Genomic DNA, 52,989 nt, shown 5'->3' on the forward strand with positions numbered 1-52,989 from the left:
AGCGAAGACGCCATGAGCGCCCAGATGGAACGCATGATGAAGGCCATGGGCCAGAAGAACTTGCCGAAGTCCAAGCGCATCTTGGAAATCAACCCGAATCACCCGATTTGCGAAATGCTCAAGAAGAAGGCCGAAGCGAAGGAAGATCTCGGCGATTGGCCGAAGGCACTCTATGGTCAGGCTTTGCTTGCCGAAGGCTCTCCGCTCCCGAACCCCGCTGAGTATGTTAGTGCGATTACAAAGTTGCTGACGGCTAGCGTGAAGTGACGCCTTCGGCGTCATCCTGAGCGAAGGCGAAGGATCCAGTAACATCTTTCATACAAAAAGACCGCGATTCACTCGCGGCCTTTTTTTATCGTACTCCGTTTACACGGAATATTTCGCCATTCTTGAGAATCAGAACTTCATGGTTACGGATAAACACTTTCACAGGAGTCTCCCCCGCGTTTTGTTTACGGCGTTTATCCCCAAAATTTGCGAAGCCGATTCCCACACCTGTCGAATCGCGGCTGTCGCTTTCAAAAGGCAAGAGCGGATAATCCGCATCCGGGAGGCCACCTGCGACAAGCCCATCTATGGCAATGGTCTTAAATGGCGCTGAATCCGGCGGTACGATTAACATCAGTTCTGCAATATGCATGGAATTATCCGATGATGGCCACAAGTCATCGACCTCAATCTTGAGCTGGGTATATTTTCCCTGCTTCCAGAATACATACTGCGATGATTCATCTTCCTTGAACGCTCCTGTAGCAAGCTCCTGAAATTCCTCGCCGTCGATCGTTCCCGAAACAGTGAAGTTGCGCAAGAGACCTTCCGACATTTCATCACCTTGGTACATGAGTCCCAAAGTTTCATTTTCGGTCGATATTAAAAATTCAACCGGAAATGTATTTACATTTGCAGAAATCCAAACCGTAGAAGGGTTCCAGTCTCGAAGATTTTGCACAGAACTCTTGGAATCTGTTGAGGGAAGATTTGCAAAAGCGTAGTCACCGCTCAGAACATAATCCACAGCAGCAGATGGATTCCCCGGCATGACAAACGCCCATTCATAACGTCCCTGGTCCGAAAGTTCCACGGTATCATCGGCAACGACAAGTTCTTGCACAACGCTGTCGCCGGCGTAATCCTTGACGCTCAAGAATGAAAGCGATCCTTCGTCCTCGTAATCTTCCCTCTGAATGGTAAAGAAATACTTCAGCGGTTTTCGCAAATCAAATCCCGATGAGATGTCCGTAAGGTCGTAACCGAATTCCATTTCTTCCTTATGCACACCATCTTTCCATGTGCCAAGCATCGGCCCTTTGAAGCCGTCATTTTTGAAATGGTACAGATATTCCGTTTTCGAAGGAGACTTTGCAGAAGTATCCTGCGAAATGCCTACAGAAAGCCGAATCTTTGAGCGATTCCCGTATGACATGCGAACTTTCACGGTGCGTTTCGGGGCATAATCCTTGCGCAAATGAAAAACTTCGACGACAGGAGAACGGCTCTCCGCATAGACGCTGTACGGCACGAGGAACCGCCCTTCATTCCCGAAGGAAAGCCCCCAGCTGTTCTGCACAATCCATACACCGCAATTTTCACCGATGCAAATATTGTCGTCATAACCCGCAATCGTCACCGAATGGTTGGTCGCCCCCGGGAGCGATGTCGCGACAATCCAGGATTCATTCTTGATTTTCACGGTATCCAGCGTCCAGGAATCGATATCGAAACTTGCGGCGGCGACGCCACCTGCGGCAAAAGTCGTATCGCCCCAGTGGTTGTAGAGCCAGCCCTTGAGCGAATCGCGACCTTCGGGTGTTGCAAGCGAAATAAAGGTCACGCTGTCGATTCTATTGTGCATGGCAGCATGCCAACGCGAGTAACCCTGCATCCAGCCGTAATCTTCGGCGACATTGCTTGAAGATTTTCCGTAGGTATTAGAATAAAGGATTCCGCCATAAGTAGCGGCATCGGGAATACCCACCTTTTGCGCAAGCAGAGCTTCGGACGCATGCCCGGATGCTACAACCTGCCATGTGAAATACGCCGGCAAAAGATTCGAGGAGTCCGCAGGAACTTTGTAATAGGCATTGCGTTCGTAACCGAGCGACATGGTGATGCGAGAAACGGAAGCGCACGCGCCCGATTCCCCTTGATCGTAACCCCTAAAAAAATACGGCGTTGCGGAATTGTCTACCGCCGAAGGCAAATCCATTGCAAAGGCGGAACAGCAAAGCAGTTCCAAAGACAGCTTTAGAACAACATTCTTATGATTCATTGTAGTCTCAAAAAGCCCCCTGCGAAGAGGGGGCTTAGCAAATTTGTTAGAACTGATTAATAGAGATCGTCGTCGTCAACAAAATCGTAGTGAATATTAAACTTGTAACCCGAATGGGGTTCGGGACCGCAGGATCCATCGCAAATGCCGTCAGTGTCGTTGTATTTGATTCCACTCTGACCAATAAGGAACCTATTCTCGCCCTGTTTTGGAGCGTTGCCGCTCTCACCATTTCCTTTCAGGTCATCTGCCATTTGTGCATACGGCCAACTGATTCCTTGTTGAGCGAAATCACGTTCTGGCATTTTACTGCAATACATGAAAGAGTTGATGTCCAAATACAGCCCTTCACTGCCAATATTAAAGGTGTATGGACCTCCTTTGGGAATTTGATCTTCTCCGTTCGTTAGTCCATCTGCTATTGCTTGAGAATACCATATCACTGTTTCCTTGAAACTATTATATCCTGCATCGTAATCAAAAACAAACCAAGAAACTAGTGCGCGCTCTCCAGTAAGGAGAGTAACAGTCGTAGTCAAGTCTGTTCGACATTCATCCTTATATTTCCAGTACTCAGAACCAACATCAGTAAATGTAATGTCCACCTTCAATCGGCCTACACTACGCACATGCTGGTCCGTACCCGTAGAGAACACCATGTCATCGCCTTCCCTTCCAAAAGCATATACGCGATAGGCATAATAAGGAGATCCAGCGCCAACGGTATCGGCATAGCTGTTTTCTTCGGCATTTCTCATTGTGGGCACAAAGCCGTTGTAAGCAACGCTGTCTGCCATTTTAACCTTGTTTTCAATTCTATTCGGCAAAGTAGCAGCACTGTCGCCACGCAAAATGACATACCCTTTCACGCGGCTGTCCTTTGAACGGTCGAAGTTCACGATAATTTGTGAACGGCCTACATTTTTTCCAAGCGTCAAGTTCGTCGGAGGCATCAGCGCCGAAGCAATCGACAAAGTGTAGGTCTTGACAGTAACCTCATCTTCAGATTTCACTTCAATTTTAACTCTCGTGGTGTCCAGAATCAAGAGCTGTCCCGGAGTCTGGAAGTTGTAAACGTTCTTGCCGTTTTCTACAGTCGGTGGCACGTACTGCATTATTTTATCCGTCGTAAACTTCACCCATGCCACCCTTTTCGCATTGGGTACGACTTTAATAAAGGCGGACGGAGCTTCAACTAAGACATCAAAACTATCTTTTTTCGAAAGAGCCGCGAAGTCCTTGTTCAGCAATGCCTTTACTCCAGCCTCCGATGGATCCGAGGCAAACACCTGGAGCATGGAGAGAGTAGCATCCTCAAACATCGCGCGCTTGGTCGGTTCCGGATCTTCCAAGTCGTTCAATCCATCGCCATCCGTATCTGCGTTCGCCGGATTTGTATAAATCTTGACTGTAGATTCACCCTTAGTCCAACCATTGATTTCATCGTAGTCCGGCAAGCCGTCGCCATCAGAATCCACCTTCTTGTCATCCGTTCCGAACAAGTGTTCTTTCGGAAGTGGGACCCCGTCGTGATCCTGGTCCTTGCTGTAGAAGATATGCACAGCATCTCCTGCACCTACGAAAACCTTTTCCAGGTCATAGGAGCCATGGACAAATGCATACGATTCCATGGTGTTGAGTCCCTTTTTGATGTCCGCAGCACGCTGGACAGTAACATACCACATGGCACTATCAGCCAGGTTGAACTTATATCCATCAATAGAGGCCAAGCCATAAAATTTCTTCTTTGAAGGGCCTTCAACTGAATCTTGCTTGAAATCTACATGGGCATTGCGCAGTAAATCCGCAAGGGATGTCTGTGCATACATGTCATCGGATCCCTTGTGGTCAATATTGTAGCGGTAATTTACAGCAACCTGATACCTTGCCGTCGTGTTACCAGTACTCCCAGGACCATAATCGATGGTGATATCCGTAGTCTTGGCAGCCACCTTCGTGTATGCGGTCGTGAAATCGTTAGAGCCACCATCCATGGTTATTTTCGGCGACGATGCTCCTAGCACGATGGAGTTTGTATTATAAATAAAGTCCTCAATTTGTTCGACCTTCATTTCTTTATTGCAGAAATTCGCCTCAACTGATGCACCCGGCTTGAGCGTGACATCGCTCCAGCCACCTTCGCGTTCCAAGTCAGCAAGGATTTTCAACGTAGCAGTATCTTTAATGTCAAAAGTAGAAGCGGACAGTTTTAACGCTTCGATGGTAAACGCAATGTCCGACGTGTTCTTGAGTTCCACCTGCATGCAGAGAGAGGCTCCGCTCACCTCGCTACCTTCGGACTTTTCCTTAGCAATGGCCTTTTCGTAGCTTTGGGTAACACTTTTTTCTTCGGAAGAACCCCAGGTCATACCCGTAGAACTAGTATAGCTGCCGTTGTAACCAACAGTAACACTCCCAGCCCATTTAGCAAGCAAAGCCCCAGATTCTGTGCCTAATTCCCAGCCATAAGTCGTTGAAATGTCCCAAGCATGCATAATATCTGCGCTGCGTGTTTGCTCATAACTCGTTGAATTCGACGTGGAAACTTCCGAACCGTTCGTTATAGTTTCGCTCTCCGTTTTCCCGGTCGAAGTCGTGACATTGAGGCTTATGCTAGGCGACTTTTTCAATGTCACCCTAAGCCCCGGCACATCGGCAATACGCGGGTTGAACTTGGTCGGGTTCGTGGGCGAATACATGCCATCGGCAAGTTCTTCGCCATCGCTCCAGCCATCGCCATCCGTATCGGCAGAATTCGGGTTCGTATCGTACTTGTAGATTTCCTCAATGTCGGTAAGGCCATCGCCATCCGTATCCTTTTCGGAATCCGTTTCGACAATCTCAATGTTCTTGATTTCGGAAAGCTTGAACGTATGGCTACCCGCCGCGACGCCCTCGCCGACCGTCACGGTCATCGTTTCCTTGCTCTTGTCCTTGAGCGTAAACTCCATGCGATCAATATCCGAAAGTTTAATAGCCTGTTTGGCCTTCCCCGAAATGTTCATCTCTTTCTTTTCAGCTTTTCCGGAGAAAGTCAGGCTGTCAATAGTCGTTAAGTTCTGGCTTACCGCTGCATTTTTTTCGCCATCTTTATACACATTGATGACGCCAGCCATGCTGAACGGAGCCAAAGTCACAAGAAGGGTGGAAATTTTTTGAATCGTCTTCATACTCTCCCCCTTACTGCTTCACGTTGATGTTAAGAGTTGTAAGGTGAGCGCCTGTTCGGACCTGCACCACATAGAACCCAGAACGAAGACCAGGCTGAACCACATTCATGCCCTTCACGAGAGTTGCGTTACGGTAAACGCTGTTGCCCAAGGCATCAAAAATACGGACTGCCGAACGACCTTCAGGAACGAACACAGACAAACTTGATGTCTGACGATTCCAAGTCGCCGACGCGCCTAGCGTTTTCATCGACACTGGAATCGACACTATTTTGGATGAATCGTTTTTATCAGCGACAAATGTTATTTTCGACAGGGTTTCTACCCAAAAGCGCTCGGTGGTACCGTCCACTTTGGTGATTTTGATAAGATGTGTTTTTCCAGCCAAGGCAAAGACTGTTAAAACAAGCATGAATAATACAAGCTTCTTCATTTTTTCTCCTTTAAAAAAAGATTAGCTTCTAGCATTTTTGAAAATTCTGCTTGCACAGTTTTCCAATCATGTCGTTCATTAATAGCATGACTTGTATTTTTTACTCACCATTTCACGTAAAAAGACGTTTACACAAAGAAAATCAATTTCTTCACGCACATCAGAAAACTCGCCATACTCGAAGTTGGCTACGTTTTAATCCGAATAGATTTTTTTCATTCCACAATTTTTTCGAGCTGCAAAATAGCCTTTTTCATCTGTGTTTCGGGCACGGAGGAATAATTGATGACAAATTCGTGTTGCGAAGGAGCCGCCATCGTGTAATAATCCGAAAGCGCTCCAATGCGTACGCCTTTTTCAAGCGCCTGTTTGCAGAATTCTTCGTCAGAAAGCGCCGTGTTTATTTTCAGAATGAAATGGAGACCAGCGTCTTGTTCGGCGATTTCGACGCGGTCACGAAGTTTGCTATGACGAATCGTTTCAAGCAGCGCATCACGGCGATGGCGGTAGAAATTGCGCATGCGGTTGATGTGTTTTTCATAATGTCCACCGCTGATGAACTTTACAAGCACATACTGCACGAGATTCGAAATCGTACAAGTGTAAAACGAGAACTCTTCACGGAACTTTTTCGCAAGCGGTTTTGGGAGAACCATATAGCCTACGCGCACTGTTGATGCAAGCGTTTTCGAGAATGAGTTTATATAAATCGTCTTGTCTTGCACATCGATATTTTGGAGTGCCGGAATTGGGCGCCCCACCATGCGGAACTCGCTATCGTATTCATCTTCGACGATGTAGCGGTTGCTTGATTTTGCGGCCCAGCTTAAAAGTTCGTAACGGCGGCTCACGGGCATCACCTTGCCCGTCGGGAAGTGGTGCGATGGAGAAAGATGAACAACGTCCGTGCAAGTTTCTTCGAGTTGGTCAATGCGAATGCCATTTTCATCTAGCGGAATAAAATTGCAAACGACATTTAGCTTTTGATAGATTTTTGAAATTTTACTGTAGCCGGGGTCTTCAACGCCGTACTTTTTGTCAAAGCCTAGTAATTGCACAAGCCAAGTGTAAAGGCAATCCGTTCCTGCACCAACGACAATCTGCTCCGGATCCACGCGCATTCCGCGAAATTCCAGAAGCATCTTGGCAATCGCTTTCCGGAGCGCGATGACACCAGAATTTGGCGAACGTGTCAGCAGTTCATTTTGCTGTTCGCAAAGGACTTTTCGCGTAATTTTTGCCCATGTCGAAAACGGGAACGTCGAAACATCCACTTGATTATTGACAAAGTCAGCAATGTAATGCGGAGCCTTAGGCGGTTCAGTGCGTTGTGATTCGCGAGATTGCTTGGCGGGTATTGACTTCGGGAGAATTTGCGGATTTTTCGATTGAATCGCCGCCACAAAAAAGCCCTTGCGCGGGAGCGAGTAAATAAAGCCTTCGGCTAAAAGCTGCTCGTACGCATTTTCAACAGTCACGACGCTCACGCCCAGCGAATTTGCAAACGGACGCTTCGACGGAAGCTTCGCATCCGCCTCAAGACGCCCCGCCAGAATATCATCCTTAATAGAACGATACAAGAAATGATAAAGAGTATCATCCCCCGCTTTTGTGATATCATATGAAAGCATCTAGGAAACCTCCTTTTTGCAACATGCCCAACTGTCATCCCGGACTCGTTCCGGGACGGGCATGACATCGTTATTATAAAATCCACAGTAAACAAGACGAACGGAAATTACCACACGTTTTTTCATTAAGGAATACTGAAATTCTTGTAAACGAGCATCGTAAAAACGTGCGAGAAACAATTCGCAGCGAGTGAAACGAGCGAGGACCGTTTCGAGTGTTTTTATGATGCGAAGCCCATGCATTGTCAAGCATTCCCTGCAAACGGAAAACGCATCCCAGTTTTTCATAATAAAAGACTGAAATTCTCGTGAACGAGCATCGTAAAAACGTGCGAGAAACATTTCGCAGCGAGTGTAACGAGCGAGGACCGTTTCGAGTGTTTTTATGATGCGACGTTCTAGCATTATCAAGTACATTTTTGAAAAAACTGACCACAAACTGACATTAAACTGAACCTATTAAAATAATAGAAATTTGAACATTTGATAAAGTCAATAAAAAGTCTAATTTATGCTCCGAAAAGAAAAAAAAATCACTAGATCCATCGACTTCGAGGCTACGCCTCTTCGCTCAGGATGACACGCAACAACAAGGAGAACCCCAATGCCTACAGAAAACCGCTACGAACTTAATAAGAATCTCGCCCAAATGCTTAAAGGTGGAGTCATCATGGATGTGACCACCCCAGAACAAGCAAAAATTGCAGAAGCAGCCGGTGCCGCAGCAGTCATGGCACTTGAGCGCATTCCCGCCGACATCCGAGCCGCAGGCGGAGTCTCGCGTATGAGCGACCCCAAGATGATCAAGGGCATCCAAGACGCCGTTTCCATCCCCGTGATGGCCAAGTGCCGCATCGGCCACTTTGTCGAAGCTCAACTTTTGGAAGCCATCGAAATTGACTATATCGACGAAAGCGAAGTGCTCTCCCCCGCAGACGACGTTTTCCACATCAACAAACACGAATTCAAAGTGCCGTTTGTCTGCGGAGCCCGCGATCTCGGAGAAGCACTCCGCCGCATCGAAGAAGGTGCTTCGATGATCCGCACCAAGGGCGAACCGGGAACCGGTGACATCGTACAAGCTGTCCGCCACATCCGCCTCATGAATCAAGAAATTTCGCGCATCACCTCCATGCGCGAAGACGAGCTTTTCAACCGCGCCAAGGAATTGCAAGTTTCGTGCGAACTCGTGAAATACGTCCACGACCACAGGCGACTTCCCGTCGTGAACTTTGCCGCAGGCGGCGTGGCCACCCCCGCCGATGCAGCCCTCATGATGCAGCTCGGCGCCGAAGGCGTGTTCGTCGGTTCGGGCATTTTCAAGTCCGGCAATCCAGCCAAGCGCGCCGCCGCGATTGTACAAGCAGTCACGAACTACAAAGACGCCAAGCTCATCGCCAAACTTTCCGAAGATTTGGGCGAAGCCATGGTCGGCATCAACGAAAACGAAATTACACTTTTAATGGCAGAACGAGGAAAGTAAATGAGTGAAATTAAAACAAACAACCGCATCAAAATTGGCGTTCTCGCCGTACAAGGCGCATTTGCAGAACACCGCCAGATTCTCCAAAAGCTCGGAGTCGAGACGTTTGAAATTCGTCAGTTGCGAGACCTCGATCAAGATTTCGACGGACTCATTCTCCCTGGAGGCGAAAGCACCGTACAAGGAAAACTTTTGCAAGACCTCGGACTTTTTGAGCCGTTACGAGAGCGCATCAAAAACGGACTCCCAACTTTTGGAACTTGTGCAGGTCTTATATTGCTTGCCGAGAAATTGAGCAACGACGGTCACACGTATTTTGCGACAACGCCCGTTACCGTAGAACGCAACGCCTACGGTCGACAGCTCGGGAGTTTCTATACCGAAAAACATTTCGAGGGAATTGGAAAAATTCCGATGACATTCATCCGCGCTCCGCTCATCCAGCACGCAAGCCAAGATGTGCAAATTCTTGCGACCGTCAAAAAACAAATTGTCGCCGTGCGATACAAGAACCAGCTCGCTATTTCATTCCATCCCGAACTCAATAGCGATTTAAGAGTGCATCAATATTTCGTGGAGGAAATCGTGAAAGCGAATCAAATCCGTGTGAAAAAAGCTGCTTGAAAAGAAAGATTCCACCCCGGAACAAAAGTAAGTTCAAGAAATAATGGATCCCCTCCCTGACGGTCGAGGATGACAAATTCGGGATGACAAGAAGGCCGGGATGACAATGCAATAATTAGTGCGTAATAAGCGCAATTATCGCCGTGATCAGCCCGCCAACGGCAACACCCGCAAGCACAATAAAAGCCACCATCATCCACTTGACGTACTTCGCCAGGCGAACAACCATGGAATTCTGATCTTTGGCAAATTGCTGATAAGCGTTGAGTGCAGCCATCACCGTAAAGCCAACATCATCAAGCCAGCCAAACAGCGGAATCGTATCAGGAACAGCATCAATCGGAGACAAATCGTAAACCACAGCAAGCATAGCGATAATTACAGAAAGCGCTTTCCAGACAACGGGAGCGCCATTCTGTTCATCCCCCGTCTTCACACTCCGCCTTTCACGATGCATATCGTTCATATCGTGAACTTCAACATCATCGTAAACTTTACCATTAGCCATTCAAACCCATCCTTCTAATCAAATTACTTTTTAAATATACAAACAAAAAGAAAAAGACTACCGATTTCTCGATAATCTTTTCTAAAAGTATATGCTATTTGAACCGTGTATGCCGATCCCGGAATAAATCCGGGATGACTGCAAAAAAATCGGATAAGCGAGCAGAGCCAGGCCGCAGCCCCCGAAGCCGTACAAATAGTACGGCGAGTGGGTTGAGAACGCCGCTATGCGAAGCTTAGACGATTTTTTACCCGTGGTAGAGTTTGCTCGTCTGGTAATTCGGTTCCGAAGTCAGATTCACACCGAGGCGGCGGAACACACCAACGTCAACCTGCGAAAGAATCACACTGGAGTGGACTTCGCAATGGCGGAGTTCCGGGAGTTTTTCGAGCGCAATCTTTGCATTGTAATCGGTCAGAGCGCAAACGGAGAGAGCCACGAGGACTTCATCCATGTGGAGGCGCGGGTTGTTATGGCCGAGCTGCTTGGTCTTGAGGTTCTGAATCGGTTCAATCACCATCGGAGAAAGCAGGCGGACTTCGTCCGGGATGCCAGCCAAGTGCTTGAGAGAATCAAGCAACATAGCAGAGGATGCTCCGAGGAGCGAAGATGTCTTGCCCGTAATGATCGTACCGTCGTTCAATTCGATAGCGACAGCTGGACCGTTCGTTTCTTCAGCCTTAGCCACAGCGGCGACAGCAACCTTGCGGTCCTTAGCGCTGATGTGAGCCTGTTCCATCACAAGTTCGAGCTTGTAAATCTGATCCTTTTCGGCATTGCCCTTGCGGACTTGGCACAAAGTATTGTAGTAACGGCGGATGATTTCTGCATTCGCAGCTTCGCAAACAGCGGCATCATCAACGATGCAGTTACCAGCCATGTTTACGCCCATGTCCGTCGGACTCTTGTACGGAGATTCACCGAGGATGCGGGTGAAGAGAGCGTTCAAAACCGGGAAGATTTCGACATCACGGTTGTAGTTGATCGTCGTCTTGCCATAAGCTTCCAAGTGGAACGGGTCGATCATATTCACGTCGTTCAAGTCTGCCGTAGCAGCTTCGTACGCGAGGTTGACCGGGTGTTTGAGCGGGATGTTCCAAATCGGGAACGTTTCAAACTTGGCATAGCCAGCCTTGACTCCGCGCTTGTTTTCATGATAAATCTGAGAAAGGCAGACAGCCATCTTTCCACTACCCGGACCCGGAGCGGTCACCACCACGAGTTCGCGAGAAGTTTCAACAAATTCATTCTTGCCATAACCGTCATCGCTCACCACAAGCGGGATGTTGCTCGGATAACCGGCAATCGGGTAATGGCGATAGACCTTGAGTCCGAGACCTTCGAGCTTTTTCTGGTAAGCAACGGCACTCGGCTGTTCTTGCCAGCGGGTCAGCACCACGCTACTCACGTAAAGGCCATAACCACGGAAAGCATCAATCAGGCGCAAAACATCCTGATCGTAAGTAATGCCGAGGTCGCCACGAACCTTGTTCTTTTCGATATCGCCAGCGTTAATAGCGATGATGACTTCGGCCTTATCCTTGAGCTTTTCGAGCATGCGGATTTTGGAATCGGGAGCAAAGCCAGGCAAAACGCGGCTTGCATGATGGTCATCAAAAAGCTTTCCACCAAATTCAAGATAAAGTTTACCGCCAAATTTAGAGATACGTTCTTGAATTTTTTCAGATTGAGTTTTTAGATAAGCATTGTTATCAAAACCAACTTTAAACATATATCACTACCATTTTTAGGGTTTTCACAATTATAAAAAAATGTAAACCACTATCTCAAGTCCAAAAAACTATTTTTTTGCCATATTTCTAAATTTGTGGTATACATGTTTACATATCGCTACAGAGAACTCGCTGTCGCCCTTGAAAAAAAAGGCGAAGTCCGTCTTGCGCTCGCCAAGACGCTCCGAGTGAACCCCGAAGAAATCTTCAATCTCGAAGTCGAACGCTTTTCGCTGGACTCCAGACGCAAAGGCGACTTGCATTGGTCCTACAATGTCGTTTTCGACCTGAAGCGCAAAGTCCGAGCTTCGGGGAACAACGCCCGCGGGCTGATCGAATCCAAACGCGAGATCCGCACACTCGATGCAGAGCCGTTAAAAGACACTGTAGCGATGGCAAGCCACGTAGACGTGATTGGAGCTGGACCTAGCGGACTCTGGGCAGCACTACACCTTTTGCGCAAAGGGTTCTCCGTCGATATCTACGAACAAGGTAAGCAAGTCGAAGAGCGTTTTCGCGACATCCGCAGATTCTTTGTAGACCGCAAGTTCAACGCCTACAGCAACGTGCTATTTGGCGAAGGCGGAGCAGGCGCATTCAGCGATGGCAAGCTCAACACACGCAGTCGCAACCTATTCAGCGAAACCGTGCTCAAGGACATGGTGGACTTTGGCGTTGACGAAAGCGTTGTCACGTTTGCAAAGCCACACATCGGTACAGACAAACTTGTACTCATGTTGCGTCAAGTCCGCGCCGAGATTGTCCGCCTTGGCGGGCATATCCATTTCAACACAAGCCTTGAAGATATTGAAATTAAGCAAGGAAGAATTTGCGCGATCAAGCTGAAAAACGTTGAACAGACGAGAGACGAAAGACGAGAGACGAGAGACGACGCAATAACAAACGTGTTCTTAAATTCCTCAACCTCGTTCTGGAAACCGTGCGAAGCATTGGTCCTTGCTGTCGGGCATTCCGCACGTAGCGTTTACGAGCTGCTCCACGCTCGCGGCGTGACTCTCGAAAGCAAGGCATTCGCCATGGGCATCCGCGTTGAACATCCGCAATCGCTCATCAACATGCGACAGCTCGGGCTTAACGTCGATACAAAACTCACCGGAGCCGCAGAATATTTCCTCGCCACACCGACGATTAACAAGACCTCGAGTGCCTACAGCTTTTGCATGTGCCCCGGCGGAGTCCTTGTGCCATGCGCCTCGGAACCGGGAACGCTTGCGACAAACGGCATGAGCTACAGCCGCCGTAATGGAGCTTTTGCTAACGGAGCCATCGCCGTCCCGATTACAGCAGGCGCCGAAGGCTTCGACATTCCTTCAAGCGGTTCGCTTTTTGGCGGTCTCGACTTGCAACGAAAAATCGAAACCGATGCCTACAACGTCGGCGGAAAAAATTACGCCGCCCCTGCGCAAACCATCAAGAACTTCCTCGCCCACCGCGAAGACAAATCGCTCCCCAAAACCACTTACCCTTGCGGGCTTGCACCAAGCAATCTGTGGGATTGGATGGACAAGACGATTTGCCAAAGTCTCGCCGAAGGCTTCCAGAATTTTGACCGCAAAATTCCAGGATTCATCAACGAAGGCCTGATTGTCGCCCCCGAAACGCGTACCAGTTCACCGCTCCGCATCACACGAAACAACGAAACTCTCGAAAGCGTAAACACCCAAGGACTCTTCGTCCTTGGCGAAGGAGCCGGCTACGCAGGCGGAATCGTCACCAGTGCCGCGGACGGCGTACGACTTGCACACTATGCGAAAAAATGCAAATAACAATAAATTGAGTTAATAGTTCCAAGTTACTAGTTACTGAGATTAAGTTCTGTTTCGCTCTGTAAGTTTTTTTAATTTCTATATTACCCTAGAAAACGAAGTCAATATTGAACTAGTAACAAAGTTCTAGTAACAACACCTCTCTAGTAACTACTAACTATAAACTAGTAACTAAAAATGATTACACGTACTATCGATCGCAATTTTGCTAACATGCGCCTTGACCGTTTCCTCCGCAAGGCATTCCCCGAAGAATCGCTCTCGGTGTTCTTCGCAGTCATCCGCAAAAAGAAAGTCCGTGTAAACGGCGTTGTCGGCAAAGCTAACCAGATGCTCGTCGAAGGCGACGTGGTCAACATTTACGAGAATTTCAAATCCGTAAGTGAAGACGACAAAAAGGGGGAAAGCCTTCCCCTCGCTTCCGCCGCCGAAGCGGCTCCCGCTACCCCTTCGAGCGGGGCCACCCCGCAACGCCCCGATGCTAAAAATGCAACCGGTTTTGCAAAGAACAAGTCCACTTGGGGCCGCCACCTCACAGGTGCCGAGAAACAGGCTCACTGGGGCGCTCATGAACTCGACCTCATCGTGCAAACCGAAGATTACGTGATTGTAAACAAACCCTCGGGACTCGCCAGCCAGCCGGGCAGCGGCACGCGCCCAGGCGATAGTCTCGTGGAATACCTCTGGGAATGGGGACGTAACGAAGGTCTCGATTTCAAGCCGACCATCGCCCACCGCCTCGACCAAGAAACTTCAGGCCTCATCATTGCAGCCCTCCACGGCGACACGCTCCGCGACTTTACCCGCATGATTCGAGAACATGTTGTAGACAAGTTCTACTTTGCACTCGTCAAGGGCAACCTCAAAAAAGACCGCGGCACCATCAACGAATCGCTCCTGCGCACCGACAGCGCCAAGGGCAGCAAGATGCTCGTCGGTCAAGATGACGAAAACGCACAGAAGGCCATCACGCATTACCGCGTCAAGCAGCATTACGAAGGCTACGATCTCGTGAAAATCAAACTTGAAACGGGTCGTATGCACCAGATCCGTGCACACTTCGCAAGCATCGGGCACCCGCTTCTCGGCGATACGCGCTACGGCGATTTCGCGCTCAACCGCGAAGTCAAAAAGCTGTTCGGACTGAACCGCTTATTCTTGCACAGCTGCCGCCTAGAATTCGATTGGCAAGGCGAACACAAAGTTTTCGATTGCCCGCTCCCCAAAGAACTCCGCGACGTCATCAAGCAGCTCAAGCCAATGCGCTTTGAACGCCCGGAAAACAACTTCCAAAGAAGCAGACGATAAAATGGCGATGCCGCAACAGAGTGCGGCATGACATAAGCAGGCGAAGCCTGTCACCCCGTGCTTGTTACGGGGCCGACATTTATCCTCTACACTTTCGATAACGGGAAATCAAACTGTATCGAGCGCGGGGTCGCAAACTTGTCAAAAGTAATCTCGTAGCAGAAGTTCTTTTTGTCAACAGCGCTAACCGTCCCGATTCCAAAAATCTTGTGCACCACACGATCGCCTACCGCAAATTCTGCCGTAGGCGCTTTCTTTACCGCACCAAGACTCTCGTCCTCATCAAAATCGTTCATCAAATCGCGATTGCGGTCCGCTTCCGCAATAAAATCTCGCGCCGCCAAAAGCAAATCATCCGAGAATCCGCGCGCTACATCAAGTTCGCCCATGTCCATCTCGAGCAAGAATCTCGACGGATAGCGTGACCCGCTCTCGCCCGCCACGCCATCTTCGGCATCGCTCAGGCAAAGCACATTTTCGGCGCGCGTGAATGCCACATACGCAAGCCTGCGTTCTTCTTCGAGTTGAATCTTGTTCTGCACGCGCTTCACCGGGAAAAAGCCCTCGTTCAAACCGCACACAAAAACGTATGGGAATTCCAGCCCCTTCGCATTGTGAATCGTCATGAGCTGTACACGGTCCTTTTCCTGCGTATCTTCGTCGGCATTCGTGAACAGTACAATGTTCTGCAAATACTCATCGAGCGAAGCGTCTTCTTCATAGTAATTCTCGAATTCAAGAATTCCCTGCTTGAGTTCTGCAAGATTGTCCAGGCGGTCTTCATCGCCATCCAGGCGAAGCATTTCCTCGTACTTCGTCTCGCGAAGCATCTTCGAAAGCAATTCCGAGACGCGCATATCCTTATAACGCGAACGGTACTTTTCTATCAGCTTCACATATTCAACGACGTTACTTCTCGACAAGAATTCCTTGCAGTCAAAATCGATTTTCCGATGGTCATTGCCGACCGACGAAAGTTCCGCCTGCGTCGTAACATCAGGCGCCACATCGTTCAAGCGCCCCGCCTCGTACACAATTTCAAGCAGAGCCTCGTAAAGTCCGACCTTGCGCGTATCCGCAAACGCCTGCAAAATCGCCATTTTCTTCGGCCCGAACTGACGCTTTGGCGTATTCACCGTCCGGATAAACGACAAGTCATCGGCATACACGAGCATCCGCAAATAGCAAATGATATCCTTGATTTCCTTGCGCTGGTAAAAGCCAACACCGCTATAGACCTTGTAAGGGATAGACTCCGACATCAGCGCCTCTTCGACAGAGCGCGACTGCGAATGCATACGGTACAAGACCGCAATATCCTTATAATGCACACCACCCGCGCCATTTTTCACAGAGCTCTGCACCGCATTCTGTATGCGTTCCACAATCCATTTAGCCTCTTCACGCGTATTCTTTGCATGGTAAAAAACAGGCGTCTTGCCACCCGCACGGACTGGTCTCAAGACCTTCTCGATTCGGTACTTGTTATTCTTGATGACCGCATCCGGGACCTTCAAAATGCTTGGCGTTGAGCGGTAATTGTTCTGCAACAGAATCGTCTTTGCGCCCTTATGGAACTGGTCAAATTCCAGAATGCGATTGATATCGGCACCGCGCCAACCATAAATCGTCTGGTCCGGATCTCCCACCACAAACAGGTTCTTGTGGTAACTCGAAAGCAAATCCGCCAAGCGGTACTGCTGACCGTCAATATCCTGGTATTCATCAACCATCACGTACATCATGCGCTTACGCCACTTGTCGAGCTTTTCCGGGAAATTCTCTAAAATATATAGCGTCACCAGAATCAAGTCGTCAAAATCGAGCGCATAATTTTTCTTCTGCTCATACAGATAGCGGTAATAAACCGCCATCCACTTGTCCGGCGCATCATCCGCAAGTTCTACCAGGTGCTCGCGCATTTCAACCGCCAGCGCATTTCCGGCCGCCGATACATTCCCCTCGTCTGCCAAGTGTTCCGCAAACAGCGACACATAATTAATATCATTCGCCTTGCGGCCACCAACAAAATCAAGGACACTGCTAATTTTCAAGTCCTTGAGCGAGAACCCCAAATCCGCATACGCCTTGCGCAAAAGCGACTTCTGGTCATCCTCGTCCAGAATCATGAATTCCTTCGGGTAGTTCAGCACATGGATTTCTTCACGCAAGAACTGCACGCAAAAGCCGTGGAACGTCGAAATGTAGCCGCTGTCGTCGCCGCCCAGAATCGAGCGGATGCGCTTTTTCATTTCGGCAGCCGCCTTGTTCGTGAACGTCACGCAGAGAATGTTCGCAGGCGAAATGCCCATTTCCTTCACGAGATACAGATATCGGTGCGTCAGCGTCCGAGTCTTGCCCGACCCAGCACCCGCCACCACGCGCACGTAACCCTCGGTCGTCTCGACCGCCTCAAGCTGCTCCTTGTCCAGGCGGGAACGCTCCCATTCGAGGGAGTTTTCAACATTTTCGCTTTTTTGAGGGCATTTTTCCATACGCGATTCGCCTTGTAGTGAACATCTGTTTTACTGCACAAAAAGTAATCTATTTATAAAAATTCGTCAACTTTACACACCCGGATTCCATCTTGGAATATAATCGTAATAAAATTTTAAGTTTTCATGTATCATTTGAATATATTTAGAATCGGAGCAATGATAAAACCACATTTTCGGAAAAGGAGTTTCATATGCTTCTAAAACTTTTCAAAACTGTGGCTATCGTAATGATCTTTTCAGTATCAACCTTATTGGCTCAAGACAACAGCCCCCTCCAACCCCAAAAATGGAGAAACAACAAGAGTATCCAAAGCTTGAACTTCTATCTCCCTATAGAGTCTGAAACCTGGGAAGTGGGATCGCAAAAATATGAATGGAGTTCATTAAGCTTCCAATTCCGCTGGATCCGATACAAAGTAGATGAAAGCATGATATCTACGGTATTCGGGCTAGGTGCAGGCTACTTAACTGGAGAACTGAAAGAAAAATTTCTGAAGACCAACGTCGATATGGGCGGTCTCGATTTTAACATCAAGTTTGGTTTGGGCGCAGCGCCAATATCAAACAAACTAATTATTGCATTGCATGCGATACTCGTTGCCGATCTAAAACTTGTCGAAGGAGAAACAACTAACGAGAACAGGACAATTAATAAAAAGGGCAAATACCACCCTAGCGCCATTTACGTCAATACCATGATCGGCGGCGATTTCATTGTCGGCTATCAGTTTTTCGAGACCATAGGCGTAATTGCAGGAGTCGATATCACCACTAATGCATTTGGGATAGGAGCCTATTCCAGAGAACCAAAGAAAGCCTCCAAGGCTACACAACTGCATTACGTATTTTCAGGACTTAATATAATCCCCCATCTCGGAGTGTTCTTCGCCTTCTAGTTTTTATACGATTCTCTATTCATACTATTCTCTCAAAAACCCGCCCCTGCACCAAAAGTGCAGGGGTTTTGCGATTTACCATTTGCTTATTCGAGAGTTATTGAGCGTTTCTAAAAATAGAGACTAAGCGCCACGAGTTAAATAGAATATGGCAAGCACAGTCGCCAAAGCCATGTAAGTAAGCACAAAAAGTACCGCCTTTTTACGACTGCCTTCCAAACGAATCTCAGGCAATGTCTGCACAAAACAAATCTGCCACAAGTCAAACAGGACCCATGCAAGATTAACCACAGCCAGGCTTAAACCGACATGGTGCGGCGCAATAATAGCGACCAGAGTCAAGTATATTTTAATGCTTCCAGAAACGCTGTTCGCAAGCAAAAAATTATGAACCCCAAAAAATCCCCCCAGACAGGCAACCACAGCCATCCGGGTTCGATTTCTCGGTTTCAATTCACAAAAGTCCATTTGTTTCTCCCATTAACACCGAACCAAAAGTAAAAACATTCTCTGCATTCTAAAAACTTTTTACTTCTTACTTTTTAAACACGGTGACTAGCATCACAAATCTTTCTATTTTTCAGTCATGCCCAATACACTACTTTTCGGAAAATTTGCAGCAGTTCTCCCCGCTGGCGGTCTCGGCAAGCGCATGGGCGGAACGATCCCCAAGCAATTGATGCTTCTCGGCAACAAGCCTGTTTACCAATATTGCCTGGAGACATTTCTCAAGATGGACGAAATCGCCGAAGTCGTCATCGCAGTTCCTGCCGACTGGAAGGACTATTTCGAGAAAGACATTTTTGACCGAATTAGCCCCACATTTGGTTCCGGGTATTCCAACGGCTTAAACAAACTAAAGATCATCGTTGGCGGGAAAGAGCGCTGGCAGTCCGTAGAAAACGGCGTGAACGCGCTCACTAGCGATGCGGAATACGTACTGGTCCACGATGTCGCACGCCCGTTCATCAGCGAAAAGATCATTCGCGATGTCTGCGAAACGCTTATCAACCAAGGAAGCTGCCTCGTTGCAAAGCCTGCCATCGACACCATTAAAATTGCAAAAGAAGGCCGCGTCGAAAGCACAATTGACCGCAACAAGGTCTGGCTTGCACAAACGCCGCAAGCGGCCCGCATCGACCTCATCAAGAGCCTGTACGCCCGCATCGCAAAAGAACCGCTAGACTTTACACCGACCGACGAAGCCAGCATCCTCGAATTCTTTGGCGAACCCGTCTATATCGTGAAAGGCGAATCCGCAAACGACAAGCTCACGACGCCCGAAGACTTCGAAATCTTCGTGAACCGAGCAAGCAAATAGAGTGCTTTTTTCTATATTTTCCGCCGGAAAAATTTAAAGGGTATTAAAATGAAAGTTTCTTTGAATTGGCTTAGACGTCACGTTGACCTTCCAGAATCTGCGGAAGATGTCGCAAAGGCGCTCACCTCCATCGGTCTCGAAGTTGAAGGCATGGAAGAACCGGGCAAAGTCTATGACAAGTTGCTCGTTGCAAAGGTTCTCACTTGCGATCCGCACCCGGATAGCGACCACTTGCACATCACTACCGTGAACGACGGCACGAACACCATCCAGGTTGTTTGCGGAGCCCCGAACGTCGCTGCAGGCCAGACGGTTGTGCTCGCCCCGATTGGCGCAGAACTCCCGCTCCCCGATGGCACCAAGCTCAAGATGAAGAAATCCAAGATTCGCGGTGTCGAAAGCTTCGGCATGATTTGCGCCGAAGACGAAATCGGCCTCTCTGACGACCACGGTGGAATCATGGTTCTCGACGATTCCATCCCGGCAGGTACGCCGTTCGTGAACCTCGGCATGTACGATGTTTGCTTCGAACTGAACGTCACGCCGAACCGCCCGGATGCTCTTAGCCACCGCGGTGTCGCACGCGAACTCGCTGCCAAGTTTAACCGCCCGCTCAAGCCGCTCGCTTACAACTTCAAGGAAGATTCCGAAGACGCAAGCGCCGCCATCAGCCTCGAAGTCGTTCCGGGTTGCGGTTGCTCCCGCTACGTGGGCCGCGTCATCAAGGACGTGAAGGTTGAAAAGTCTCCGGCATGGCTCGCAAAGCTCTTGCACGCTGTCGGCATGAACAGCATCAACAATGTCGTCGACATCACGAACTTCATCCTGATGGACGTCGGTCAGCCGCTCCACAGCTTTGCCATGGACCAGCTCCACGGCAACAAGATCAAGGTCCGCCGCGCAGTGAAGGGCGAAAAGATTGAAACGATCGACCACACCGCACACGAACTCATCGAAAATGACCTCGTGATTTGCGACGGTGACCGTCCGGCTTGCGTCGCTGGCGTTATGGGCGGTGTCGAATCTGAAATCGTCGATGCCACGAAGAACGTGTTCCTCGAAAGCGCATGGTTCAACCCGACCGTTATCCGCAAGCAGGCCAAGCGCCTCTGCATCTCTACGGACTCCAGCTACCGCTTCGAACGCGAAATTGACTTTGCAACGCAAGACGAATACAGCAAGTACGCTTGCGCCATGATTCAGGAAGTCGCAGGTGGCCGCATCCTCAAGGGCTCCGTCGAATACACCGGCGAAGACCACAAGAAGGAAAACAACCAGGTCACGCTCCGCGTCGCTCGCGCCGCTAAGGTCATCGGCATGGAAGTTTCCGCCGAACAGATTGAAAAGTTCCTCACAGGCATCGCTCTCGAAGTCGTGAAGAAGGACGCCGAATCTCTCACGTTCAAGATTCCGAGCTTCCGCCCGGACCTCGAACGCGAAGTCGACCTCATCGAAGAAATTGCTCGCCTCATCGGCTTTGACAACATTCCGTACAGCTTGCCGAAATTCACGATGCAGCCGAACGAACTCCCGCCGATTGAAGTCTTGAACCGCAAGATCCGCAAGACGCTTTCTGCCATGGGCCTCCACGAATGCTTGAGCCTCCGCTTCACGAGCAAGGCCCGCACCGAAGCCCTCTTTGGCCCCGAAAGTGACGACCGTCGCAGCAAGCCGGCTCTCCTCTTGAACCCGCTTTCCGAAGAACTCGGTGCTGTGCCGACGAGCCTCCTCCCGAACTTGCTCAAGGCTGTTGCCGAAAACGAAAAGAACCGTCCGGGTTCTGTTCGTCTGTTCGAAGTGGCCAAGGGCCAGTTCAAGCGCACCCGCAAGGACGAACGCGATCCAGGCTTTGACGAATCCAATCTCGTTGCCCTCACCATTGCCGGTAACTTTGACGTTGACCCGCTGAACGACAAGCCGAAGCAGATCGACTTTGCCGCCTTCAAGGGCTTTGTCCAGAGTTTCTTCAAGCGCCTCGGCCTCGTCGTGGAATTCCGCGCCGCCAAGAAGCCGGAACTCTTCCTCCACCCGGGCAAGCAGGCCGAAATCGTCTGCAACGGCACGGTTCTTGGAACGATGGGCGAACTCCACCCGAACTGCCTCAAGGCTAACGAAATCAGCTACGAGACTTACGTGATGGAAGCCGACATGGACAAGATGGAACACGAAAGCCACAAGAAGATTGTGTTCCAGGCATTCAGCCGCCAGGTGCCTTCGACCCGCGACATCTCTATCGAAGTTGCAAAGTCGATGACTCACGAAGACGTACTCGCCCGCATCAAGGCTCTCAATCCGAAGAACCTCGCCAAGATTACTCTCAAGAGCATCTACGAAGGCGAAAAGATTGAAGCAGGCAAGAAGAACATGGTTTACAGCCTCACCTACCAGGCTATGGACCGCACGCTCACGGACGACGAAGTCAACAAGGCTCACAACAAGCTCCGCGACAAGCTCGTTGCCAACGGCGACATTGTGCTTCGCTAATAGCGACTGCGCCGCAGTTAGTAATTACAAAAAACGCTCCCGATGGGAGCGTTTTTTATTAGTCATCCTCGACCCTGAAGTGCGTAATTACAAGAAGCGCTGGTCAATATTGACCAGCGCTTCTTCAAAAATCATCCTAAAGGCAAATGCCTACAGGAAATCGAATTACTGTTTAATCGGAGTGTTATCCAACATAGAAGAAACAGATTCTTCGACAACATTCAGCCAGTCGCTCTGAGAAACGGCGAATGTATAGCTGGACTGAGCTTCGAAATCGCCGTAGCCAAGGCGCTTTCCAGTCTTAGGATCAAAGTATGCGTAGTTGCCCTTGCCGGTAAAATAGTTCTGGCTGGAGCAAGTTGTAGACATACCGATGCCGCCAAAGCCTGCACCTGTCGAGCAAGTGGTTTCAGACTGAGTTCTACCGATCCAGATATCATTGATGACAAGGTAAACATCGGCTTCTTTTTCCATTTCAGTGATTCTGGGAACCTTGATGTTCACGCCACGCACAGCAGCAGCTTCGAACTTAATCTGGTCCTGAGAAATCTTTTGAACAGAGTAAAGAACGCCATTCGTCTGAGAACCAAGATTTGCTTCAAGCTGGGTCTTATACCAATCAGAGAAGTTGTTCACATATTCCGGAAGGTCGTCCATCAAATCATCCGGATTTGCAATAAACGGTTCCGTAAACACGACTTTCACCTTAGCCGGCTTCTGAGTCCAACCCTGATCCATCACAGAACGCGGGGCAGCGCAGCCAACCAAAAGTGCACAAGCAGAAGCAAATGCTAAAGCAAGTTTCAATTTTCTCATACAAACTCCTTTTGTTTTATGTAATATTGTTTGAGATATTGTAAATCTAGTAAAATAATTTAACATTATCCTAACCCCGAGGTCCAGTCAAACCATATTACAAATAAGTAAAAAAAAACTTATTTCACACAAAAAACAAAACTTTCGCCTTTTTCCCCTCATCGAAAGAAATTAAAGTCGCAATTAATTCATCCCCAGCTGCGCACGGACATTTTTAATAAATTCATATTCTTCAGGCGACATGTTGCTCTTGTTTTCGTCCTCGCGAGAGGCATTGGCAATGCGCATCATGCTGTTCGTCACCTGAATTTTGAAATCCGTTGTCGCCGACTGGAGCGCCTTGACGCAAGCCTTCGTACGTTCTCCTGCCGACTTGTAACTTGCATAAAGGTTGTTGAATTCATCCCAGCTAACGTTCGGGGTCACTTCATCATGAATCTTGTCGAGTTCAGCACTTTCCGCTTTCGTCGCCGAAGTTGCCCCCGGCAAAAGCTGTTCATTTTCGTGGTTATGCGAAAGGCAGGCCGTCTGCCAGCACAAAATCAAAAGCGCCATATCAAAATTCATAAGTACCTCTGTTTGCAATTTTTCTATAAAGATACGAAAAATAAACGCCGATGGCGTAGTTATTAAACACTAGATCCTTCGACTTCACTACGTTCCGCTCAGGATGACACATCAGTAACTAGTAACTAGAAACTCTTAACTAAAAAATCCTGATTACTTTACTATATTAAACAGCATGGCATACATCGCAATGGCGCGTAAGTGGCGCCCGCAATCATTCAGCGATATGGTCGGTCAGGAACATATCGCAAAGACTCTCGAGAACGCCATTCAGGGCGGTCGTCTCCATCATGCATTCCTTTTTACCGGCACCCGTGGTGTGGGCAAGACTACTAGCGCCCGCATCCTCGCCCGCACACTCAACTGCAAGGGTTCTGACCCGCTGCATCCGTGCGGCGAGTGCGACAGCTGCAAGGATATCGCCGGCGGAAACCCGATGGACGTCTATGAAATAGATGCGGCCTCCAACACCAGTGTCGATAACATCCGCGATGTGATTGAACGAGTGCAGTACCCGCCCGTCATCGGCAAGTACAAGATCTTCATCATTGACGAAGTCCACATGCTCTCGACTGGCGCCTTCAACGCTCTCCTCAAGACGCTCGAAGAACCGCCATCCCACGTGATTTTCATCTTTGCAACGACCGAAGTCAACAAGGTCCCGCAGACGATTTTGAGCCGCGTGCAGCGCTTTGACTTCAAGCGCCTGACCGTAGACCAGATCCGCAGCCGCCTCCGCTACATTTGCGAACAGGAAGGCATCAAGGCCACCGACGAAGCCCTCGACATCTTTGCCGAAAAGGCCGACGGTTCCATGCGTGACGGTCTCACCTACTTTGACCAGGCCTACGCCTTTACCGGGAACGAGATGACCGCGGAATCCGTCCGCTCCGTCCTCGGCATCCCGCCTGTAGAACTGTTCTTCTCGCTCATCCAGTCCATCGAGAACCACGATATCAAGGGCTGTTTCCGCATGGTGGATGACGCCGTGAAAATCGGTATCGAGTTCATCCCGCTGCTCGACGGCTTTGGCAAGTTCCTCCGCAACTTGCTCTACGCCCGCCTCGACGCCTTCACGCCGGATGCGCTCAACATCACCGAAGAACTTTACACCAAGTACAAGAGCTGCGCACAAAGTCTTACGAACGGCGACATCCTCCGCATAAGCAAGATGCTTATCGACTTGCAGGGTACGCTCCGCTACAGCACGAACCCGCGCCTCCTCGTCGAGACGACGTTCGCCCGAATGGCCTGGCTCGACCGACTGGTCGATCTGCGAAAAGCTCTTGCAGCGATTAACGATCCTAAAAGCGCCGAAAACGACGCGGTAAAAAAAAAAGTAACTGAAGTCAGCGCCATGATAGACGCCCAGGAAGAAGTCCAGGCGTCTTACGATGACCCGTTTGCAGGCTACGATCAAGGTGGTGTGCAGGGATTTTCACGTTACGAGATTGCCGCCGCATGGCCGTCCATTCTCTCCAACATCGCTAACGACGGTGACTACGTGTTCTCCGCCGCCATTGCAGGTACAACGCTCGAAACCGGTGACCCAGAACAAACCCCGTTCCCGATTGCGCTCACCTACGCGGGCACGACCGAGAATGCCGAAAACTGGGGCTACCGCCAGATGACGGAGCATCCCGAATACGTCGAACGCGTGACTCGCATTTTGGAAGACCGCCTACAGACAAAGATTGCGCTTTCCATCCGCACACGCGCCTTCACCGAGAGCGAACTAGCCGAGCAGCGTGCCGCCAAGATGAGTCCGTACGAACTAGACCTGGAAAAGGAACCGGGACTAGCAAAGCTCCAGCAGATGTTTGCGACGGAACTCGTCTTCACCAAGAAGCTCAAGAAAGCGGCCATCGTTTCACAATGCGACGACGAGGATTGCGATACGTAATTTTTCGAAAAAATTCTATAATTACGAACGAAAAACGACGCTCCGTCATCCTGACACACAAGTGGAAGGATCCAGTTACATTGAACAAGATATAACTAGATTGGGCTATCGCCCAAACATGACGAGATGCTGGATAATAAATTAAACCTTTAATAGCGAGGATATATTCATGGACATGAGCAAGATGCTTAAGGACCTTCAGAAAATGCAGAGCAAGATGCTTAAGGCACAAAACGACCTCAAGGCACAGAGCTTTGACGCCGAAGCCGGTGGCGGAATGGTGAAGGTCGCCATGAACGGAAAGGGCGTACTTACGATGGTGAAAATCAATCCGGATGCAGTCGATAAGGACGATGTCGAAGCACTCGAAGACCTCATCATGGCAGCCGTGAATGCCGCCGTCAAGAAGAAAGACGACGCCCAGCAGGCAAGCATTTCGGACATCACCGGTGGCATGAAAATCCCCGGTTTGATGTAGTTTCTTGGCAAAATTGACCATTTTTGGCGAATTTTAGGTGCACTTCATCCCCGATATTTGCACTTCATCAAAAACACAAAAAAGTACCCTTATGAACAGGGTACTTTTTTTTTACATTTGGCGAGCTAAATATATTAGGAGAACGAATGTCAAGGAAATTTTTAGTCCTTTCTGCCCTCGCTTTAGGGTTGATTGTACCGGCCTCGGCAAAAGTCTACACCCGAGATGAAGCGGTCCAGACCGCCATGGAAAACTCGGCAGACATCAAAACAGCAGAAGAAGACCTCATCAAAGCGTCTTCTCAAGTTGATGCAGGATACGGCAACGCCTACCCATCTATCGACCTTAGCGCCAACATCACCCGTATTTTCGGACTTAAGGATGTCAAGAACGGTACCCCGATAACAGACGCTGCTCAAGATTCCAGCATGGATGCAAGCAAGTTCGACAAGAACGTCCTTGCTCCTGCCATCGATAAAATGGTAAACGGCATGAGCGCACAGGGCTACCGCTGGCAATCCAGCGTGGGTCTCACGCTCACCCAGGTCCTCTACGCCGCAGGCAAGGTCGGTACAGCGATCGATATCGCCAAGGCTTACAAGCATTTACAAGAAGTCAATCTCGAAAACGTAAAATCTACGGTCCGTTACAATATTGACCAGGCTTTTGACGGGTTCATCATGATAGATTCCTCTATGGCAATCATCGATGAAAGCCTCAAGCTCTACGAAAACAACCTTGAATTCGTAAAGCAGCAGTACCAAAGCGGTCTTGCCACGGAACTTGACGTTGCAAGCATCCAGCTTAAAATGGATGCACTTTCCATTGACAGGAAAACACTTGAAGAACAGCGCCTCACGGCAAAGAACTCCCTCCTCACCCTTATGGGTGTCGATTACGACAATGACGTTCAGTTTATCGGTGAACTCCGCAACCCGGATTCAAACCTTCCGTTCCCCGATACATCCATGGCAAACATTATCAAGCGCCGTAAGGAACTGGTGATGCTTGATGCCAAGGAAGCAATGACCGAAAAGAACATCGAAATCGAAGAAGGCGGCTACAAGCCGACAATCGCGTTGGTCGGTGGCCTCAAATACGCCAACAACCAAAACAAGATTACCGAATGGGATGCCCCCAAGTGGGACAAGCTCAATAAATATGTCGCCTTGAGCTTGACCATGAACCTGTTTAACGGTATGCAGACCAAGGAAGCTGTTGTCCAGGCTAAATCCAGCCTCCGCAGCACACAAATCCAAAAGGAAAGCACAATACGCTATATCCGCCTCCAAATTGAAAACAACGTCAAAGCCCTTGAAAACAGAGAAAGAAACCTCGTCGTATTAAAGGGCAACGTAGAACTAGCCGAACGCATTTACCAGATGACCGAAGCGGCCTACCAAAACGGCATGAAGTCCCAGCTTGAACTGCTCGCTGCAAATTTGGACCTTCGTAATGCCAAAAACAACTACCTGAAAGGCATCATGCAATGGAACGAAGCCTACAACGCATTGCTCAAGACCACAGGTGAATACTAAGATTTAAGAGGAAGACAATTATGAAGACTATTACAAAATCAATCATTACAATTTCTGCCCTGTCGCTCCTCCTCGCTGGATGCGGCGACGCCAAGAAAGACGCCAAGTCCGAAAATAAAGTTTCGACCATCGAAGAAATCCAGAAGGTCAATGGCAAGCCTGCCCGCGTTGTAAAAGCAGCCACAGTCAAGCTCACCGATGTCCGAGCCTTCAGCGGTACCATCGAAGGTAGCCAGCAGACAAAAGCAACGGCAAAGCTCAGCGACCCGATTGCCAAAGTCAACGTCCGCGTCGGTTCCAAGGTCAAGAAAGACCAGGTTCTCGCAGAATTCGTCTTTACAGGCGACAACTCCGGTTACCAGCAAGCCAAGGCTGCTCTGGAATTGACCGAAAAAACGCTTGCCCGCATGAAGGAAGTTCAAGCTAAGGGCGGTGTGTCCCAACAGAGCATCGACCAGCAAGAAACCCAATTGAACGTAGCCAAGATGCAGTTGGAAGCCGCCCGCCGTGCAACGCTCGTAATCGCACCGTCCTCCGGCACCATTACCGAAGTCAAGTTCAAGGCTGGTGAAGTTCCGGGTGTCGGTGGCGCCATGTTCACCATCGCAAACCTCGATAAGGTAATCCTCAAGCTCAACGTCACGAGCAGCGAAATCGGATTCTTCAAGAAGGGTGCCAAGGCAACGATCGACCTCAACGGCGAAAAGCTCGTCGGTGAAGTAAGCCTCATCCCGCTTGCCGCAGACCCGGTAACGCGCTTCTTCCCGGTCGAAGTGACCTTCAAGAACAAAGGCCAGAAGCTCCTCCCGGGCATGTACCTCACCGCAAAGCTTGACGCTCGCGAAGTCTCCGGTGTCACCATCCCGACCGAAGCTGTCGTTTACCGCAATGGCGTGAACGCTGTATGGATTGTCGATAGCGAAGGCAAGGCCAAGCGCAAGATTGTTGAACTCGGTGTGCAGACCAAGACCGACATCCAGATCAAGGATGGCATTAGCGAAGGCGATGTCGTGATTGTCGAAGGTCAAAACCGCATGAATGACGGCGACAAGGTGCTGATTGTCGAATAATCGACACTGGAGAATAGTCAATGATTAAAGCCAGTATTTACAAACCAATCACCATGCTCATGGTCATCTTGACCGTGGTGGTGTTCGGTCTTTATACCTATTCCATGATGGTGGTGGACTTGATGCCGAAATTCGACGTCCCGGTCGTGACCGGCACCATCATTTACCAGGGCGCAAACCCTGAAGAAATCGAAACCACGATCATCAAGCCGATTGAAGAACAGGTGGAACTCGTGGACGGTATCGACTACGTGCAGTCCATCTGCTTGGAAAACTACGGTATCGTGGTCGCCATGTTCAACATGGGCGTAAACGTGGACGTCGCCGCAAACGACGTGCGTTCCAAGATTGACCTTGCCGCCGCAAACTTCCCGGACGCTGTGCAGTCGCCGATTATCTCGAAGGTGGACATTAACGGTTCTGCCATTATGTCCCTCTCGCTTACAGGCCCGCTGAACTCTACTGAACTTCGCCAGAAGGTGGAAGACGAAATCGAACCGCTCTTCACTTCCGTTTCCGGCGTGGCTAGCGTGGATATTTTCGGTGGTACGACCCGCCAGATTTCCATTGAAGTCGATAAGGAAATCATGAAAGCCCGCGGTGTCGATATCGGCACGATGATGGGTCTTTACGGACAATCCAACGTGAACCTCCCGATCGGTGAAGTTATCGGCAAGCACAAGAACACTTCTGTGCGTACCGCCGGTAAGTTCAGAAGCCTCGACGAAATGCGCAACATGGAAATTCCGACGGCAACAGGCGTCGTGAAGCTTTCCGAAATCGCCGATGTCAAGGATACGATCGAAACGATTACATCGACATCTCGCTTTAAAGGCATCAACTCAGTTTCTCTCGATATCAAGAAGCGTTCCGACGCTAACGTGGTGGACGTGTCCAAGGGTGTGCTCAAGCGCATGGACGAAGTCAACAAGACACTCCCCGAAGGATTCAAGCTGACGCTCGTTTACGACAAGTCCGAAGCTGTGAATGAATCTATCGACAACGTTATCCAGAACATCCTTATCGCCATCGTGCTTACCGCAGGTCTCTTGCTCTTGTTCCTCGGCAAGTTCTCAACGATGATCATTGCAGCCCTCACCATGCCGATTTCCGTGATTGGTGCATTTACGCTCATGTACTTCGCCGGATTCGGTATCAACATGATGTCCCTCATGGCTCTTTCGAGTTCCGTGGGTCTCTTGGTGACAAACTCTATCGTGGTGCTTGAAAACATCAACAACAAGTTGAATCAAGGTCTTGATCCGAAGGAAGCCGCTTACAAGGGTACTTCTGAAATCATGATCGCCATCATGGCTTCTACGCTTACAAACGTTGCCGTGTTCGTGCCGATTGCATTCATGAAGTCCATCGTGGGTATCTTCTTTAGAACATTCGGTATGACCATGGTGTTTGCGACATTCGTGTCACTCCTCGTGACATTTACGCTCACACCGCTCATGGCAGCCTACTTGTTCAAGGGCAAGAAGAAAGACGAGAACGGCAACATCATCGAAGAAAAGCCGGGCATTATCGAAACTGCACTTGGAATTTTCCCGAAGATTCTGAACGGTTTCCGCTTCGTTTACTTGAAGGCTCTCGGATTCTGCCTCTCTATCCCGGGTGTTATTTTCCAGGTTCTCGCTCTCGGTGCAACTCTTTATCTTGTCGGAAACCTCGCCATGAACAAGTTGACCGTGGAACTTTCCCCGAGACAAGACCAGGGCATGATATCCATCAAGCTTGAAATGCCTGTAGGTACGAACATTGAAACAACCGACAGTATTGCACATATCATTGAAAGCCGCGTTAAGGACATCCCCGAAATCGTCCACTACAACATGAACGTGGGTGGCTCTAACGGTATGACGACTGTGAACCAGGCCACCATGCGTATCAAGCTTTTGAAGGACTGGGAAAAGAAAAAGATGCCCGAATGGAAAGGCCGTATGCGTAGCACCGACCAGATCGTCGACTCCATCCGTCCGTACCTCGCGAACATCCCTGACGCATACATTTCCGTGAAGTCCACCTCCGCCTCTGAAATGCAGAACAACTCCAGCGGCGACGTGGTGCTCGAAGTGAGCGGTCTCCATGCAGACTCCGTGATCAAGGCTTCTCAAATCGTTTTGGACCGCGTGAAGGACAAGATTGACGGTATCGTCGATATCAAGACCAGCTACGAAGCCGGTAAGCCCGAAATCCGCTTGATTCCGAACCGTGCCGCAATGGCCGACTACGGCGTTACGCTACAGACGATCGCAAACTACAACTACATTGCAGTGAGCGGTTACGAAGCAGGCCAGTACACTGAAGACGGCGAAGAATACGACGTTTATGTGCGCATGAAGGAAAAGGACAGACAGAGCCATGCCGATATCGAAGACTTGCCCATCAAGACTCCGAAGGGTTATGTGGCAGCTCGTGAACTCTTCTACATCGAAGATGGTGCAGGTCCGACTCGTATTGACCGCAAGCGCAAGATGAGACGTGTTGACGTTTCGATGAACTTGCTCCCGGGACATACGACCGGTGAAATCATGGGCAAGCTCGGCAAACTTACCGCAGGTATGAAGGACGAACTCCCGGAAGGCATTACGTTCAGCTTCGGTGGTAACGCAGACATGCAGAACGACATGCAGAAGGAATTCATGACGGCAATCGTGATGGCAATTATCCTTACCTACATCTTGCTCGTCGCTCTCCTCGAAAGCTTTGCTCAGCCGTTTATCATCATGACGACCATCCCGATGGGTGCAATCGGTGTGCTCCTCGCCCTCGTCATTACCGGCAAGGCGCTCTCCATGATCGCCCTCATGGCAATCGTTATGTTGATCGGTGTGGTGGTGAACAACGCTATTCTATTGCTCGATGAATCAAACCGCTTGCTGCGTAGTGGTAGCATGGGCCGCCGCTCGGCAATGTTGACCGCCGCCAAGGCAAAGTTCCAGCCGATCGTGCTTGCAACGCTTGCCTCCGTGATTGCACAGCTCCCGCTTGCATTCGCTCTCGGTGGTAACGTCGCTGCAATGACTCAGCCGATGGGTATTGCATCTGTGGGTGGCTTGATCGTGTCCGCCATCCTTACCATGTTCCTTGTGCCGACATTCTTCTGGCTCCCGAACGCCCTCTTTAGCAAGGCAAAGAATGGAGCTCGCAAAGTCAAGGCAAAGTTGAGCAAGGCTTAATCAGGTTTCATTAGACAACTCCGCAAAGTCCCCCACCCCGGGGGACTTTTTTTGTAGCGTTATCCTGAGCGAAACGAAGACAACTCAGAAGGCGAGTTTTGCGACCACAGTCATCCTCCGCAAGGAGGATCCATACAGTTCTGATTACGCTTGTATATTCTTTGAACCGAGCCAAAGAGTTGGGGCGTAGCCCCATCCAGTTAAGCTTTGATTTCACACAACAAGAAATTACTGGATCCTTCCACCTTCGGTGTCAGGATGACGTCAAACCGTTTTGCAAACAACTGATTGCAGAACAACCTAAGACTCGGTCATATCGGCAAGCAAGCTTGCCGCTACAACACTCGTGCAAACGGTTGTTTGCAAAATTTGCATGATAATGATTTTGCCGGGCATTTGATTGTATTTTATGGGGATGAATGCAAAAAATTTGTCCAAAAAATGGTGTCAGAAAAATGGGATTGCGATATTGGGAGAAACTATCGCTGTGCCAAACGCAAATGACGAATTCCTTCTTGAAAAAATCCGCTTTGTCACTCAACAACGCGTTATTCCAGAACAGCACTCCCCTGCCGAAATCAGGCTTATGCACAGTCATGCCGAGTCGATTGACGACGAAGAACTGATTGAACATCTCAACCGTCTCGAGATTTCGCGCAACACTTCTTGGGAATCGGAACCAATTATAAATCTCGTGGATAGCCTAATCGTCAAGGCGCTCCAGAAAAAAGCAACTGACATCCACCTTGAGCCAATGGCAGAAGCTTTCCGCGTACGGTTCCGCATTGACGGACTTTTAACGGAATACAGAATCTTCCCGCAATGGCTTGCCGAGCCTGTGCTGATACGCCTGAAAGTCATGGCAAATGTCGATATCACGGAGCGCCGATTGCCGCACGACGGGAGTTTCGCCTTTGAAGATTTTCGAGAAAAAGTAAACATCCGCGTGAGCACCATTCCCGTAAACAACGGCGAGAAATGCGTATTGCGATTGCTCCCCGCAAACGACTCCGCGCAAACGCTCGATTGTCTTGATTTTAGCAAGTCTACGCTCCATGCAATTCGGAAAATTTTCAGTGCCCCGCAAGGGCTGTTCCTCGTCACAGGCCCCACCGGGAGCGGCAAGACGACAACGCTTTACGCCGGATTGCGAGAAATCATCCTGCGAAAGCTCAACGTCACGACCATCGAAGACCCGGTGGAATATGAACTCCGAGGAGCAAATCAAGTTCCCGTCAACGAGAAATGCGGATTCACGTTTGCCGTCGCATTGCGTTCCATTTTGCGCCAGGATCCGGACGTGATTCTCGTCGGAGAGATCCGCGATGCAGAGACAGCACAAATCGCATTGCAGGCCGCACAAACAGGGCATCTCGTATTGAGCACGTTGCACACGAACAGTGCAAAAGCGGCAGCATCGAGGCTACTCGATCTAGGCGTTCAAAAAAGCATCTTGGACGAAGCGCTGCTCGGCGTTTTTGCCCAGCGTCTCGTAAGGAAACTTGACAAAACAACTTCTTGCGAGTCCACACCGCATTACAAAGGCAGAACCGTCGTCTGCGAATTACTACTCCCCAACAACACCTACGCCGATGGCACCATGCAACAGAACGCAAGAAATCTCGTAGAATCCGGAATCACCACCCAAGAAGAAGTTAATCGAGTGTTAGGTTATAATCAAAAGATTTGATGGATTCTATCAGTCCTGCGGACCTCCAGAATGACAATACAATGTTATGTCACCCTGGAGGGACGATCATCCCTGTAAAGGGATTGAGGACCGATAGAGTCCATTATAATTTATAGAACAAGTCATTCCAATCAGGATTTATTGATTTTATCAGCTCAATCTTTTTTTTCCTTAATAAATTTTTCATAGACTTTTCTCGTTCTATTGCATGACGCATATCAGTATGCTCTTCAAAATAGCCCAATTTGTCTACACCATATTTTTTCGTAAAGCCATCAAATATTTTTTCTTTATGTTGTGTAATACGCTCTTTTAAATTACTAGTTACACCAACATACAAAGTTCCATTTATGTGATTGAATAAAATATAAGTGAATCCTTTCTTTTGCATATACATTCCCCTTCACAAGAGAATATACAAACGCACACATAAAAAAACAATGGATCCTACCGCCAAATACTATTCACGAAATAATGGTTTCTATCGGCACTCCGTGCCTCCAGAATGACAATAATCCGCGAAGTTTACTTCTTCCCACCAAACCAATCGTTGATGTCTTCGCCTTCTTTCATCGATAATTTGCCAAATTGATCCACGCCATCACCGAGTACAACCGTGCGGATACCCGCCTGAGCAAAAACGGTCTGCAAATACTCCGTGCCACTGCGCCCCGCCTCGTCCTTGTCCAAGCAAAGCACAACGCTCTTATTCTTGAAAAGCGGAAGCCATTCCGTCTTGAACGAGCGTACCCCCGGGATTCCAATCGCGGCAATGCGTTGCCCCAAAAACGTAAGCGTATCGACCACGCCCTCGCACAGGTAAACCCAGCCAGGCTTTTCATCAAGCGCCGAAACATTGTACGGGTACGGCACCGTTCCGCGCAGGTTCAGTTCCTTTGGAACAACCGTGCTATCGATCGCCCGCGCCTGGAAATAGAACGAACGGCGTTTGGTATCGAGATACGGGAAAAACAGCGGATGCTTGTAATACCTCAAGTTCCCTTTTTCGCTGAAAAGCCCCACGTACTTGAGGACTTCCAAATCGTAAGTTTCCTTGAGCTTGTTGTTAAGCGCGCCATAATCCGTAATCGTGCGCAAAAGCATCTTGTCCCAAATCGGCTTGTAAATGCGGCGGCGAGCCAGGTATGATGCCGCAGGCGTCTTGTCGACAGGACTCAACATTTTCAAAAAAGAGAGGATAATCTTTTTGCGTTCTTCTTCGCTCACAAGCTCTTTTGCCGGCTCGGGAGAGCTGTATTCAAGAGCCGCATCACGGGTCACTGTTTTCGCAACAAGAGTCGCACTTTGAGCCGGAGAAACATTCAATGCCGAAGAACTATTCGGCTGCGCATTTGCAGTAGCAGGCGCACCACGCAACAAAAATCCATACGTTTCCTTGAGCCAGTTCAAAGCTTCCAGGAACGAGCAATTTTTTACAATCTGGACAAGTGAAATCACATCACCGCGAACGTCATCGCAAACCCAGCAACGAAAAGTTCCTCTTTCCTCAGAAAACGAAACCGAAGGCGTTCTATCGCCATGCGAATGGCGCGTCGGGAAAAAACAACGACAGCGTCCACGTACCACAGGCACACCAAGCGCTGTAGCAACAGCGGTAATCGACAACGCCGCCTTAAATTGTTTCAATTCCTCTTCTGTCATGGCTCCAAGAATATATATATTTTCGTCATGATTATTCAAGAAAATGTACCGATGAGCGAGCACACGTCCTTTAAAGTAGGCGGTCCCGCACGATATTTCGTCAAAGCAGAATCCGTAAGCGACATCAAAGAAGCAATCGCATTTGCAAATGAACAAGCACTTCCGAGTTTCATTCTTGGCAAGGGCACGAACTTGCTCGTCTCCGACAGCGGATACAACGGAATCATCATCCAGCTCGGTAAATCTTTCTCGGAAATCACGAACCTTGGCAACGGAAAGATCTGCGCTAAAGGCGCCACACCGCTCGCCCGCCTCGCCCGCTATACGATTAACGAAGGCCTTGCAGGAATCCACAAGCTCGCCGGCATTCCCGGCAGCCTCGGCGGGGCAATTTACATGAACGCAGGCGCTTACGGTCAAGATGTTTCGCAGACTTGCGTTGAAGTCGAAAGCATCGATTCCGCAGGCCATTTGCACACGCGAACCGCAGCAGATTGCGCCTTCAGCTACCGTCACAGCGGGTTCCAGGAACTCGCCGCCTCCCGCGAAAATGCAGAAACAATCCTTTCTGCGACATTCCAGCTCACGCCCGCAACAGAGCTTGGCAAGACCGCCAAAGATCTCGAAAGCGAAATGCAGGAATGCATGACAAAGCGTCGCAATTCGCAACCGCTTTCCATGCCCAATGCAGGCAGCACCTTCAAGCGTCTAGATGTCGGCGCCGCCGAAACGCCGACACAAATTGCACCAGGTTATTACATCGAACAGGCCGGTTTAAAAGGCTACCGCATAGGCGGCGCTGAAGTGAGCCGTGTACACGCCAACTTTATCGTAAATGCCGACCACGCTACCGCCGCAGACATTAAATCACTCAGCGAACACGTCCAAAAAATCGTCGCCGAAAAATTCGGAATCCACCTTCACAGAGAAGTGATTCTGCTCGGAGAATTTTAGTATTTTATCCGCAATAACTTAAGGTACTTTAAAATGATTTGCAAGAAATGCGGGAAAGAGTACGAAGACGACATGCCCAACTGCCTTTGGTGCGATGCGCCCAATGAGGAAGCCGCATCACCAGAAACTACAGAAGAATCAAGCAATCGTGTCGCTGGTTTATTTATGTGGAGTTGCATGATTTTCAACTTCACAGGCTTTGGCTACATCTATGTCAGTATTATCCAAACATTATTGCATTACAGAGAACTTCACAAAGGCAAAGTTGCACTCCGTTTTTTCATAGGAATGCTCCTTGCAAACGTGGCATTATATTTTTTAACATTGCCCGTCATCAGCATACTGAACAAAGCTTTAAACAGTTCGCTATTCAGCACATGCGTATGTTTGGCCTACGCCATCATACAGGGAGTCATTGGAGCGAAACTCATCAATTTCTACGCACCGAACTACGATATAAGCGAATACCGTAAAAAAGAACGCATCGCAATTGCCATCGCGATTATCGTTTTCATCATCACAGTAGTTGTTTTAAAGAATAAGCAATAATTCGCCTATTTAACAAGTGGATCGTACTTGTTCAAGATTTTAACGATTAGCCAATAGACAAGCCCGCCAATCATACCGCCGAGCGTATCGGCAATCAGGTCGTAACCACTACAATCACGGCCTTCCACAAAGCTCTGGTGGTATTCGTCCGTGCAACCGTAGGCAAGCGCAATAGCCATGATAATCAGCACCTTGAGCCACGGCTTCATAGACCACTGGCCGCGCGCCCACCACATGCAAAAGCACCCCGCCAGAGTCGCATATTCGCAAGTATGCGCAAGCTTATCCCACACATGCGGCAGTCCTTCGAGTTCATAAGAGGTCATCGAAGAAATCTTGAAAATAATCGCCATACAGAGGATGGCAGGAACCTTTCTGAAAAAAGGGTACTTGTCAAATAAAGATTCAAACATGCGCGCCAATTTAGCTTTTTTAAAAGCTATTCGTTCTTGAGCAAGTGCTTGGAAACGACATTTTTATATTCTTCTTCTGCAGTCATATCATTAATACGATTGCTCTTTTTGCCATCTTCGTAGTTTTCAAAGAAGCAATAAGTTTCATAAACCTTCTTTGCCTTGATTTTCTTGCCATTCACAAATGTGGCGACAACTTCGAAATGAGCAATCCTGTTCTGTTTGAGGCGAATCGGAAATTTAAAAGAATTTGTCGTTAATTCATCATCGCTATAAGTTTTTACGATTGCGCCTTTACGTTTCACGACAATCTTCTTGATTTGCGACAAGTCAGACCCCATCAGCCCAGCGACACTAAAACGGAGCGTTGCCGGAATATCGCGTTCTTCAGGCAGCACATGCACTCGTTCACGACCAGAACCTTCAATGATAATCGAAGGTTTCAGTTTTTTCGGTTGGACCGTATCCTTAACTACTGTAGACTTGCGTTCATCCGCCTTCGTCAAGACCTCTGCCATCTTTGCCGAAACAAAATTCGTATGCCATGTATGGCAAATGTATTCCACTTCGCCATTGCTGCAATTCACAACAAAATGCTTTGGACCAAACGCCGTAGAATCAGCCCATTCAAACGTACGTTTGTACATTCCACTTTCAGGGATCGTATCAACAACACCTTGTATAGAAACGAATGTTCCAGGAACAAACAGAGCTTCGAGCGTAACACTTGGTTTTCCGATATACTCGTTCAACATTTTCGGCTTGAAAGCCGCCTGTGAACGCATCATAAAATCATCGGCCTTTTTCTTGTACAGGTCATCAAATTCCAGTAACTTAGCTTCGACCTTATCAAGGTTCAGTCTTGCAGCATGCACTCCAAATTCAGCAGCCATTTCCGTTGCAATCGAATCAATCGCGCGAGCCAAAATTAACGAACCAGAACAGGAAAGAGAAAGAACTTTTACCCCATTTGCATTGGCAATCATGGTTTGCCCAGATTTAAGGGACGGCACCGTATCCATTTTCACTACAACATCTAAGCGACCTTCCTTGAGAGAGGATACTTCCAAGCCATCAACATTTTCAATAAAGCCGGCCGTTCCACGGACTATAGACGACACGTTTTCGGTGCGGATCTCAAACTCATCCTTGACAGCCTGTTTTTGCACATCAAATAGCAATTTCCCATAAAGGAGCGAAACGGAAATTTTCCGTTTCAGATTTTCCACATATTCTGTACCGAACGCAATTTCTGAGCGCCCATCAATCTTAAGCGCAGAACCATCCGCCACAGAAATCACAACCGAGGAGCCTATTTCAGTAGCAACAGACGATTTTCCATGAACCTGCTGACCAACGCTTAACATACTGGCATCGCCACCAGCTGATTTAACGCGGACATTCCCTACAATATCGCGTATAACACCATTAAAAAAAGAATTCTCTGGAGCTGTTTGTACAGATTCATTCTTACGAGAAGCATCTGAATCACCGCAGGCACACAAAAATACAACAACCAGGATTAGCCCCAATAGTCCAGCTCGATAAATTTTTATGTGAAGGTTATGCACCATGTTTTTTAATCTAGTAATTAAAATTTCAAAAAAGAAATTTACAATCACTTTACCCCCTCGATTAAAAACAAGAATTTGCGCTCCGTCACATTCTCACAAAAGCGCTCCAAAAGAAATATAATAAAAATTTCTAAATTTTTAGCTATGAAAGCAATTACATTGAAAGCCGGACGCGATAAGTCCGCCCTCCGTTACCACCCTTGGATTTTCAGCGGCGCCATTGATGAAGTTGTTGGCGACCCCGCACTTGGTGACGTTGTTGAAGTTTACAGCTACCACAGCGATTTTTTGGGCCTTGCCGCCTATTCCCCGAAATCCCAGATTCGCGGACGTTTCTGGACCTTCGGCACCGACGGAAAGAATGTCAAGATTGACCGCGAATTCTTTAGCGATATTTTGGACCGAGCTATAGCCTCGCGCAAGAGCCGCGGGTTCGACATTCAAGACAAGGAAAACGCATTCCGTCTCGTGAACGCCGAAAACGACGGCATCCCGGGCTGCATCATCGACAAATACGCTGACATCTACTCCGTCGAAATTCTCGCGGCAGGAGCCGAAGTCAACCGCCAGATTATCTACGAATTGCTCGCCGAAAAGACGGGTTGCCGAGGCATTTACGAGCGCTGCGATTCCGAAGTTCGCAAAAAAGAAGGGCTTCCACTCCGCACGGGCGTTGTATATGGCGAAGTTCCCGATGAGCCGGTGATCATCAACGAAAACGGGATTCTCTTCCCGATTGACGTGAAGAACGGACACAAGACAGGCTATTACCTTGACCAGCGCGATGCCAGACGCCGAGTAGGCGAACTCGCCCGTGGCAAGAAGATGCTCAACTGCTTCTGCTATACTGGAGGTTTTGGTCTCTACGCCCTTCGTGGCGGATGCGAAAAAGTCTACCAGGTCGATGTTTCCAAGGACGCCCTCAAGCTCGCCAAGGAAGGCATCATGCGCAACAAATTAAGCACGGCGCATGCAACGCATGTCGAAGCAGACGTGTTCCAGTACCTGCGTAAGTGCCGTGACAAGGCCGAGACGTTCGATTTCATTGTGCTCGACCCGCCAAAGTTCGTAGAAAGCAAGGACAACTTGCAGAAAGGCGCCCGCGGTTACAAGGATATTAACTTGCTTGCAATGAAGCTCCTTGCCGAAGGCGGCATGCTTGCCACGTTCAGCTGTTCCGGCCTCATGGAAATGGACCTGTTCCAGAAGATTATCGCCGACGCCGCAGCCGACGCCCACCGCCGAGTGCAGATTATCGAGCGTTTTGGACAGCCCGCCGACCATCCCGTAAACACAGCCTTCCCTGAAGGACAATACCTCAAGGGACTCCTGGTCCAGGTCGTTTAACAATCACGATCAATATAAAAACTTTCAAAAAACTTACTACGCAGGTGACAACGCCTGCGTTATTTTTATATAATTTTAGCAGAAGAAAAAAATTACATGTGGACGGTTTTATAGAGGCTAAAAATGTATCTAGTGACTTATGATATCGGGAATTCCTTTATAAAAGCAACACTCACAAAAATAGCGAACTCCATTGAATTTGTAGGGGCAACCGTAGTCGGCACCCACAGCACCTCGACCTTAGGTGGCAAAGGCGTCGAACAGAGTACCGAACAGTGGTGGGATTCCATCTGCCGAAGCACAAAAGAGCTTCTCAAGAATTACGGCATTGCAAGCAACCAAATCAAGGGGATCAGCTTTTGTTCACAAATGAACGGAACGGTTCTAGTCGATGAAAACGGCACACCCGTCCGCCCAGCAATGACGTTCCTCGACAGGCGCGCCGACCAGGAATTTAAAAACTACTTCAACCACGGGTTGCGCTTCCACGGCTTGAACATTTTTAAGCTCATCAAGGCCATGCGCCATACGAGCATGGTTCCAGTCGGAGGCTACAGCCCCGTATGGAAGTACAAGTGGGTACAAAATAACGAACCCGAAAACTTCGCCAAGGTCGATAAGTTCCTGGATGTCGGCGACTACCTCCTATTCAAGACCACAGGTCGATTTGTACGCACCGAAGACTCCGCATTCTGCACGGCACTTAATGATTGCCGCAAAGGTCATTCAGGCTGGAGCCATACGATGGCGAAGGCTTACGGCATCAACGAAAAGCATTTGCCCGAAATCGTGCAGAGCACCGACATCGTCGGCCATGTTACGCCCACAGCCGCCGAACAGATGGGATTGGAAAAAGATACTCCGGTCATCGCAGGTGGCGGAGACGTCGCCATGGTCGCAATTGGCTGCGGCAACACGCAAAGTAATCTTACGGGCATCTACTGCGGAACATCAGGTTCCGTATGCACCGTCGTCGATCACATCATCCAGTTTGCAGACATCATGATGATCGCTGTCAAAGGTCCGAATCCCGCACAAAAATATTTGTACGGCGAACTGGAAACAGCGGGTAAATGTTTTGCCTGGGCGCGCGAACTCATCGGAAAGCTCGACAATTCCCAATACAGCTACGAAGAATGCGCATCGCTTATTTCTAAAGCTGAACCGGGTTCTCACGGACTCCTGTTCACGCCATTCATGAATGGTTGCAAGACTCCGTTTGAAGATGGCGAAATCCGCAGTTCACTTTCGGGCATTGAACTGGAAACGAGCCGTGGGGATTTACTCCGCGCCGTCATCGAAGGCATATGCTTCCATTTCCGCTGGCTCTTGGAATGCCAAGCCAAGAAGTGCAAAATATCGGATACCATCCGCTTTGCAGGCGGCCTTGCAAGAATCAACATCGTAAACCAGATTCTTGCAGACGTGACCGGGCATACCATTGAAACGGTCAAGCATCCGCAATACGTAGGAGCACTCGGCGCAGCTGCAGTTGCCGCCATCGGCCTTGGACAGATGAAATTCGAAGACATCCATAGCTATATCGAAGTCACGAACACATACACACCAGACTCCGAGAATCACGAGATTTACAACAGGCTCTATAAGATGTTCCTGGAAAAAGTGAAGAGCGATCGAAAACTCGTCGGCAGCCACTAATAGCAAAACATAATGCTTAAAAAAGGCGATGCCCTCCCGGAACGGAGTCCGGGATGACAAAGCGGCGGGCATGACATCTTAAAAGTTAATGCCGGGACAAGCCCGGCATGACATTGTACGAAAATCGCCACTAGCAACTAATAACTAATGACCATTGACTAACAACCACTTAACGCTTGTTACGCGGAAGTTCGCTGGCATGTTTTTCAAGCCATACAGCGTCTTCGAGTGCCCGTTCAGCTTCAGCAGCCCAGTCCGAATCAGGATATCCACGAACAACTTCACGGTAGCGCGTTACAGCACTATGGAAGTCGCGCATTTCGCGGTAGATGTTCCCCATCTGGAGCATGGCAAAATAGCGTTCATCCGGAGTGATTTCATTTTCAAGCAAAGCCTTGTACATCTGGAGTGCGGCCTCGTTATAGCCATCCGCAAACAAGGCATTGGCATTGGCAATGGAATTCGTTGCCGTCGAAGCGACATCTTCCTTTTGCGGAGCAGCTTCAACAGACTTCGGCTTGTCGTTCCCGCTCTTCTTGGCATCCTTCAAGGCTTTAGCTTCGGCTTCTTGCATAGCCTTTTCTTCGGCTGCGGCGTTCACGACAGCGTTGATTTCAGCCATGCGGTCTTCGGCGGCCTTGCGGAACTTAGCATCCGGAGCGGCCTTTTTCAAGTAAGCGGCTAGATACTTCTTTTCCTGTTCCGTGCGCTTGCTCTTCTGGTTGATCTTTGCCAAATAGTAGTTTGCGTCGTTACCGCGTTCCTTGTATGAAAGTCCCTTCTTCAGGTTGAACTCGGCCTTGTCGTATTCTCCCATCTCATAACGGGTTAAGCCCGCATAGAAATAAGCACCGGCATCGCCAGGCTTCTTCGAGAGAACAGCTCTCCAGAGCGGAGCGGCTTCAGCATAGCGGCCTTCGGCAAGCAAAGCCTTGCCCTTTTCAAACGGATCTTCAGAAGCAGCCGTTGCAGGCGACGGTTCGACCTTCGGTGCTTCAACCTTTGCAGGAGCGGCGGGCTTAGCCGGTTCAGCTTTAGCAACAGGTGCCGGCTGGGCGGCCTTTGCAGGTTCAGCCTTAGCTTCGGCCTTCGGCGCACTTGCAGCAGCAGGAGCAGCCTTAGCGCCTTTGATTTTAGCGCGTTCAGCGTCAGCCTTGGCCTGCTGGCCCATGGCTTCGTAAGCCTTTGCGGCACCTTCGTACGCTTCGGTCAAGTTCGGATCATAACCATAAGCGAGGCGGAAGTTTGCAACAGCGCCCTTATAGTCCTTCATCTTCATGCGAACCTTGCCTGCCGCCATGTAGGCTTCAGTATTCTTCTTATTTTCAGCCAACATGGCTCGGTATTCCCCAAGAGCCTTGTCATACTGACCCTTGGCCTCAAAGCGGGCACCCTGTTCAATACGGGGGTCCACAGCCCAAGTTTGAGACATTCCAACCAACAACGCAAGTGCGATAAAAGACAATTTCTTGTTCATAGTAAAAAATTTAGTAAAAACCATTGACTTTATGACACAGATTGACGATATTACAAGCAGAGACGCGGATAATTTTAATTATCTGCAAAGGAGAAAAAATGAAAATCACTGAAGTTGTCGATAAATATAAACCAGACGAACAAGAGCTCATCATCGAAGCTTATGAACGTGAGGGGGGCGACACCGACGATGTAGATCTCATCCTCCTTGACCGCATCTGCGCACGACTTGGACTTGGCCTCGACAACGAAGACCTAGACAACGACGACATCGCCGAAGAAATCAATTTTGACGAATACGGGAGCCATTTCGGAGACGTTTCAGAAAGCGAAGACGAACTGTAAATTTATATAGTGACATTTAATGACATACTCTTTATCTATTTTATAAACAGTTAAAGATAATCATTAAAGGTCACACATGTTCAACATCCACTTTTCCTTCAGCCCGAGCAAAATATTTCTTCTTTCATTAACGGTAATCGTCTTCGGGCTTTTCGTTTACCTTTCGGGGAGCTATGCCTCTGCGACAGTATTTTCTATACTGTACGCCTTTTTTGCAGTTGCCGATTAATCCGCGACGCAGCGGACATAGAGACCCTTGTAAACGCTGGCATCGGTGCGTTCAATATCCTTGTCCGCACGGTTAAATTCCCAAGAGCGGGCGGTATTCGCTTGAACCGAGGTTTTAGACCAGTAATGTCCAGAATTCATCCCGTCGCAGAAATTATCCCAGTCCTGACAGCCGCCCTGCCCTAAATTATCCCAATCGAGCGTAGCGCGGTCTTTCTGGAAATCACGCCATTCACCATCATCTGGCAAGTGCCATCCCGAAGGGCAAGCCTTGAGTGCGTCATCATAAGTGTAATAGCGTCCAAACTTTTCGCAATAGGTTTTATCTTCCACATAGCACTGCTTTTCAGAAGTTACGCTGAACGCGAGATTTTTCATCATCCAGATTTTGCCGCCACGGACATCGACCTTGTACTTTTTGTTGTCACGCTTGTCCGTAAAAATCATATCCTTCGGAGAGATATTCTTTTCGGCAAACTGGTCTCGCGCAAAAACGCAACGGATCTGGATGGCATCAGCTTCTTCGATATCCACGTACTTCGTTGTTCCACGCTTGGTTTCAAGCCTTATGGCGTGATTGGCTGGGCCACGGACCGCAAAATAGGCAAAGCCTTTTCTGGCATTCACCACTTCATCAAATTCAAACTTGTAAAAGCCGAGCGCAGAATGTCCAACAAAATCATTCATGCTCTGGATTTTATCCGGACCGGAGAATTTTTCTTCAATCAGTTCATCCCAGTCGGTTTCATCCGGGAGCTGCGTTCCTTCCGGGCATGATGCTTGCCAGCTATCGCTGCGATAAAAAGGAATTCCGTTTTCGTCAGTAAAGTAAGAGGTTTTGCTGTACTTGAGACTTTGTTTGAACCAGTTTAGAGAACCTGAAGGAATTCCGCGATAAACACGCCCATCCCTGTAATCTTTAAATTCGGCTGCATAATTATGGCTGACCACAGACACGGTCAAAATAGCAACGGCACACAAACGATGCCACACCTCATCCAACATCAATAACCTCTTCTAGCAAAAAGACTTACGAAGTAAGCCTACACAATATATATACGCTTTTTCAAAAAAAATGCTATAAAAAATTGTCAAAAGTAAAAAATAGCGCCGATATTGCCCGGAATTGCCCAAAAAGAAATTTTCTTTTTACAAATTTCATGCAATTTAAGCACACCAAAGCTTACGCCCGTTCCCACTAGCGCCCCAACTACAACATCAGTAGGATAATGTTTGCCCGCGACAACGCGCAAGGCGCCAACAGCCCCGGCAAGCGTCAATGACGATGCCCACACGAGACCTCTGTACTGAGAATTCGGATAAATTTCCGAGAACCACGTTCCTGTAAACACCGCCACCGTGAACGCCGTCGATGCATGCCCAGAATAGAACGAGCCGTAAGCTTCCCCACGTGCGGACTCCGCTTTTTTGCGGCCTTCACCACGTTCAGCATAAATGTAAGGGCGTGGCCATAACTGCGTCGAACGTACCAGCTGGTTCAAAGCGTTCTGCAAGGCAACTGCTTCCACAAACATGAGCGTGAAGGTTCCAAAGTCATGACCATCGGCATCACCCTTGTACCAGGAATAACCAGCCAATGCAAGAGGTGCTACTGCCAAGGCTCCCGAATAATGGCTCACGGTCGTCGCCCATCCACTGTAACGCCCTGCAAATGGGCGATCCCACGGCAAAAGCTCCGATTTAGGCTTCAGATTGCTCGAAGAAATGCGCGACATCCCGTAGTACTGATAAACTCCCAGTACCGAGGTCATGACGATTCCGAGCGTAAGCGGAACATCCAAGCGGACCGAGACATCATAGTGGCGAGCGCTTGACGCCATTCCAGATGCGTCGGGCATGTTTCGAGATGCGCCGGAGATATTCCGAGATGCGCCGGGCGTACTAAAAGCAAGCGTTGCCGAACACAGCACCGCAAAAAGCACTCGAAACAAGCTTTTAAATCGCCCAGAAAACATCAAAAGTCCATTAAAAATTTATATTCACAGACACAAACATACAAAAGTATTGGCGGAACACGTGACAAATTCGAATTTCAACCAGAACCGAGAACCCATCATCCCGAACATGGAACTTTTTGGAGCCATTTCCGACGAAATGCGCCTCAAGATACTGCTCCTACTGGACCAGTCCGAATTTACTGTCAACGAAATCAAGGACATTCTGGATATCCACCAGAGTAACGCAAGCCGACACTTGGCAAAGCTTTCGCAATGTGGACTCGTGAAAGACCGCCGCGATGGCATCAAGGCTTATTACCGCCTGAGCGAAGAACTCTACATGAGCAGCCGCCTGTTGCAGATCATCCGCGAAGCCTACGATGAACTGCAGGACAAGGATATCCTCAAATGCCGTGCCGCACAAGCGCTCGAAGAACGCACCGACAAGACCAAGGGACAAATCCACAAGCTCGATCAGGCCGGCGGTAGCCTCAAGGCGCAAATCAGCCTATTCAGCAAACTCATGGTGCCGTTCGAAAACGCCGTGGACATCGGATGCGGCGAAGGTGGAGACCTCTCGCTCATGCTCGCGAGCCGCTGCAAGAACGTGACCGCCCTCGACTACGATCCGAAAATCATCAGCGGACTCCAGCAGATTTTGCACCAGAAGGGCATCGAAAACGTGACGCCGAAAGTCGCGGACATGACGCAGACGGGCCTCCCGTCCAACTACGCGGACCTCGTCCTCATGAGCCAGGTATTACACCACGCGACAGACCCGCGCCTCGCCCTCAAGGAAGCGACCCGCATCCTGAAACCGGGTGGAATGCTTGCGCTTCTGGACCTCGCCCAGCACAAGGAAGAATCGTTCCGCACGACCCACGGCCACATTTGGCTTGGCTTTGAACGCAGCCAGCTCGAATTCTTTGTGAAGGAACTCAACTGCAAGGTCATCGAAAGCGAAATCATCCCGAGTGAAAACGAAGTCGACAAAAAGCTCCCCGTGATTTGCATGATCATTACTAAGGAGTAGGTCATTCAGTCTAATAACCAATGACTAAAGACCAATAACTAAAAATTCACTTGACCATTTCGGGAAAATCAAATATTTTTATAAAAAAATTCAAGGAGAATCTCATGGGCAAATTGATCAAATATACCGTATTCATTGCCATCTGCATCATTTCTGCATTCGGCATCTACAGTCTCGTCAAGACGGCTAAGACCGACGAAAACACGCTCGAATAATTTCGATCGCAAATTCGTTCAAAAGCAAACAATTTAACAAACCGTAGCGGGCAACCTCTGCGGTATTTTTATATTTCCTTATATGAATTTTCTCAATAAGAAACCTGCATTCTTTGTGGCTATGGCCACAGTTTTCTTTGCGATTTTGCTGTTCGTCTTCCGCGATTTCGCATTCGATTCCAGTCAACTCATGCTCAACAGCGACCAGCTGAACGGCATCGGCAGCCGCATTTTGCGCACGTTCGACATCGTCCTCACGGAATGGGACGATAGCCGCCTTGGCGGTGTCCCGACGATTGACGCGCTCTTTGCCGATGCTTACCACCCGCTCGTGTGGACGCAGTTCATCATGGATCCGGCACGTGCCGTCGGTTTCAAGTTCATCTTGACCGTGTGGGTTGCCTTCATGAGCGCGATGCTCCTCGCCTGGAACTTGACCGGCAACAAGTGGTGGGGTTCGCTTCTCGGATTCCTCTACGCATTTTCGCCGGAATACTTCACTTACATTTACGGCGGCCACGACGGAAAGATGATGGTCTTTGCGATTGCCCCGCTCGCTCTCCTTGCCATCCGTAAGATCGTCCGCGACGGAAGCCTCCACTACCTCATCGTCTTTGCCCTGAGCATCACATGGATGATTCTCGGAAGCCACTTGCAGCTCACGTATCTCTTCTTGTGGGGTGCAGGTCTTTATACGCTCTACGAAGCCGCATTCCATTGCAACACGTTTGCAACACGCGGTAAACGCGTCGGGCTTGCAGCCGCAGCACTCGCCTTTGGCCTAGCCCTCAGCTGTTTCCAGATTGTACCGCCCTACCTCTACACCACAACGCAGTCCGTTCGCGGTGAAGGCGAACATACCAATTACGGTCACGCCGTGAGCTGGTCCTTCCACCAGGAAGAAATGGCGCAGATGCTCATTCCGGGATTTATCGGCGTCGATGTCTACGAACAGGATGAAAAGTCCAATTCGTTCAAGGGCAGCTCCTTTGTCGATGTGACGATGGACGAATACCGCAAGATGGCCGAAGCCGGCAGCCAGGGAAGTCCGTTCTACTGGGGCCACAACAGCTTTAAGCTCGACCACAACAACGCAGGCGCTCTCCTCACGTTCCTTGGATTCCTCTGCCTGTTCCTCCCGGGCAAGCGCCGCTGGGCAAGCTTCTGGGGACTCGGTGCCGTCGTCGCCTTGAGCTACGGCATGGGAGACCATTCCCCGCTCTTCAAGCTCTGGTACAATATTCTGCCGGGCGTCAAGAATTTCCGCGCACCAGGCATGGCCCTTTTCTGGCTCCCGCTCTTGCTCGTGATGATGGCAGGCCCAGTACTTCGCGCTGTTAGCGACCCGAACGAAAATACCACCCAGAACCGTCGGGCACTCTTGCACGGAACCGCCATGTTCGTCATCCTGCTTTTGCTCGTCGTCATTGCACGTTTCGACTGGACACTCTTTATCAGCCCGTTCGGCTTTGTGGTTTGCCTCGTATACGCCCTCGCATGCCTCGGCGTGATGAGCCTCGATGACCAGGGCAAGGAAATCAACGTCAAGAATTTTGTGGATGCATTCAAGGCGAAACTTCCGGGAACATCAAGAGGCGTCCAGGCAGCCGTCATTATCGGATTTGCGGTCATCGGAATTTTCCTCATGAGCGGTCAGAAGCTCCTGAACGACCCCGTCACAGCCCCGTACTTCAAGCCGCTGAACGAAGTCGTGATGAACATGACAGCCTCGAAGATTATCCCGAGCTTCATCCTGATTCTCGTAGTCATCGGTACAAGCCTAGCCGTTTTCAAGTGGAAAGGGAGCACCCCCGCCAAGGTCGGAATTCTCGCACTTGTCGCAGGCATCGAACTTGTGACCATCAACGGAGCATTCATCCAGAATGTTCCCGCTAAAGAATACTTGCAGCCAAATAACGGCGTTGTTGCAGCGCTCAAGGCTCCATACAAAGCTGATCCGATCAACCAACCGCGCGTTCTTTCGCTATCCCGCAGCAAGGCCCTCAGCGGCAACATTTTCCCGCAGTACCACATGCGCAATGCGGACGGATTCCACGACAACGAACTTGCAAGCTACCGCGAATTCCGTGGCGGACAAGGCAATTCGAACTACCTCCTGAACATCAACGATCAAAACGCACCGCACCCGTTCCTCGACTTGATGAACATCAACGCCATCATATTCGACACGCAGCGCGGCACGACCTACATGCCGATCCCAACCGCCATGGGCGAAGCCTACATCTACGGCGAATCAACCACGATGGAAGATTCCAAGGCAATCGACGCGCTCAAGAATGGATTTGAATACCGCGAAAAAGTCATCCTCTCTGAAGAACCGCAAAACAAGGGTGAAGGCGGTGTGGCACAAGGCAAGGCAAAGCTTGTCGCAAGCCCGAAGATGGATACGCAAGTGTTCCAAGTTGAAAGCGACCGCGCAGGTTTCATGGTCGTCGCAGGCAACTACCACCCCTACTGGAAAGCGACCGTCAACGGCAAGGAAGCCAAGGTCTACAAGGCATTCGGGAACCTCCGCGCTGTCGAAATTCCAAAGGGCAAGTCCGAAGTCCGCATGGAATACCGCTCGAAGCCGTTCCACGCCTGCCTTAAGGTCAGCTTGTTCGCCGCAATCCTGCTCATCGCCCTCGGCGTGTTCGTCTTCGTAAAGAACCGCAAGACAGCACAAGCGAAGTAGCCAAACGCAATTACCAAACGCATAAAGCCCACCATCCGGTGGGCTTTTGCTATTAGAAAATCAGAACAGCAACAAAGTCTTTCAGTTAGAGTTCGCGATGTTCCTCATCGGCGAAAAATAACTTAGAACGTTGCGCGCAACGAACGCATTCCAAGCGGAGTCTTGATTCGAACAATAAAGCGGCCCGCAGGAACACCTTCGAGATAGAAGATATTTCCAGATTGCATCTGCTGCACCGGGACATGCTTACCATCGTAAGAGCACAGTTCCACCTGTTCACGGCCAGAAAGCTTCAAGCCGGGAACTTCAAGGATTGCACGGCCAGAACCCAAATTCTGCAAGCGCATTTTAGGAGCCTGTGCAACATTCTTAAGGGAAACACGGTTATCAAAGCCTTCAGGAACAGTTCCCTCGTTAGAACTTGTTTTGGCATTAAGATTTGTACCCGTAGACACTAACGCAAGTGGAGCGACAAAAAGGACCTTGTTGTCTGTGGCTCCCTCGATTAAGATATCCCCTTTATTCACGCAACTGTCCAGATTTACAGATTCCAACACATCGGTCAATCCGATAAGGCCCGAGATCCACCCCTTGGCGACAGCGTTGTTATTGACAGTAATATTGCCCGCATTTACAGACTTGAACAAATCCAGGCTAGTAGCCCCTGGGCGAACAAAACCGACAATACCACCGACTTTAGGGCTTACCGTGTTATCAATAATAATTTTTCCGTTGTTTTCCATGCGGCTCGCCTGCTTGACTTCCCAAATGCCAGCGATACCGCCAATCTGAACATTTTCCTGCTTTTCTTTACCGTGATAAACGACATCGCCATTATTGATGCAGCTGTCGAGAACCGTATTGGTGTTACCCGAAACATAGCCATAAAGCCCACCGACCGCGGCATACGAAGCCGACACCTCGACTTTACCGTAATTAACGTTTCCGACTATATTTTTTTCAGAAGGGAGTGACGGGTTCACGCCCACAAGGCCACCGACAAAAGCATATTGCGCAGGGACACTGACCGTAACATTACCCTTGTTCACGTTATCCTTGAAGGTATAGGGCGCAATAATTTCGCCAACAATGCCCCCCACCTGAGAATAACCGTTCCCATCAACCGTAATGTCAGCCTCGTTCACATTGCGTTCGAGTGCACCCGGATCTACAAGCACACCCATGATGCCGCCAACCGCAAGCTGTTTCACAGAAGAAACACTGATGGAACCCTTCACCGTATTATCATAAAAGCCAACCCAATCCGCAACAGTATTGCCCATCAAGCCGCCAAACTGGAGGTCGGCATTCTCGTCTTTCATGGATTCGAATTTCAGATTGACAACATTGTTCCGCAAGACGACCTTGCCCGTCACCACCTGCGAAACAAGCGTTCCTGCAATTCCCGACGTGCGGATGTAGGCATTTTCGAAAACGACATTGTTGAAATAGAGCGTATCGTTGCCGTTGTTGAAGACCGGCCCAAAGAATCCCGTATTCCCGACCCTACCCAGCGAGTCGTCCATATACAAGTTCGAAATCTTATGGTTTGCGCCATCGAAGCTCCCTTCGAAAGGACCAATCGGCTTCCAGTTGCCGACATCGCGACCGCAAACCGTACTCAAGTCCAAATCTTCAGTCAGCTTGAAATGCAAACCCTCGCCACCGTTTTTCAACTTGACGCCCTTGTACATACCGCTATCCGAAACAGCATTCCGGAACTGAAGAAGTTCCTGAACAGAACTGATGGTGAGCGGATCGTCCTTTGTTCCCTGATCTGCAGCAAAGCTACCGACAGCAAGAGCCAAGACCCCAAACATTGAAAATAATTTCATTATTTCCTCCTTGTTATCTTGTCTTTAATATACAAAAAAATCCCGCCAGGGAATACCTGACGAGATTTTAAAACGTTCAAAGACGAACTGCAACATCTACTATCCCGCTAAGTATAAGCGAGTATAGCAAGGCCGCAGACCCCGAAGCTGTACAACTAGTACAGCGAGAGGGTCGAGAACGCCGCTAGACGAAGCTTAGACGACGCGGGTCATGCCGCTCATGCGGTCGCGGAGCCAAGCACCGATTTCTTCAACCGGATGGTTACGGATGTTCTTGTTAACCTTGATGAGTTCTTCGTTATCGACAGCGTTGGTATTGCCTTCGTTGAAGATATCGCCAACGTCGCCCTTCTTGACTTCGTTCTTCATGAAGTCAGCGAGGAGAGGAACGCACTTGTTAGCAAAGAGGTAGCAGCCGTATTCAGCAGTATCGCTGATGACGCGGTTCATTTCGAACAGCTTCTTACGAGCGATGAGGTTTGCAATGAGCGGAGTTTCGTGGAGGGATTCGTAGTAAGCGCTCATCGGCTTGATGCCCACAGAGCACATGGTTTCGAATGCGAGTTCCACACCGGCCTTGATCATAGCGGTCATGAGAACGCCACGGTCGAAGTATTCCTGTTCGGTGATCTGCTTGTCAGTTGCGGCAACCTTTTCGAATTCGAGTTCGCCGGTTTCGCCACGCCACTTGAGGAGGTCCTTGTCACCAGCTTCCCAGTCGACCATCATCGTGCTGGAGAACTTGCCAGAGATGATGTTGTCCTGATGTTCCTGGTAGAGCGGCTTCATGATCTTCTTCATCTTTTCAGCAAGTTCCGTTGCGCGGATCTTAGCCGGGTTGGAAAGACGGTCCATCATGTTCGTGATGCCACCATGCTTGAGAGCTTCGGAAATCGTTTCCCAGCCGTACTGGAGGAGCTTCACAGCGTAAGCCTTATCGATACCGAATTCCTTCACCATCTTGTCGTAGCAAAGGATCGTACCAGTCTGGAGCATACCGCAAAGGATGGTCTGTTCGCCCATGAGGTCAGACTTCACTTCGGCGACGAAAGAGCTTTCGAGAACGCCCGGACGGTCAGCGTGGAGACCAGCAGCGTAAGCCTTGGCATAGTCCCAGCCCTTGCCTTCAGGGTCGTTTTCCGGGTGAACAGCAATAAGGCACGGCATGCCGAAACCACGGAGGTATTCAGAACGAACTTCGGAACCCGGTCCCTTCGGAGCGACCATGATCACAGTGATGTCCTTGCGGATTTCCTGGCCTTCTTCGACGATGTTGAAGCCATGGCTGTAAGAGAGAGCTGCGCCCTTCTTCATGAGCTTCATGATAGCCGGGATCACGTTGTGGTGCTGCTTATCCGGTGTGAGGTTGCAAACGAGGTCTGCATCCGGAATCATTTCTTCATAAGTACCGACCTTGAAGCCGTTTTCAGTAGCGTTCTTCCAGGACTGGCGCTTCTGTTCGATGGCTTCCTTGCGGAGCGTGTAGGAAACATCCAAACCGCTATCGCGAAGGTCGAGACCCTGATGGAGACCCTGAGCACCGCAACCGACGAACACAATCTTCTTACCCTTGAGGGCTTCAACACCACGGCTGAATTCAGAATGTTCCATGAAACGGCAGTGGCCAATTTCTTCGAGTTGGCGACGCATAGGG

Annotated in this window: 39 protein-coding genes and 1 pseudogene; 21 read left to right on the forward strand and 19 right to left on the reverse strand. The window is 49.4% G+C overall.

What is annotated here, in order from left to right; translation table 11 throughout:
• Positions 1-267, forward strand: a pseudogene (locus ACJMM9_RS04445) (molecular chaperone HtpG); the annotation flags it as partial.
• A gap of 85 nt (positions 268-352) precedes the next feature.
• Here the strand turns inward: ACJMM9_RS04445 and ACJMM9_RS04450 are convergent.
• The 4 genes from ACJMM9_RS04450 to ACJMM9_RS04465 all read right to left on the reverse strand — a co-directional run bounded on the left by ACJMM9_RS04450 (position 353) and on the right by ACJMM9_RS04465 (position 7,503).
• Positions 353-2,269, reverse strand: coding sequence for a C1 family peptidase (locus ACJMM9_RS04450; protein ID WP_405324210.1), 1,917 nt, complete (start codon positions 2,267-2,269; stop codon positions 353-355).
• Between the two features lie 56 nt (positions 2,270-2,325).
• A complete protein-coding gene (locus ACJMM9_RS04455; RefSeq protein ID WP_405324212.1) occupies positions 2,326-5,439 on the reverse strand; it encodes a hypothetical protein in 3,114 nt (1,037 codons plus the stop codon).
• 10 nt (positions 5,440-5,449) lie between these two features.
• A complete protein-coding gene (locus ACJMM9_RS04460) occupies positions 5,450-5,872 on the reverse strand; it encodes a T9SS type A sorting domain-containing protein (RefSeq protein WP_405324214.1) in 423 nt (140 codons plus the stop codon).
• A 215-nt stretch (positions 5,873-6,087) separates the two neighbouring features.
• Complete coding sequence (locus ACJMM9_RS04465) at positions 6,088-7,503, reverse strand: PLP-dependent aminotransferase family protein (RefSeq protein ID WP_405324216.1); 1,416 nt, start codon at positions 7,501-7,503, stop codon at positions 6,088-6,090.
• Positions 7,504-8,107: 604 nt separating this feature from the next.
• Between ACJMM9_RS04465 and pdxS the strand changes: the two genes are divergently transcribed.
• Both pdxS and pdxT read left to right on the forward strand, forming a co-directional pair.
• Entirely contained in the window at positions 8,108-8,986 is an 879-nt protein-coding gene (gene pdxS, locus ACJMM9_RS04470; RefSeq protein ID WP_405324218.1) for a pyridoxal 5'-phosphate synthase lyase subunit PdxS, read from the forward strand.
• Positions 8,987-9,610: a pyridoxal 5'-phosphate synthase glutaminase subunit PdxT gene (gene pdxT, locus ACJMM9_RS04475; RefSeq protein WP_405324220.1), complete on the forward strand. Its 624-nt coding sequence runs from the start codon at positions 8,987-8,989 to the stop codon at positions 9,608-9,610. It abuts the gene before it with no gap.
• A gap of 115 nt (positions 9,611-9,725) precedes the next feature.
• Here the strand turns inward: pdxT and ACJMM9_RS04480 are convergent, their stop codons facing one another.
• Together ACJMM9_RS04480 and ACJMM9_RS04485 are read right to left on the reverse strand one after the other, a co-directional pair.
• On the reverse strand, positions 9,726-10,118 hold the full coding sequence (locus ACJMM9_RS04480) for a YkvA family protein (protein ID WP_405324222.1): 393 nt from the start codon (positions 10,116-10,118) through the stop codon (positions 9,726-9,728).
• A gap of 247 nt (positions 10,119-10,365) precedes the next feature.
• The gene (locus tag ACJMM9_RS04485) at positions 10,366-11,850 is read right to left on the reverse strand and encodes a DUF1846 domain-containing protein (protein WP_405324224.1); all 1,485 of its coding nucleotides are present in this window, start codon (positions 11,848-11,850) and stop codon (positions 10,366-10,368) included.
• A gap of 105 nt (positions 11,851-11,955) precedes the next feature.
• On the opposite strand from ACJMM9_RS04485, the gene ACJMM9_RS04490 reads away from it, so the two are divergent.
• Together ACJMM9_RS04490 and ACJMM9_RS04495 are read left to right on the forward strand one after the other, a co-directional pair.
• Positions 11,956-13,638 (forward strand): NAD(P)/FAD-dependent oxidoreductase, encoded by a 1,683-nt coding sequence (locus ACJMM9_RS04490; protein ID WP_405324226.1) that lies wholly within the window; start codon positions 11,956-11,958, stop codon positions 13,636-13,638.
• A 177-nt stretch (positions 13,639-13,815) separates the two neighbouring features.
• Positions 13,816-14,946, forward strand: coding sequence for a pseudouridine synthase (locus ACJMM9_RS04495; protein ID WP_405324228.1), 1,131 nt, complete (start codon positions 13,816-13,818; stop codon positions 14,944-14,946).
• A gap of 86 nt (positions 14,947-15,032) precedes the next feature.
• Here the strand turns inward: ACJMM9_RS04495 and ACJMM9_RS04500 are convergent, their stop codons facing one another.
• On the reverse strand, positions 15,033-17,441 hold the full coding sequence (locus tag ACJMM9_RS04500; protein ID WP_405324230.1) for an ATP-dependent helicase: 2,409 nt from the start codon (positions 17,439-17,441) through the stop codon (positions 15,033-15,035).
• Positions 17,442-17,635: 194 nt separating this feature from the next.
• On the opposite strand from ACJMM9_RS04500, the gene ACJMM9_RS04505 reads away from it, so the two are divergent.
• On the forward strand, positions 17,636-18,340 hold the full coding sequence (locus tag ACJMM9_RS04505; RefSeq protein ID WP_405324232.1) for a hypothetical protein: 705 nt from the start codon (positions 17,636-17,638) through the stop codon (positions 18,338-18,340).
• Positions 18,341-18,463: 123 nt separating this feature from the next.
• On the opposite strand, the gene ACJMM9_RS04510 is transcribed toward ACJMM9_RS04505, so the two are convergent.
• Positions 18,464-18,808, reverse strand: coding sequence for a hypothetical protein (locus ACJMM9_RS04510; protein ID WP_173467647.1), 345 nt, complete (start codon positions 18,806-18,808; stop codon positions 18,464-18,466).
• A 118-nt stretch (positions 18,809-18,926) separates the two neighbouring features.
• Between ACJMM9_RS04510 and ispD the strand changes: the two genes are divergently transcribed.
• The gene (ispD, locus tag ACJMM9_RS04515; RefSeq protein ID WP_405324234.1) at positions 18,927-19,661 is read left to right on the forward strand and encodes a 2-C-methyl-D-erythritol 4-phosphate cytidylyltransferase; all 735 of its coding nucleotides are present in this window, start codon (positions 18,927-18,929) and stop codon (positions 19,659-19,661) included.
• A 60-nt stretch (positions 19,662-19,721) separates the two neighbouring features.
• Complete coding sequence (gene pheT, locus ACJMM9_RS04520) at positions 19,722-22,145, forward strand: phenylalanine--tRNA ligase subunit beta (RefSeq protein WP_405324236.1); 2,424 nt, start codon at positions 19,722-19,724, stop codon at positions 22,143-22,145.
• Between the two features lie 165 nt (positions 22,146-22,310).
• On the opposite strand, the gene ACJMM9_RS04525 is transcribed toward pheT, so the two are convergent.
• Together ACJMM9_RS04525 and ACJMM9_RS04530 are read right to left on the reverse strand one after the other, a co-directional pair.
• Positions 22,311-22,961, reverse strand: a complete 651-nt coding sequence (locus ACJMM9_RS04525) for a hypothetical protein (RefSeq protein WP_088639393.1) — start codon at positions 22,959-22,961, stop codon at positions 22,311-22,313.
• Between the two features lie 183 nt (positions 22,962-23,144).
• Entirely contained in the window at positions 23,145-23,528 is a 384-nt protein-coding gene (locus ACJMM9_RS04530) for a hypothetical protein (RefSeq protein ID WP_405324238.1), read from the reverse strand.
• 175 nt (positions 23,529-23,703) lie between these two features.
• Here ACJMM9_RS04530 and dnaX point away from each other — a divergent pair, with 175 nt between their 5' ends.
• From dnaX to ACJMM9_RS04560, 6 genes are all read left to right on the forward strand, one after another.
• Entirely contained in the window at positions 23,704-25,431 is a 1,728-nt protein-coding gene (gene dnaX / locus ACJMM9_RS04535; RefSeq protein WP_405324240.1) for a DNA polymerase III subunit gamma/tau, read from the forward strand.
• 169 nt (positions 25,432-25,600) lie between these two features.
• Entirely contained in the window at positions 25,601-25,909 is a 309-nt protein-coding gene (locus tag ACJMM9_RS04540; protein ID WP_173353517.1) for a YbaB/EbfC family nucleoid-associated protein, read from the forward strand.
• 146 nt (positions 25,910-26,055) lie between these two features.
• Positions 26,056-27,447, forward strand: coding sequence for a TolC family protein (locus ACJMM9_RS04545; protein ID WP_405324242.1), 1,392 nt, complete (start codon positions 26,056-26,058; stop codon positions 27,445-27,447).
• Between the two features lie 20 nt (positions 27,448-27,467).
• A complete protein-coding gene (locus ACJMM9_RS04550) occupies positions 27,468-28,517 on the forward strand; it encodes an efflux RND transporter periplasmic adaptor subunit (RefSeq protein WP_405324244.1) in 1,050 nt (349 codons plus the stop codon).
• A gap of 20 nt (positions 28,518-28,537) precedes the next feature.
• Positions 28,538-31,702, forward strand: a complete 3,165-nt coding sequence (locus ACJMM9_RS04555) for an efflux RND transporter permease subunit (protein ID WP_405324246.1) — start codon at positions 28,538-28,540, stop codon at positions 31,700-31,702.
• 469 nt (positions 31,703-32,171) lie between these two features.
• Entirely contained in the window at positions 32,172-33,392 is a 1,221-nt protein-coding gene (locus ACJMM9_RS04560; protein WP_405324248.1) for a GspE/PulE family protein, read from the forward strand.
• 103 nt (positions 33,393-33,495) lie between these two features.
• On the opposite strand, the gene ACJMM9_RS04565 is transcribed toward ACJMM9_RS04560, so the two are convergent.
• Both ACJMM9_RS04565 and ACJMM9_RS04570 read right to left on the reverse strand, forming a co-directional pair.
• Positions 33,496-33,783, reverse strand: coding sequence for a GIY-YIG nuclease family protein (locus tag ACJMM9_RS04565; protein WP_405324250.1), 288 nt, complete (start codon positions 33,781-33,783; stop codon positions 33,496-33,498).
• A 134-nt stretch (positions 33,784-33,917) separates the two neighbouring features.
• On the reverse strand, positions 33,918-35,054 hold the full coding sequence (locus ACJMM9_RS04570) for a toprim domain-containing protein (RefSeq protein WP_405324251.1): 1,137 nt from the start codon (positions 35,052-35,054) through the stop codon (positions 33,918-33,920).
• A gap of 27 nt (positions 35,055-35,081) precedes the next feature.
• On the opposite strand from ACJMM9_RS04570, the gene murB reads away from it, so the two are divergent.
• Positions 35,082-36,008: a UDP-N-acetylmuramate dehydrogenase gene (murB, locus tag ACJMM9_RS04575; protein ID WP_405324252.1), complete on the forward strand. Its 927-nt coding sequence runs from the start codon at positions 35,082-35,084 to the stop codon at positions 36,006-36,008.
• A 33-nt stretch (positions 36,009-36,041) separates the two neighbouring features.
• A complete protein-coding gene (locus ACJMM9_RS04580) occupies positions 36,042-36,557 on the forward strand; it encodes a hypothetical protein (RefSeq protein ID WP_405324254.1) in 516 nt (171 codons plus the stop codon).
• Positions 36,558-36,562: 5 nt separating this feature from the next.
• On the opposite strand, the gene ACJMM9_RS04585 is transcribed toward ACJMM9_RS04580, so the two are convergent.
• Positions 36,563-36,970 (reverse strand): VanZ family protein, encoded by a 408-nt coding sequence (locus ACJMM9_RS04585; RefSeq protein WP_405324256.1) that lies wholly within the window; start codon positions 36,968-36,970, stop codon positions 36,563-36,565.
• Positions 36,971-36,996: 26 nt separating this feature from the next.
• The gene (locus ACJMM9_RS04590; RefSeq protein WP_405324258.1) at positions 36,997-38,337 is read right to left on the reverse strand and encodes a FecR domain-containing protein; all 1,341 of its coding nucleotides are present in this window, start codon (positions 38,335-38,337) and stop codon (positions 36,997-36,999) included.
• Positions 38,338-38,688: 351 nt separating this feature from the next.
• Between ACJMM9_RS04590 and ACJMM9_RS04595 the strand changes: the two genes are divergently transcribed.
• Both ACJMM9_RS04595 and ACJMM9_RS04600 read left to right on the forward strand, forming a co-directional pair.
• Complete coding sequence (locus ACJMM9_RS04595; RefSeq protein WP_405324260.1) at positions 38,689-39,891, forward strand: class I SAM-dependent rRNA methyltransferase; 1,203 nt, start codon at positions 38,689-38,691, stop codon at positions 39,889-39,891.
• Positions 39,892-40,014: 123 nt separating this feature from the next.
• Positions 40,015-41,550, forward strand: a complete 1,536-nt coding sequence (locus ACJMM9_RS04600; RefSeq protein WP_405324262.1) for an FGGY-family carbohydrate kinase — start codon at positions 40,015-40,017, stop codon at positions 41,548-41,550.
• 169 nt (positions 41,551-41,719) lie between these two features.
• Here ACJMM9_RS04600 and ACJMM9_RS04605 read toward each other — a convergent pair whose 3' ends face one another.
• Positions 41,720-43,027, reverse strand: coding sequence for a tetratricopeptide repeat protein (locus ACJMM9_RS04605; protein ID WP_405324264.1), 1,308 nt, complete (start codon positions 43,025-43,027; stop codon positions 41,720-41,722).
• 98 nt (positions 43,028-43,125) lie between these two features.
• On the opposite strand from ACJMM9_RS04605, the gene ACJMM9_RS04610 reads away from it, so the two are divergent.
• A complete protein-coding gene (locus tag ACJMM9_RS04610) occupies positions 43,126-43,371 on the forward strand; it encodes a hypothetical protein (RefSeq protein ID WP_173467660.1) in 246 nt (81 codons plus the stop codon).
• A 225-nt stretch (positions 43,372-43,596) separates the two neighbouring features.
• Here ACJMM9_RS04610 and ACJMM9_RS04615 read toward each other — a convergent pair whose 3' ends face one another.
• Together ACJMM9_RS04615 and ACJMM9_RS04620 are read right to left on the reverse strand one after the other, a co-directional pair.
• Positions 43,597-44,604: an FISUMP domain-containing protein gene (locus tag ACJMM9_RS04615; RefSeq protein ID WP_405324266.1), complete on the reverse strand. Its 1,008-nt coding sequence runs from the start codon at positions 44,602-44,604 to the stop codon at positions 43,597-43,599.
• Between the two features lie 86 nt (positions 44,605-44,690).
• Positions 44,691-45,458, reverse strand: a complete 768-nt coding sequence (locus ACJMM9_RS04620; RefSeq protein WP_405324268.1) for a phosphatase PAP2 family protein — start codon at positions 45,456-45,458, stop codon at positions 44,691-44,693.
• Between the two features lie 178 nt (positions 45,459-45,636).
• Here ACJMM9_RS04620 and ACJMM9_RS04625 point away from each other — a divergent pair, with 178 nt between their 5' ends.
• Both ACJMM9_RS04625 and ACJMM9_RS04630 read left to right on the forward strand, forming a co-directional pair.
• The gene (locus ACJMM9_RS04625; RefSeq protein ID WP_405324270.1) at positions 45,637-46,590 is read left to right on the forward strand and encodes an ArsR/SmtB family transcription factor; all 954 of its coding nucleotides are present in this window, start codon (positions 45,637-45,639) and stop codon (positions 46,588-46,590) included.
• Positions 46,591-46,887: 297 nt separating this feature from the next.
• Complete coding sequence (locus ACJMM9_RS04630) at positions 46,888-49,500, forward strand: YfhO family protein (RefSeq protein ID WP_405324272.1); 2,613 nt, start codon at positions 46,888-46,890, stop codon at positions 49,498-49,500.
• Positions 49,501-49,622: 122 nt separating this feature from the next.
• On the opposite strand, the gene ACJMM9_RS04635 is transcribed toward ACJMM9_RS04630, so the two are convergent.
• Together ACJMM9_RS04635 and ilvC are read right to left on the reverse strand one after the other, a co-directional pair.
• Positions 49,623-51,335 carry a hypothetical protein gene (locus ACJMM9_RS04635; RefSeq protein ID WP_405324274.1) on the reverse strand — a complete coding sequence of 571 codons (1,713 nt, stop codon included), beginning with the start codon at positions 51,333-51,335 and terminating at the stop codon, positions 49,623-49,625.
• Positions 51,336-51,530: 195 nt separating this feature from the next.
• The gene (gene ilvC, locus ACJMM9_RS04640) at positions 51,531-52,985 is read right to left on the reverse strand and encodes a ketol-acid reductoisomerase (protein ID WP_405324276.1); all 1,455 of its coding nucleotides are present in this window, start codon (positions 52,983-52,985) and stop codon (positions 51,531-51,533) included.
• Between the last annotated feature and the right edge of the window lie 4 nt (positions 52,986-52,989).

This window comes from Fibrobacter sp., assembly GCF_045112255.1.
In the GTDB taxonomy this organism is placed as follows: domain Bacteria; phylum Fibrobacterota; class Fibrobacteria; order Fibrobacterales; family Fibrobacteraceae; genus Fibrobacter.

Coding starts and splice junctions, on each gene's coding strand:
- ACJMM9_RS04505 (WP_405324232.1), top strand. CDS start 17,636: ATGCTTCTAAAACTTTTCAAAACTGTGGCTATCGTAATGATCTTTTCA.
- ACJMM9_RS04630 (WP_405324272.1), top strand. CDS start 46,888: ATGAATTTTCTCAATAAGAAACCTGCATTCTTTGTGGCTATGGCCACA.
- ACJMM9_RS04620 (WP_405324268.1), bottom strand. CDS start 45,458: ATGCCCGACGCATCTGGAATGGCGTCAAGCGCTCGCCACTATGATGTC.
- pdxS (WP_405324218.1), top strand. CDS start 8,108: ATGCCTACAGAAAACCGCTACGAACTTAATAAGAATCTCGCCCAAATG.
- ACJMM9_RS04485 (WP_405324224.1), bottom strand. CDS start 11,850: ATGTTTAAAGTTGGTTTTGATAACAATGCTTATCTAAAAACTCAATCT.
- ACJMM9_RS04500 (WP_405324230.1), bottom strand. CDS start 17,441: ATGGAAAAATGCCCTCAAAAAAGCGAAAATGTTGAAAACTCCCTCGAA.
- ACJMM9_RS04495 (WP_405324228.1), top strand. CDS start 13,816: ATGATTACACGTACTATCGATCGCAATTTTGCTAACATGCGCCTTGAC.
- ACJMM9_RS04580 (WP_405324254.1), top strand. CDS start 36,042: ATGATTTGCAAGAAATGCGGGAAAGAGTACGAAGACGACATGCCCAAC.
- ACJMM9_RS04550 (WP_405324244.1), top strand. CDS start 27,468: ATGAAGACTATTACAAAATCAATCATTACAATTTCTGCCCTGTCGCTC.
- ACJMM9_RS04545 (WP_405324242.1), top strand. CDS start 26,056: ATGTCAAGGAAATTTTTAGTCCTTTCTGCCCTCGCTTTAGGGTTGATT.
- ACJMM9_RS04460 (WP_405324214.1), bottom strand. CDS start 5,872: ATGAAGAAGCTTGTATTATTCATGCTTGTTTTAACAGTCTTTGCCTTG.
- ACJMM9_RS04585 (WP_405324256.1), bottom strand. CDS start 36,970: ATGTTTGAATCTTTATTTGACAAGTACCCTTTTTTCAGAAAGGTTCCT.
- ispD (WP_405324234.1), top strand. CDS start 18,927: ATGCCCAATACACTACTTTTCGGAAAATTTGCAGCAGTTCTCCCCGCT.
- ACJMM9_RS04570 (WP_405324251.1), bottom strand. CDS start 35,054: ATGACAGAAGAGGAATTGAAACAATTTAAGGCGGCGTTGTCGATTACC.
- ACJMM9_RS04555 (WP_405324246.1), top strand. CDS start 28,538: ATGATTAAAGCCAGTATTTACAAACCAATCACCATGCTCATGGTCATC.
- ACJMM9_RS04595 (WP_405324260.1), top strand. CDS start 38,689: ATGAAAGCAATTACATTGAAAGCCGGACGCGATAAGTCCGCCCTCCGT.
- ACJMM9_RS04455 (WP_405324212.1), bottom strand. CDS start 5,439: ATGAAGACGATTCAAAAAATTTCCACCCTTCTTGTGACTTTGGCTCCG.
- ACJMM9_RS04530 (WP_405324238.1), bottom strand. CDS start 23,528: ATGAATTTTGATATGGCGCTTTTGATTTTGTGCTGGCAGACGGCCTGC.
- ACJMM9_RS04635 (WP_405324274.1), bottom strand. CDS start 51,335: ATGAAATTATTTTCAATGTTTGGGGTCTTGGCTCTTGCTGTCGGTAGC.
- ACJMM9_RS04615 (WP_405324266.1), bottom strand. CDS start 44,604: ATGTTGGATGAGGTGTGGCATCGTTTGTGTGCCGTTGCTATTTTGACC.
- ACJMM9_RS04480 (WP_405324222.1), bottom strand. CDS start 10,118: ATGGCTAATGGTAAAGTTTACGATGATGTTGAAGTTCACGATATGAAC.
- pdxT (WP_405324220.1), top strand. CDS start 8,987: ATGAGTGAAATTAAAACAAACAACCGCATCAAAATTGGCGTTCTCGCC.
- ACJMM9_RS04490 (WP_405324226.1), top strand. CDS start 11,956: ATGTTTACATATCGCTACAGAGAACTCGCTGTCGCCCTTGAAAAAAAA.
- murB (WP_405324252.1), top strand. CDS start 35,082: ATGATTATTCAAGAAAATGTACCGATGAGCGAGCACACGTCCTTTAAA.
- ACJMM9_RS04600 (WP_405324262.1), top strand. CDS start 40,015: ATGTATCTAGTGACTTATGATATCGGGAATTCCTTTATAAAAGCAACA.
- ACJMM9_RS04540 (WP_173353517.1), top strand. CDS start 25,601: ATGGACATGAGCAAGATGCTTAAGGACCTTCAGAAAATGCAGAGCAAG.
- ACJMM9_RS04565 (WP_405324250.1), bottom strand. CDS start 33,783: ATGCAAAAGAAAGGATTCACTTATATTTTATTCAATCACATAAATGGA.
- dnaX (WP_405324240.1), top strand. CDS start 23,704: ATGGCATACATCGCAATGGCGCGTAAGTGGCGCCCGCAATCATTCAGC.
- ACJMM9_RS04610 (WP_173467660.1), top strand. CDS start 43,126: ATGAAAATCACTGAAGTTGTCGATAAATATAAACCAGACGAACAAGAG.
- ilvC (WP_405324276.1), bottom strand. CDS start 52,985: ATGCGTCGCCAACTCGAAGAAATTGGCCACTGCCGTTTCATGGAACAT.
- ACJMM9_RS04510 (WP_173467647.1), bottom strand. CDS start 18,808: ATGGACTTTTGTGAATTGAAACCGAGAAATCGAACCCGGATGGCTGTG.
- ACJMM9_RS04465 (WP_405324216.1), bottom strand. CDS start 7,503: ATGCTTTCATATGATATCACAAAAGCGGGGGATGATACTCTTTATCAT.
- ACJMM9_RS04525 (WP_088639393.1), bottom strand. CDS start 22,961: ATGAGAAAATTGAAACTTGCTTTAGCATTTGCTTCTGCTTGTGCACTT.
- ACJMM9_RS04605 (WP_405324264.1), bottom strand. CDS start 43,027: ATGAACAAGAAATTGTCTTTTATCGCACTTGCGTTGTTGGTTGGAATG.
- ACJMM9_RS04590 (WP_405324258.1), bottom strand. CDS start 38,337: ATGTTAAGCGTTGGTCAGCAGGTTCATGGAAAATCGTCTGTTGCTACT.
- ACJMM9_RS04450 (WP_405324210.1), bottom strand. CDS start 2,269: ATGAATCATAAGAATGTTGTTCTAAAGCTGTCTTTGGAACTGCTTTGC.